This window comes from Cellulophaga sp., assembly GCF_039943695.1.
GTDB lineage: Bacteria > Bacteroidota > Bacteroidia > Flavobacteriales > Flavobacteriaceae > Cellulophaga.
In genome coordinates, this window is the sequence record NZ_JBDVAA010000014.1 from 1 (window position 1) to 57,112 (window position 57,112).

Here is a 57,112-nt window from a genome sequence, read left to right on the forward strand (position 1 = left end):
TTTTAGTATCTAAAGCAATCCCGTCAGAATTTACAGAATTTGTCCATTTTTTATCATCAAAAGTTAAAAAGCTAACTTCTGCCTCGGTAGAAGAGTGATTGTCTAAAACTCTAGTAAATTTCTCAGTATTTAAATCTAAAATTACGAGTCCAGAATTACCAGAATCTGTAAAGTAAATTTTGTTATTCTTTTTATCTAGTCGTAAATCATTAATATAAGAATTAGCGTGATAAGTGCCTTTATCCAAAATGTAAGTATGCTCTAATGTTTTGGAGTCTATATTAAATACAAAGATCCTAGGTGCATCTAGTACTTCTTGAAAAAGAGGACTTCTGGTATCTAAAACATAAATAAGATTGTCATAAACAACTACGGATTGCACACCAACAAATTTAGTAGCTTCTACTGTATCTCCAATTTCCCAAGAGTTCCACTCTTCGTTAGGAAAAGGCGAGTTAGAACCATTTGTTACTTCTACTACAGAATTATGGACTCCTTTCCTCCATCTAGGAAAATTTACAAAAACACGCCCATTGTTGCTTACAGTTACGCCAGTTACTTGCTGCCCTTTAAAAGTTGCTATTTGAGTAACTTTTGATATACTAGCCTCTGTTTTATTAACATTGGATTTTACTTTGTCTTTTGGTTTCTCTTTACACGCAATAAATAAAATACTAATTGCAATTATGTAGCTTAATTTTTTCATTGTTTAAGATTGTAATAATTCGGTTAATACTTGCTTGTACACACTTACAGGTTGTGCGCCGGTTAATGCACTTTTACGATTAAAAACAACTGTTGGTACAGAGTTTACACCTAAACTTTTCCAATAATCTTCTTCAGATCTAACTTTGGTTCTTAGTTCTTCATTATCTAATAAAGCAAAAGCTTCTGTAGTATTTAAACCAACAGTTTCAAGTTCTTTTTTTAGAATATCCCTGTTAGATACATCTTTGCGTTCACCAAAAAAAGCATTCATTAAACGCATTTTTAGCGCTGTTTGTTTGCCTTGTTTTTTAGCGTAGTCTAATAAAACGTGTGCGTCAAACGTATTTGCCATACGCATACCATTAAAATAATCAAACTTAAAATTAAGTTCAGCGCCAAAATCTGTCATACGCTCCTGTGACTCTTGTTGCTGTTCTGGAGTAGAACCATATTTTTCTGTAATATGTTCTTCTACATCCTGGCCTTCAGCAGGCATATTTGGGTTTAACTCAAACGGTTGCCATTCTAGCTCTATCTTATCTTCTATTTTAAGTTCATTTATGGCTTGTTCTAAGCGTTTGTAACCAATGGCGCACCAAGGACAAACAACATCAGAAACAACATCAATCTTTATTTTTTTATTCATAATTTAAAATGTAACTAGTTCACTAATTTGTAATTCTCCTTGTACATTGCTGTAGTTTTTTACATCTGCTGCAAAGTTTTCAGAATGCGGACCAAAAGATGCTTTAAAAGAAGCAATATCATCAAACTTTAAATGTGCAATAGCTACATAAGGAGCAGGTTCACCGGGAACTCTACTGGCTATTCCTAAGTCTAATTCTAATCCTTTTAATGCACTACCAAGAGCGTCTACTATCATTGGTAAATGTTTAGTTTTATAATACTCAGTATTAAACTTAACGTCTTTACCATTAGGGTACATTACAGATACTTTTATCATAACTTATTTGTAAAATTTTATATTATTATACACACAGAAATAGTACTCTTATAAAATTACAAATTGTAAATCTCTATACATACTTATTTGTGTTTTGTTTGAGTTAAAAAAAATAACCTTCCGCGGGGGCACGGAAGGTTAAATACCGCTATCTTCTTCATAGCAAATCTACATATTGCGGTAATTTTTTATTTTTTAGACCAAGCAAATTTTTTGAATGCATCATCTACCGGAGTATTAGCAATATGATTTGTGTAGTTACTAATTACTTTTTGAGACAGACCTAAAATAATTTCTAATACTTGTTGCTCGCCGTATCCAGCAGCATAAAAAGCTTCTAAATCTTCTTTAGAAACATTACCACGGTTACGTGTTATAGCTAAAGTCATTGTACGTAAAGCTTCTAATTTAGCATCAGCAAGAGGAGTTTCATCGCGTAGAGCATCAATAATAGCATCATCAACCTTCATCATTTTTGCTATACCTGTATGTGCAGGAACACAGTAATGACAAGCGTGTTCTACGTTAATTGTTTGCCATACAACAGTAAGTTCATCATTATTAAAAGATGTCTCTGTAAATAATTGGTGTAACTCTTGGTAGGCTTTTAGTAGGCCAGGAGCAGCTGCTAAAACACCGTGTAAACCAGGAATCATTCCGTATGCTTTGTTAGATGCCTCTAGTAATGGTTTTGCTGCTTCTGGTGCAGATTCCATATTGTGTACTTTTAAAGTTGTCATAATTGTTAAATTTTATGTTATTAATTTTTATTTTAAATTTATATCTAAGCATTCGCTTAGTTATGTGATAAAAAAAACGTTACAGGTTTGTAAATGTAACTTCTATTATATTTTCTAATTGTTTTTTTGTAAACACTTTAGATGAGATAGATAATCCTAAAAGAGTATTCATTAGATAATCTGCTTGCTCTTGTATTAAAGTATTTTTCTTTTTGTCGTCCTGTTTTAAATTACTTACAAATAAATCTCTTATTTCATTTGCAAATTTTTTGAGTTCTGTCATTACTTCAGGTTCCGCGTCTTGTTTAATCTCATTAACAGTATTAGTTACTAAGCAACCTTTGCGCAAATTACCTTCTGATGAAAACTCAATAAAATCATAAAAATATTGCTTAAGACCAATAACGCCGTTGTTAGATGTTCTTAGCTTCTCTTTAATGGTATTTATTTGAGTTTTATAATATTGTACACTTTCTAAAAACACTCCTTGTTTATTTTTAAAACTAGAGTAAATAGAGAATTGGTTAATACCCATTTCTTTTTCTAACATACGAACAGAAGTAGCCTCATAGCCATTACGCCAGAAAAGACCCATTGCTTTTTTTATTACTTCTTCTTCGTTGTATTGTTTTTTACGTGCCATTATTAAATAACTACAGCACAAAACTAAGCACTTGCTTTGTTATTAAAAAATATTTAAGATTATTTAACACAAAATCAAGATAAAGGATTGTTTAAAAGCTTTAATTATCATTGTAAACAGGTTTTATTATTGGTATTTCTTTAATAAAACAGTTTGTAGTGTCTTGCTTTTTTAAAAATAGAGGTGTAAAGTTTTTTAATTTACTTGTAAGTTGTTTTTTAGTAATTGTTGTATTGTATGAGGTAAAGTAGAATAGGTGAGTTGTATCTTTTAAATTAATTCTGGGTCCCATAATAAGTTTTAGCCCAGATTCAATTTTTTTATTTTGTAGTTCTGTTTCTGAAAAAATAATTTTTCCTGACTGTAGGCTGTCTAGCTCGCTTATTTTTTGCTCTTTAGATTTAAAAGCAGAAATATAGTTTTTTCTTGTATTTATTAAATTGGCTAATTGTTCTTTTTCTTTTTGGTTGTAATAATAGCTAGAGTAGGTGATATAACTTGTTTTTTCCTTTGTATTAACAATGTTTTTAATAAAGAAATTAGTCTTACTAGTTGTTAAAATAACTTTACAGCCCAGGGAGTCTCTATTTTCTAAAAAATTATTTAACTCATTAGTTATTTCAGTGTTTTTACTAATTACAGTCTGAAAATCATAACTATCAAAAACATCATAGTTTAAATTGGGTTTAATTATAGCTTCTACATTACTAGTATCATTGGTATAAATAAACAAACTACTATTTTTAGAGGTAACACTATCTGTATAGCGCCTAAGTGCCATAACTGCTTTGTTGTAGTTATCTATAGACTCATTTACTTCAGACTCGTCTCCTCCGTAATGAATGTTTTGAAATTCTTTATTTTGTTTGTAATTCTGAATAATTCCAGGTCCAAACCATTGGAATAAATAGAATAATATTACACCACCAATTATTGCAGTTTTTAATAAGAGGTATTTTGTATTGTCTTTATTTTGGTTTTCCTGTTGCATATTACTTTTTTAATATACCCCAAAGATAACCCGCATCTAAAGCAATAAAACCACTGATTACAGCTAAATTTAATATCCGTAAAACAGGTTAATAATATAAATGTAACGCTTTAGTTTTTTTAAAAAGTACCTACAATACCAATTTGACTACCAGAAAATTTTAAATTCCAAGTAACTAGTTTTGGTTTAATTGGGTAGTCATATAACTTTTCTTTAAACAAAAATTTATCAATACCATCTACAACAAAAATGCTAAAAGCAGCACCAAAGGCAACATCACTTAGCCAATGAGATCCATTGACCATTCTAGAAATTGCTGGCACACTACCAACAGTATAAATACCAATTTTTGCCCAAGTATTATCAAACTGTTTAGCAACAGAATGTGCTACCGTCATCCCTAAAACGGTATGTCCAGATGGAAAAGAAAAGTATTCTTCTGTACCCTCAAAAGGTTTAAAAGTATATGGGTCTTTACCAGAATATGGCCTTGCACGCCCAAAAGCAGAACGTGCCATAATTTGTAAATATCCAGCAGTAATAGAAGATGATATTATTAAAACACCTGTTTTACGTACTTGTTCGTTTTTAGTAAATAAGCCAACACCATAAACACCTGCATTTAACGCAAAATAGTATTGTGGCTTGGCAAAGTAAAAACCAAATTCTTTTACAGCGTGTGGTAAGTGTGGTTCTTGATTTATAAAAAAATCGCTTGTTTGTCTGTCGGCAGCAGAGATAATAGCAGTACCAACAAATAAACTACCAAACTTTGCAAAATCTTTACCTTTCCAATGTAACGGTCTAGTAACAGAGTGTTTTATACCTCTCCAAGATGAGTTAGCATCATACTTAAATGTTTTCCAAATAGTAGTACTATCTGTAGGTTTGTTTAGCTGTTGTGCAAAGCTATTTATAGAACAAAAAAGTAATAGTAGTATAAAACCTAATCGCATAACTTGTGGTGTGTATTAGTTAATAATACTAATTTGTACTTATTAATTTAAGACAGTAATAAGCAAGATTAGTATAGGATTTAGCTGGCGAAATTAGCACTATAAATCTACAGTAACAACGTAATTTAGCTAATTTATTATGTATTTAAAGTCTTTTATATTTTTTAAGCCTCTAATTTAAATAGTAAAAGCTCTTCAGTATCATTGGGTAGGGTTGTGGTCCCCACTAGTTTTAAATCTAATTTTAACAGCAAATTTTGAGATCCTAAATTATCTTTAGTGGTTATAGCACTAATTGTTTTAAGATTAAATATATTAAATGCTGCTTCTTTTAAATTTTTACTAGATTCATATGCATATCCTTTTTTTTCGTATTTAGGTAAAAAGGCAAAACCTATATCTATGCCATCCAAGCCGTCTCTGTTGTATAAACCACAAGAACCAATTTTAATATTATCTTCTTTTCTAATAACAGTATAGTTAGAGAACCCCAATTGGTGTAGCTGAGGTAACATTTTCTCTTTTATATACGTTTTAGCATCAGTAATATTGCTAATATTACGGTCACCAATATAGTGTAACCATTTAGGGGAATTTAAAAGTTGAAAAATAAATTCGGCATCTTCTTCTGTGGTAGGCTTAATGTATAGTCTATCTGTTTCAAATGCCTTGTAGTTTTTCATTTTTAAAACAATAAATTACAATTGATTAGTTTTCTCAAAATATTTATTCAATACAAGAAGAGATATTAGATCTTCTCTTTTTTTATTTTTAAATTTTTGCACGTAAGCATTTGCATTTTTTACAATTTCTTGTGCCTTATCTGGGTTATGTATATAAAATTGCAGTTTTTCTTCTAAATCAGAATAATCTTCTTTTATGGCAACATAATGGTAGTCTGGCACAAGCGAACCTTCCATAAACCAAGTCTCAAACTTAGCTTTAGGCATAACAGCTAAGGAACCAGATGACATAACCCATTTAAGGTTACTAGCTACATCATTGCCTTCTAAACATAATATAAACTTATAGTGTAAATGTTCTGAAATTGTTAAACGTTCCACTTTCCATTTAGGAATACATCTTCTGGTATTCACCATGCCAATATCACACATAGGGTGGTCAAAATACATTTCCAAAAACTTAAGTCTATTTGTATGCTTTTCAAATATTTGACCACGACTAACTAAAATATTTTTCTTTTTAGCAAAGGGTATGTTATCATTTTTAACAAACATAAAGTGTCTAACCTTATTCCATTTAAGTAAAATAGAATTCTGGTTATTGTCACTAACTGGTCTACTTTTAACAAAGGCAGGTTGTTTTGGTATGTGAGTTATATCTCCAAAAAGAAACTTACCTGTAAGAGTTTGCTTAAAATATCTGGTATATTCAAATGCATCAAAATAATATTCTTTATATCCTTTTTTTAATACTAATTCTGATAGTTTTTTAATGTTTAAAGGTAAATCTTTATTAGTCTCAAGCTTATTATAGTAGTTTACTCTAGCATTAATTTCTTCAATTTCATCACTACTTAAATCGTTAATACTATTTAATTTTTTTTGTAGCTTTTTTTGATAAAAACTTAAAGGCATAAGCTGTCTTAAATAGTTTTTTCCATAGTATTTTATTTTACTATTTTTATGTTTATAAGACAACCTTTTTAATTCCATTAGTTTAAATTTAGTTAAAGACAACTTAAATGTACTAGTAATAATACCAGATAATTTTACAAATATAAAAGACTAGTTTTATATAGGGTTATAAATTAATACAAACCATACATAAACTTTTATTACAGTAATTTTGATTTAATGTTTTATCGTTAAACCAGTGCTCCGTTAGCGCCAATCACTTGTCCAGATATCCATTTAGAGTCATCACTCGCTAAAAATAACACAACTCTAGCTATGTCTATGGGTTTGGCTAGTCTGTTAAAGGCATTCATACTACTTAATTTATCTATTTGTTCTTCAGATTTACCTGTTAAAAATAACTCGGTTTCTGTTGCTCCTGGGGCAATTGCATTAACAGAAATACCTCTGCCAATTTCTTTAGCAAATACTCGTGTCATTTGTTCTACAGCTGCTTTTGTAGCAGAGTAGAGTGCATAGGTAGGTAACATTAATTTAGTGGTGCTTGAAGAAAAGTTTATTATAATTCCATTATCAGAGAGTTTACTATCTGCTTGTTGTAAAGTATTAAATATGCCTTTTACATTTACATTAAATTGAGTATTGAAATCTTCTTGAGAATTATCTTTCAGTTCTTTAGAAATCATAGTACCAGCATTATTAATTAATACATCTATTTTTCCAAAGGCTTCTAAAGATTTATCAAACAACTCTGTAACTGCTTTTTTATCGCTTACATCTGCCTTAATCACAATTGCTTCCCCGCCATTATCTTTAATAGTAGTTGCTGTATTGTTAGCTTCTTTTTCACTATTAGAATGGTTTATAATTACTTTAGCTCCATTTTCTGCTAATAAAATAGCAACTTCTTTACCAATTCCTTTAGAAGATCCGGTTACAATAATTACTTTGTTATTTAGTTTTTTCATAATAATTTATTTTAAGGCTATAAGTTTATCTGCTACTAGTTTTAAATTATTCTCGTTTATTTCTGGTTTATCTGCAAGCGGATACAATTGCGCTCCAGGTCTGTTTATAAATGCGCCTCTCCAATTTGCCCATAAAGCACCAGCAATGTCCCATCCGTGTGCAGCAATTAACATACATTCTTGTGGTTTAACTTTCATTTTGCGTGCAGCCCAATCGTATGCATCTGTATGTGGTTTAAATTTTCCAATATCCTCAATACTTAATCTGTCATCAAAATACGAAGTTAAACCAGCGTTTTTAAATTGAGTTTCAACTCCTATATTTGAAGAGTTTGTAAAAGAAACTAGGGTATAACCAGCATTACGTAACCTTTCTAGCGATTCTTTTACCTCTGGATGAGCAGGTAAAGATCTAATTGGAGTTAAAATAGCCTTTTTTGCTTCATCTGATGTTAGTTTAATATTGTTATTTGCAGCTACCATTTCTAAAGCAGCTGCTCCTATAATACCAAAATCATTATATTGCCTGCCAACGGTACTAACTAATGAGTATTGTAACATTGTTGTAAACCATAGTTTAAGTAAATCCTTTTTACCTCCTAAAGCTTCACCAACACTATTTTTCATAGCGGTTAAGTCTAATAATGTTTCGTTTACATCAAAAAATAAAACTTTAGGTTTTACGTCACTATAAGTAATTATTTTATTTGCTGAAGAAGCAAAATTCAAATTAGGAATAGTTGCCGCACCTATACCAGCTGCTGTAGCTTTTTTAATAAAATTTCTTCTGTTTTTTGTCATAATTGGGGTTTTAAATAAAAACATTCTATATAGTATGTTTTTGGGTAAAAAAATTAATTTTTTATTTGGTTTAAGTACAATTTAAGGCCCTTAATATATTCGTTTAAAATAGCGTCATCATTATATAATTTTCTAATACCTCTAATACCTTCAAAAGCACTAATTAAATAAATAGCTACGGCAGTAGAGTCTATATTGGTATTTATAGATTTTTCATTTTTACCTCTTTCAATTACATTTACTAAGGCTGTTTTCCATTCTTCAATTATACTTTTTAATGCCTGTTGGTATGCAATTTCTGTGTTTCCTATTTCATTAATAAGATTGTTCATTGGGCAACCATTTTGCTTGTCAATAAAGGGAAAAGACTTTAAACGATTAATAAAAACTGTCTCTAAAATTTTAAAGGCATTACCAGAGTTTAGCAATGGAGCTATCATACCATCTACAACTCTTTTTTTTACTTTAAGGCTAATAACAGCAGTACCTAATTCTTTTTTGTTTTTATAATGATGATAAAAAGCACCTTTACTCAAGGTAGTCTCTTTCATTATTTTGTCTATACTAGTTGTTTTAAAACCATCTTTATAAAACAAATTAAAAGCCTTGTCTATTATAAGTTGTTTAGTAATTTCTGATTTTAATTCTTGTTGCATACTGCAAATGTAATAAAAAATACTAACCCGAATGTTTTTGGTTTTGTAGATAGATGAAGAAAAAAGGCTATAGTTTTAATTAGGTATACAAATCAACCTTACTAATAATAGCATTTTTTACAGTTACGCTTATTGTAGGGTAATTTACGTTATGTGTTGACTTTAAAGTTAACTCAAAATGTATAGACTCTAAAGTTAATTCAAAATCTAAGGCTTTGGCGTTATTAGCGTAAATGGCAGAGAGATAAAACTCATTTTCCCAATTTTTTAATTCTTCTTTTTTTGAAAAACCTTGAGTGTTTATTTCTTCTTCAATTTTTAAAAAGTAATCGTTTTTTCCAGTTTTGCACTAATTCAGATATAAAACTCAACTGGTTATTATATGGGCTATTGGTATTACCATTAATAAAAAGAGATGTTGCAAACTCATCTCCGTTATTATTAACTAAACAAGTGTCTCCAATCCAATAATAGGTTTTAAGAGAATTATTATTATTTATTCTTTGGCTAGTAAAATTACCTAAATAAGGGTGGTTAAAAACTTTTTTACGGCCAAAAATAAGATCAATTAATCCCATTTAATTATCAATTTTCTTTTGATTATATTTTCTTTTCCTTTTAATTAATTTGTACCTAAAATCATCGTAAAACAAACTAATTAATAAAATAGCTGAAGCAATAATAAGCGTATTTAATTTAAAATTTAATTTAGAGAAAAAGAAACCACCAATAAGTCCGCCTCCAAAAAAGAATAAAATAATATAAACTCTTAGTTTTATAGTAGATTTTAGGTTTTGCTTATGTGGTGCAGATTTTATAAAAAATAACTGAGAAATTTCTATTCCTAAGTCTGTAAAAAGACCTGTTAAATGTGTAGTTCTAACTATGGCATTAGATATTTTAGTAACATAAGAGTTTTGTAATCCCATTGCAAAAAGTAATAAGCAGGCAATAGTATTGGGGTATTTTATCTCTATAAAATTGCTAAAAAGGGCAATAGAAATTAAAATTAAAGACTCTATAACTGTAGGAATTACAAAAACATTTAGTTTTTTATTTACTCTGTATTTTTCAATAAGAAAGCTAGAGGTAAATGAGCCAAACAGAAACGAGAAAATATATAAAAAGTAAATAGTTCCTTTCCAAAAATTAAAATTAGTAAGGTCGTTTATAAATAGCGCAAAGTGCCCAGTAACATTTGTTGTTAATTGTTTAAATTGTAAAAAACCAGAAACATTTACCATACCAGCAACTAATGACAGTACTGTTGCAATTTGTAAGTTATGTTTATAGGTTCTGTTTTTGTTCTGGTGTCTAAACATTAAATTTTACTTAGTGAACTACAGTGATAAATAGTGTTATAAAACAAACTATTTTATGCCACTAATTTACTAAATACATACAGTATAATACTACTATAAACATTAAAAAGCAAAGAACCTTAATAACTAGTTTTTTGCTTTTAAAAGTACATTATATAATTTTTATTTAGCATACGCTCCAGAGGAGTAAGTTAACTCATAACTGTGAGTGTAAATTTCAAAAACAATTTCAAAGGGATAAACTGGTTTTTAGAAAAATATATCCGGTAGTACCGCCAAAGGTAGAGTACGGGTTAACAACTAGAGGAAAATCCTTAGAACAAATTTTAAGGAGTCTAGACCAATGGGGTTTAAAAGATTATACAGGGCTTAAAGGGTAGGTGTAAAATTAAATTAGTTGCGCAGCAATATGTTTTAGTAAAAATGTTTCGCGTTCTATAGACATACCTTTTTTAGTGCTAGTAGCCATTGTGTTTTCATTGTGTTTAATAGCATCAAAAATGTTAACCCATTTTGCAGACATACCGTTTGTAATCTCATAAGATTCCATTTTAGAAGCACCCAACTCTTGGTTAACAGTACAAGTGTAACAATATGATATCATGTGCTGAATATCATAATCTGGCTTGTGCCAAGGTCTGTATTCTTCATAAGCACCAAAAGGCTTAATATCTGTAATGTCTTTGGCTCCAGTTTCTTCAACAAGCTCACGAATCATACCAATTACGTGGTCTTCATCCTTATCTAAGCCACCACCAGGTAAACTATAATCTTCGTATCTTTCTGTGTATAGTAATAAAATATTAGCTCCTTTAATAGCAATACTTCTGGTAGCTAACCTAGTAAAAACAGATTTGTTATCTAGTGTTTTAATGTCTGGGTGGTAATGCGTTTTTAAAACTTGCATGCAGTAATTCTAATTTTTACAAAGGTAAGGCAACCTGCTATTTGGTCTAGGTAATTGTGCAGTAAAAACTCTTTTATTTAAATTTTTAGTAAGACTATTTACTATTATTTTTTTCAATAATTTTAATAATTCTGTTGTATGATATTTCAGATAAGTTCCAGTTGTAGCCACTAAAATCTGTTGTATTTGTAAACTGTACAACAACGGCATCTATATTTTTATGGTACTCTGCAATACTTTGGTAACCCGGTATAAGACCAGTATGGTTGTATTTGTATATTGATGCGTAAATTTCATTTTCGGTACCAGTAAATAAGCTGCCATTATTTAAAGCACGTAAAAATATACCAAGATCTTCTGCAGTAGCAATCATAGAGCCATAATTTGTAGTTTTTATATCATTATTTATGCCTACGTAATAACCACTCATTAGGTTATCTATAGGAACATCTTTTAAAGATGCATAAGTATTTTTAAGCGCTAACGGATTTAAAACAACCTCCTTTATATAGTTAAACTTACTTTTGCCCGCTGTTTTATCAATAAGCATAGAAAGTAGCAAGTAATTAGTGTTGCTATACTCATAATCTGTATTGGGTTTAAAGCTTGCAGGTAAACCTTTTACTAACTCAAGAGCTTCTTCAGCATTTTGTGTAGGGTTGTTCCAAAAGTTAGGAGTATTGGTATAATTAGGAATACCACTACGGTGTTGCACCATCATTTTTACAGTAATTTTATCTGCATATTCAATTTTACCATTAAGTTCAGGAAAATAATACGCTAAGCTTTTATTTAAGTCTAGTTTATTTTTGCCAATAAGTTTGGTAATGGCAACAGCAGTGTACAATTTGTCTATGCTAGCAATTTTAAAAAAAGCATTTGGTTTAGCAGTAATTTTTTGTTCTGTATTATGCCAGCCCTCGGCATAAAAAGCAGGTGGTTTACCAGCAACATCTACGTATAGTATAACACCATCAAAACCATAATTAATAGTTTGGTTTAATTGCTCTTGTATAGTGTTTGGTACAGGTTTAAGCCAAGCGGTTACAATGGGCCAAGGCACATAAAATAAAGATACAACTGTAGAGACAAGTAGTAGTACTCTAAAAATATTTTTTTTGCTCATTAGTTACATTTTAACTGTGCATAAACAACCAATATATAATTTTAGCAACTAGTAAGGTTAAAATTATGCCTCCAGGAGCAAAAATATAATTATACCATTTTACTTTTTCTTTAGTGTTTTTCATAATGTAGTATGCTTATTTTTAACTAAGTATGCGTTTAATAGCTAAGATAAAAAAAATACAAATTAACACCCAATAAGTACCATTTATAAAGTTATAGCATACAATTACACATATCCGTAATTCTACATTAAAAAAAAGTTTTACATTGTAAGAAAATTAAGCGCTAAAAACAGAAATGTGCGTTTATTACACCAATATGGGTGAATAAACGCAATGAATTGCGTTTATTTATAGTTGTGCATAATTTACCAAAACCCGAAAAAAATTGACATTTAAGGAAGTTTATAATCTGACAACTAAATATTATCCATCTGAAATTGATATTTCGGACGGAAAAACTGTTGTAAAAGATGGCGGAAATTTCAAAACGTTATCGGAATCGTGGGACAACGCAGAATTGAAAACGGAAAATGAATCTGAATTTATAAAACTAATGGTTTGGGGAATTTTTTGTGCATATCATAAAAAGGCGATTGAAAATTTTCTTAACGGAGAAAAGACAGTTTCTTTGACTGAATTGGATATGGAATATTTGAAATACAAGTTTGAGGAAAGCCTACTCGATACAGAATTTGAAAATTACGCTGAATTGAGAACGGAATATAAAACTGAATAAAAAACTATGCACAACACCGTATAAAAATAATTGCGGTTTAGTGCTAAAACAAAGGTAGTTGCGTATTTGCTACATCTGATTTTCCTGCGGAAAATCCTCGCACGCAAACCCGCAACTATTCTTATACATACACGTTATGCATAATGTCGAAGACCGAACCTAAATGAAAAAAGAACTAAATAACAAATACGAAATTAGGTTAGACTTTAAAAGGGAAACCGAAAACCCAAGCAGACTTTTTAGAGCTTTTGCTGAAATGATTGAAAGCGTAAATAATTTAGACTTCTTATTAGCAGAAACAGTAAATACTTCTGTAAAATCTAAAATAGTATTAGATGATATTGAAAAAGGGTCTATAATTGGTCGTTTTTGGAGTGCTTTGACAATTAATGAAGATAGTAAACTTGATAACTCACCAGACAAAAAAGAAATAGAGGAATATATTGAAGAATCAAGAGCAGAATCTTTAAAATTTATTTCAGAACAGAAATCTTCAATTGATGACCTTGATAAATTAGCTAATAATTTAAAAAAAATTGCTGAAGAAAAATCATTATCTGATTCTTTTAATTATGCTGAACCTGACATTCTAAAATTAGCAAAAACAATAAATAAAATAAATGATTCAACTCAAGAACTCAATCAAGATGAATCTTTTGAATTAAAATCTAATAACAAAACAATAAAGAACATTAAATCTGGAACTGATAAAATAGATATTGATGCTGTTGAAAATGCACTGACTGAAAACGAAATTATAAATGAAACGGAAATGATATATTTGATAAAAAAACCTGATTTTTTAGGTGATTCAGCTTGGTCATTCAAACACGGAAATAAATCTGCTTCAATCAAAATATCTCACTCTTCTTGGTTAGAAGAGTTTCACTCAGGTAAAATAGCTGTAGTCCCAGGTGATTCTTTGAAAGTATTGGTTAAACAGACTTCTAAATATAATACTAACGGTTATTTAATATCTGACAAGAAAGAAATTGTTCAAGTAATAGACGTAATACACAACAATTGATGAAAATAGACAAAACAATAAAATACATTCTAACATCAGAATTTCTATTTACTCTATTACCAATTGTAATTCTTGTAATTGTTCGTCTGTTTCAAGATGATACGAAATCAATTTTTTATAATACAGAGTGGTCTGTAATCGCCATAATATTGTTTGGTCAATCAGTTGTGAAATTCTCATCAGGAATTTCCAACACTAATGAAAATGTTAGATGGCAATTTGTAGCATTAATAATTTCATTAATAATAATTTTTGGTTTAGTTCCTTCGGTAACGATATTAATACTAAACTTGATTAATACTAATATTCATTTTGGAATGTATATTGCTCAATTTATTTTATTCTTAATAAGTTGTTTTGTCTTTTTTATAGTTGGCTCTATTGGACAAAAAATGTTAGATGAATAAAAACACTATGCACAACAAAAGCTATAATTAATACGGGCTTTGGTGTTTAATTCAGAAGAAAGTGTATTTTTACTAAGTCCGCCAAATCTTTTGATTTGGCTTTAGAACAAAAAAAGATAAAACAAAATAAAAAGTTTTGGCTAAGTGCTAAACTGAAAGTCTCTGACTTTCTATTTCCGTACTAACCATAGCTAAAACGTTAGCAACAAGTGCTCAAAAAAATGAAGAAAGTAATACAAGTTTTAATTTTTACAATTGTGCTTACTGGATTTAGCCAAACTGGGTCTGTTAGTGGGAAAGTAATTTTTAAACTTGATTCGCTTAGTGTCCCAGGAGCAACTGTAATAATAAGCGGTACTAAAATCGGTGCTGCCGCTGATATTAATGGAGCCTTTGAAATTCCGAAATTGAAAGAAGGTAATTATGATTTGGTGGTCGAAGCCATAGGTTATGGAAAAGATACTATTCAAAACGTAATCGTTAATAATAATTCGAAAACCAAAATAACACTAGGTTTACCAGCAGGAAAATGTCATGTAAAGACTAGCTCTAAAAAATGTCCAATAGATGGAAAAACTAAAAATGTTATTCCAATTCTTTATGGGTTGCCAAGAGAAAAAACAATACGGAAAATGAAAAAAGGAAAAGTCAAACTTGGCGGCTGTGAAGTTACTGGTTGTGAGCCAAATTGGTTTTGTAAAGAACATAAACAGGAATTTTGAGCAAGTTTGTACAGGTGGACTTCACTCGATCGCAATCACTGTGTTGATGGACTTTCAACTCGGACGGAAAATAATATAAAACGCAAAGTTACGTGCTTACTCGAAAGTGTCGCACCAGTTGCTAACAATGCCTATAATTAATACGGGTTTTGGTGCTTAACCCAAAGTTTAGTGCTTTTAACCAAGTCCGCCAAATCTTTTGATTTGGCTTTAAAGTAAAAAAAGATAAAACAAAATAAAAAGTTTTGGCTAAGTGCTTAATCGAGAGTTTATTACTTTTAATTCCCGTACTAATTATAACCGAGACGTTGCCAGTAATATGAAAAAACACATTCAAAAAAGAAAGGTTTTATTGAGATTTGGTTATTTAAGTTCATTTTTATTAATTACCTTTTATTCTTGTATAATGCAAAAGCCATATTCAGCTAAAATAGCAAAATTTCAACCATCTTTTTCGGGGGAGATTAAAGAAAATAATTTAAAAAGAATTGCAGATACAACAGCTATTCTTATCACCGGAAAAGTGTATGATTATGATAGGCCTGAAGGAGGTATTTCCGTGATTTTTATTAGTAAAGAAAACAAAAGAAAGTTTAAAACAGTCACTGATTCTAAGGGGCATTTTAAAATAAACATTGTTAATGGATTGTACAATATACAGCTAATACCTTATAAATATGGTAAGACTCCATCTTTAAACTTTGAAAATTTAAACTTTAAATCTGGAGAAATACGTGAATTAATAATTTATACAGAATCATCTGCTGAGACTGTATCAATGGATACCATTTTTGAAAGTAAAAGAGCTTATAATGAATATATCAAAAGGCAATAAGAAATACTACAGGCAACAATGCCTATAGCAAATAGGACATAAAGAGTTAAATTTTTAGTCTTGTAAACTTTAAGATTGCTAATGCTATTAAGCATTAGCAATCTTTTTTGTTAGAAATTATAAGTTTCTGCAGAAAAAGTTTAATGCCAAATATGAATTAAAAACTAACGAATATAGGTTGATGGTTACATTAGTCTCAAAAATGTTTAATATTTACGTTGTTAACTATACAATAAAACATTATGAAATTAAAAATAGCTTATAGCACGTTCTTTGCCACTTTGTTTTTTACAGTCACATTAAGTGCGCAATACAACCAGACTAATGGTGATGGTGCAGAAATAACTTCTTACAGACCTTTTGAAGTGGCTACTGATTATGCCAACTTTAGCAAATGTATAATGCCTAGTGCAGGAGCACAAAAAGCTTGTTTTACAGACAAATTACAAGAGCTTTTTAATGAGAATTTAAAAATGCCTAAAGATTCTATTTCTCAAAACTTTAATGGAAAAGTATATTTTAACTTTTTTACAGATGATAAAGGAGAGCTAGAGTCTACAGAGATTTTTAGTAGACCAGAAACTAAATTTATTGGAGAAAAAATAGATGTGGTTCTAAAAAAACTCCCACCCCTTAAAGTAGTTCAATTAAAAGATACGGCTGTTAGTACAGGTTATGTGTTGTATGCCAAATTTACCCCAGAAGAACCTATTCGTTTAAAGGTTGTAGATATTAAGGTAAGTAAAGAAAATTTAAAAGAAAATGAAAAAGAAGAAAATGATGTACCCTTTGTAATTGTGGATGATGTACCCGTATTTCCTGGTTGTGAAGATATGGCCATAAGTAGTAGGAGATCTTGTTTTCAAAATAAACTAGGTAAACACATTGCTAAACATTTTAGATACCCAGAAGAAGCTCAAGAATTAGGTATAGAAGGTAGAGTAAACATTATGTTTCTTATTGATAAAGATGGATTTGTAAAAAACATAAAAACCAGAGGACCGCACCCTTTATTTGAATTGGAAGGGCGAAGAATTTTTACAAAACTTCCTCGTATGACTCCGGGGAAAGTAAAAGGGAAACCTGTAAGAGTACCTTTTAGTATACCTTTGACTTTTAGACTTAACTAACTACTATTAATAAAGGCTTTTGGAGTAGAGTAATAAAAAACAAAAATGAACTACCATTATAGGCAATAGCTAAAACCTTATGAAAAATCAGTTTATATTTATAATAGCATTCTTTTTTATATTTTTTCAGATCTCTTGTTCTAAGAAAAAAGAATCTAAAATTAACTTTAAAGATTTTGAAATTAATTTATCAAAAGACGAAGAACCACCTTTAATTTTAGAGGTAAAGTCTAAAAATGATATTCAGTATTTTGTAGAGAATCAGTCAAAAAAATGGCAAGGGATAGCTAAAGATTCAGAAACAATAATTAGTGTTTACGATTGGAAATTATTTCCGCATAACAATATTGCTTTTGAATATCCAAGAACTTATAGTTTTGAAGCAGATTTGACTACAACTAGCAATATTTGGACTTTATCTGGTAATGATTTCAAGATTATGATTATAAGTCTAAAAAAATCAATATCAGTTAAGGAATATGTAGATGGAATGGTTAGCCAGTTTGGACTGTCTAACTGTTCAACAAAAAAAATAACTAAACAAATAAACTCATATGATTTAGAAGGTATGAGTTTGTTAGTTTCATTAACAGGAGTTAATTTAGAAATGGAAATTTTTGAAGTAGTTGATACTAATGGAAAAAGTAGCTTGCTTGTGTTTCAAGATTCTTTAACAGACGAAAAAGACAATAGTAAAGAGTCTAAAAAAACTATGAGAAAAATAGACCAAACTTTTAAGGTGTATTAATATGATTAGTAAAAGCTTATTTGTAGGCCTTTAAATGTTGAATATTAAGTTCTTAAATTAGTTGCATATTTTGCAAAACATACAATAATCGCCATAAAAAATGAATAAAATTATAATAGTATTGTTTCTTTTTATTTGCAATGTTACGCTTGCTCAAAGCTTAAATATTACAAGTAAACAACTAAGTGAAAAAGAAATTGATTCTGTTTTTACAACTAATGTTAAAGATAAGCTTCAAATAAATTTTTCTATTTATAGAATTTATCAATTTAATGATAAAATAGGGCCGCATTTTATTGTAATGACTGAGAATGAAACGGAATGTGAAGAGTTAGATAAATGTTTTAAGACCCTAAAAGGGTATTGTTTTTTGCTTAAGAACGATGATTTTAAGCTAAAATGGACTTTTAAAGATTACATACTACCTGATACATATGAATATACAATTTCTCATTGGACAAAGTACTTTAAAATAAATGATTATGACAAAGATGGTGTTGTAGATCCAATTGTTGTTTATGGTACCAAAGGTATGAATGATAATGATGATGGAAGAATAAAAATATTGATATACTATAAAGGTGAAAAAATAGCAATAAGACACCAAAACGGAGTACATGACAATGAAAGAAACACACAAGTAGATAAAAAGTTTTACACTTTACCATTAGAAATACAAGCCCAAGTAAAAACTATTATAGAAAATATAGAGGAAAATAATCACGGCATTTTTCCTGCTGGTTGGGAACAGGCTATGAAAAATAAGGAAACTAAGTTTGATGAAAATTGAAAAAAGGAACTTATAATGAGTTTTATATTTAGAGTTATTTATAATTAAGTTTATAGTAACAGAAAAGGCTTTATACCATTCACTAAAGCCTTTTATATTATATATAGTCTTATACTAGTTTATTTAAGTAGATCTATGCCTTTTTTATTACGCCATCAATTTATTTTTAAGCTTCACAAAATAAAACCAATACTAACCTTCAGCTTTAATTCTATAAAAATGAATTCAAAATTGTATTTTCTACTATTTCTTATGTTTACGTCTTGTATTTCAATCAAGAATAGAGAAAAATTAATGAATATAGGCAGTATTGGGTTGACTGCTAATGAATTGAAATTAAACGGATATTATTATCAAGAAAAAAGTTATGAAACCTATCCCTATTACCGAAACGAATATGGTGGTTACAGCCAAGATAAAAATAAAAAATATAATCAAATAAGAATTTTGCCTATTGTATTATACCCTGATGGAAGTGCCAATAAATTATCATCATTTTCGGGAATGCAAGATAATTCTGCTTTTAACTATGGAATTAAATGCTCTCTTGAAGATAATAATACAATTGAAAGCGCATACGAACATTTTGAATGTTATTTAAAAAATAGACCAGAAGACAATTATATTTTTATAAATAAAAAAGCTGAAATTTGGAGTCAAGGCGTTTTTAAAACAGATGAAAACAAAATTGTTCTGCAGATATTTTACAATTCAAGAGGAAATTACTATTTGTATGAAGAATCCGGAAAAATTATTAATGATACTACTTTCATCTTAAATAAAGCGAAAGACTTTGAGACAGGAAAAGAATTTGAAATTAATAAAAAATATATGTTTAAGGCAATGGGAGATATGCCAAAAATTGAAAGCTATATTTTGAAAAACAAAAATAAGTTTGATAAAAACTAATGTTAACAAACTAAAAATAAAGCCAATTGTCTACACAACCTAAACATAATACTGATTTTAGCGCAAAACAGAAAAGTTCTTATACATTTACAAAATTGTTAGATTTTAAAACCAATACTTTGGTAAGCTTTTAGAACATTAAAAGCATTGTATTTTAAATGTTAAAGTGTCAATGGTGGGTAATACAAAAACAATAAAAATGGAAAAGTATATAAAGCGACTAGAAGAGAATACAAGTGCATTACTTAAAACTGTAAAAGGGTATTCAGTTGATAAACTCACTGTAAAACAAGGCGAAGAGTGGAGCGTGTTAGAGATTTTAGAACACATTTATATAACAGACAAGGTTATTTGTGGTATTGTTCTTAAACCATCAGATAAGGAATCGATAACTAAAGAGCTATTTGGGCAAAATAAGTTAGAAAATATTTTAGTGCACCAAAGAGAAATAAAAATTAAATCGCCAAATTTACTTCAGCCTAAAGGTAATTTTAAGAACCTTTCAGAATTTAATTCAGCTTTTATCCATTTAAGAGAGTCTTTAAAGGAGGATATCAAAGCAGAGAAACTTATTGTTGATAACAGAATCCATAATCACCCTTTTCTAGGAGAAATGACAATAACAGACTGGTTAAATTTTATATTATTTCATACAGAAAGACATTTAAAGCAAATTGAAGAAAAATAAGTACTTGTCACAAAAAAATATGAAGAAAAACGGTATATTAATTTTGTTAGGAGTAATAATTATGGGTTGCTCACCAAAAATCAGGAATACTATTTCTAATTCAACATTTAAACCATTAGATTCAAAGTCAGAAATTATAGTTTTAGATAGCACAGAAAGTATATTAGGCTCAATGCTAATTGGGACTTTTAAAATTGGAGATTCTGGTTTCACATCAGATTGTGGTTATAATAAAGTTATAAATGACGCTAAAGCTCAGGCAAGAAAATTTGGAGGGAACATTATTCAAATAACAGAATTAAAGAGGCCAAAAAAATGGGGTAGTACTTGTTATCGTATAAAAGGAAATATCTTAAGAAACTTTGATGAAAAAGTTATTTCAGAACTTAAATCTATATCAAAAAAGAATAATAAATCTCGACTTCCAAAAGGTGCTGATTATGCCAAAGTGTATATTTATAGACCTAAAATGATAACACGTAGTTTTATAGGGTATAAAGTTAGAATGGACACAGATTCTATTGTTTGTAGAGCTAGAAATGGAGAAAAATGCGAATTAAAAATATATGATTTTGGAAAGCATACCTTTTGGGCTAAAACAGAATCTACGGATTCTGTTACTATTGATATAAAAAAAGGAAAAGAATATTTTATTAGATGTGCAATGAACCAAGGGTTTATTACCGCCAAACCTTATTTAAATGAAATAGAAAGTCATATTGCAATTGAGGAGTTTGAGAAAATGGATAAATAAAATTACTTAAACTTAAGTATAGGGGTAATTAAAAACGGATTTTAAATAATAGCAAACTTTATGCGGTGTACAATTGTTTTTAATTTAACTACTAATGTTAAGTATATGGACTACATTATTCATAGATATTCACTACATTTGAGATATTGATTGTATGCGAAAATCGTTATCACTTATATCAAACTAAATATACTTAGATGAATAGACAGTTGAGCAAAAGTATTTTTTTATCTTATATATTAGGAGCTCCTATTGTTTTACTTACAGTAATTACAACTATTTTAATACCTGTTATTTATGTAGGTAAAGGCTTAAGCTCAATGTCTATAGTTTTAGGTAGTGGCTTTCAAACAATTGGGTTTGTTTTGGCGTTTTTAGTAGCATTTTGGTTAGGAGGAAAACTAGCTTATACAGGTATAAAAAACAACAATCTATTAATTTCAACTTCATTTAAATACTCTGTATTAGTGAATTTAATAATTTGGATTGTTTTTTGTTTAATTGTCGGTCAGTCTACAGGTAATTCTTATTTTATATTTACACCTCCTGCAATTATAGCTGTTATTGTAAGTACAACAATTACAACATTTACAATCGGATTTCTTATTTCTTACCTAATTAAAAAAATTAACAACTTGTAATAAACACAGTGTTTTTAATTTATTAAATAATGTAATTAGTATAGCTTAAAGTCTGAAAATGTTACACATATAAAAACTTTGTAATAAGATTTTGTATTCTAGAACACATCAACCTATATAAAAACAATAGTCTTATTATTAAATACCATTGTTTTGCGTTCTATATGTAATTTTACACCTCTTGCCAATACAATTTTTTCTAAATCTCTACCTTTTGCAATTAAATCTGTAATGCTGTGTGTATGAGATACCGTGGTAACATCTTGTTCAATGATAGGTCCTTCGTCTAAATCTGCTGTTACATAGTGGCTTGTTGCACCAATAATTTTAACACCTCTTTTATAGGCTGCGTGGTACGGTTTTGCACCTGCAAATGCTGGTAAAAAAGAGTGGTGTATGTTTATTATTTTGTTAGGGTATTGGTCTATTACAGTCTGACTAACAATTTGCATATACCTAGCTAAAACAATAAAATCTACATTGTATTCTGCTAGTAGAGCCAATTGTTTTTCTTCAGCTTCTATTTTAGTTGCTTTGGTTACTGGTATATGGTAAAACGGAATATTAAATTGGTTAGCAATACTTTTTGCTTTATCGTGGTTGCTAATAATTAAAGGGATGTCTACAGCTAATTCTCCAGAGCTATGTCTACTTAATAAGTCATACAAACAATGATCATACTTGCTAACAAAAATGGCCATTTTAGGTATAGTAACCTCTTTATGTACCTCCCATTTCATTTGGTAAGTAGGTGCTAAAGCTTTAAAGCCATTATTAAAGTCTTCTAGGGTTAGCGTGTTGCCAAACTCACTTTCTAATCGCATAAAAAAAGTAGCACTTTCTTTATCTACGTATTGGTCTATGTATACAATATTTCCGCCTTTGGTATGTATAAAATTGGTTACAGTGCATATAATACCTGCTTGGTCTGGGCAGTTAATAAGTATAGTTAGCTTCATAAATAATAAAATTAAGCTAACTAATTTAGGGTATTATCAAATAAGCACCCTAGCTTTCTTATATTTTTATAATATTGAATGTTTTTAGTGTAGATTTTTGCAATTTTCGTAAATTGCAAGTCTAAAATTAGCTATTTAATACGAATGGAACAACAGAAACCGTATACCCCAAAAAATAAAATAAGAATTGTTACAGCAGCGGCTTTGTTTGATGGGCACGATGCAGCAATAAATATAATGCGTCGTATAATACAATCTACAGGTGTAGAGGTAATACACTTAGGCCATGACCGTAGTGTTGCAGAGGTAGTAGATTGTGCTATACAGGAAGATGTAAATGCAATAGCAATAACATCATACCAAGGTGGGCATAACGAGTATTTTAAATATATGTATGATTTGCTTCAGGAGCGTGGAGCAACGCACATAAAAATATTTGGCGGCGGTGGCGGCGTAATTTTACCAGAAGAAATTAAGGAATTAATGGATCATGGTATTACTAAAATTTATGCACCAGATGATGGTCGTAAATTAGGCTTACAGGGTATGATTAATGATTTGGTAGAGAAGAGTGATTTTCCTGTGCCTGCATTAAAATTACCAGAAAATACAACGGTATCTAAATCGATAAAAAATAAAGATATAAATACCATTGCGCGTTTAATTAGTCTTGCAGAAAACAGACATGAAGAGTTTGTAGAGTACTTTTCTAAAGTTGAAAAGCCGACTAAAAACGTACCTGTACTTGGTATAACTGGTACTGGTGGTGCTGGTAAATCTAGTTTGGTAGATGAGTTGGTAAGGCGTTTTTTATTAGATTTTCCTGATAAAAAAATAGGATTAGTTTCTGTAGATCCGTCTAAAAGAAAAACTGGTGGAGCACTATTAGGTGACCGTATACGTATGAATGCTATTAACGATGATCGTGTGTATATGCGTTCTTTAGCAACAAGGCAATCTAATCTTGCATTGTCTAAATATGTAGAGGAAGCAGTAGAAGTTTTAAAAGCTGCAGAATACGATTTAATTGTATTAGAAACATCTGGTATTGGTCAGTCTGATACAGAAATTATAGAACACAGTAACGTATCTCTTTATGTGATGACACCAGAATTTGGTGCCGCTACACAGTTAGAAAAGATTGATATGTTAGATTTTGCAGATTTAGTTGCTATTAATAAGTTTGATAAGCGTGGTGCTTTAGATGCAATTAGAGATGTAAAAAAACAATATATGCGTAACCATAATTTATGGGATACGCCACAAGAAGATATGCCAATTTTTGGTACAATGGCTAGCCAGTTTAACGATCCTGGGATGAACAAGTTGTACACCAGAATTATGGAAACATTGGTAGAAAAAGCTAATGCAGATTTAAAATCTACTTTTAAATTTGGAAACGAGATAGAGGAAAAGGTATTTGTTATACCACCAGCTCGTACACGTTATTTATCAGAAATTGCAGAAAATAATAGAGGTTATGATGCTACTGTAGTAACGCAAACCAAAGTTGCACAACGTTTATACGGAGTGTATCAAACTATATTATCAGTTTCTAATACAACAAAAACTGAAGCTGCTTTATTGCTTAAAAATGGTTTAGATACAGTTGCCATTTTAGAAGGTGTAAAAGAAGCAGCAGACAAAGACTTTTTAGACTTACTTTTTAAGGAGTTTGATAGGGTTAAAATGAATTTAGATCCTTACAACTGGGAAGTTATTATTACTTGGGATGCCAAAGTAAATAAATACAAGCAACCTGTTTATAGTTTTAAAGTAAGAGATAAAGAAATTAAGATAGACACGCATACAGAGTCGTTATCTCATTCACAAATACCAAAAGTTGCTTTACCTAAGTACCAAGCTTGGGGAGATATTTTAGGTTGGTGCTTGCAAGAAAATGTTCCTGGGGAATTCCCGTATGCATCAGGTTTATACCCGTTTAAAAGAACAGGTGAAGACCCAACGCGTATGTTTGCTGGTGAAGGCGGACCAGAACGTACCAACAGACGTTTTCATTACGTAAGTTTAGGTATGCCTGCAAAAAGGCTTTCCACTGCTTTTGATTCGGTTACTTTATACGGTAACGATCCAGACCATAGACCAGATATTTATGGTAAAATTGGTAACGCAGGGGTTTCTATATGTTGTTTAGACGATGCTAAAAAATTATATTCCGGGTTTGATTTAAGTCATCCTATGACATCAGTTTCTATGACTATTAATGGTCCGGCTCCTATGTTATTAGGTTTCTTTATGAACGCTGCAATAGATCAAAATTGTGAAAAGTATATCAAAGAAAATGGCTTAGAAGCACAGGTTGAAGCTAAGTTTAAAGAAGTATATGACAGTAAAGGGTTAGAGAGACCAGTTTATAACGGGGATTTACCAGAAGGTAATGACGGTTTAGGTCTTATGTTACTTGGTTTAACGGGTGATATGGTTTTACCTGCAAATGTATATGCAGAAATAAAAGCAACTACTTTAGCGCAAGTACGTGGTACGGTACAAGCTGATATTTTAAAAGAAGACCAAGCGCAAAATACGTGTATATTTTCAACAGAATTTGCGTTACGTTTAATGGGAGATGTACAGGAGTATTTTATAGAAAAGCAAGTAAGAAACTTTTATTCGGTTTCTATATCTGGTTATCATATTGCAGAGGCTGGTGCAAATCCAATAACACAATTAGCATTTACACTAGCAAATGGCTTTACGTATGTAGAGTATTACTTAAGTAGGGGTATGGATATTAACAAGTTTGGTCCAAACTTATCATTTTTCTTCTCTAACGGTATAGATCCAGAATATGCTGTAATTGGTAGAGTTGCACGTAAAATATGGGCAAAAGCACTAAAATTAAAGTATGGTGCAGACCCAAGAGCGCAAATGCTTAAATATCATATACAAACATCTGGTCGTAGTTTACACGCACAGGAGATAGATTTTAATGATATTAGAACAACATTACAGGCATTGTACGCTATAAATGATAACTGTAACTCATTACACACAAATGCTTATGATGAGGCTATTACTACACCTACTGAAGAATCTGTTAGGCGTGCAATGGCAATACAATTAATTATTAATAAGGAATTAGGTTTAGCTAAAAACGAAAACCCAATTCAAGGTGCATTTATAATTGAAGAGTTAACAGAACTTGTAGAAGAAGCTGTTTTATTAGAGTTTGATAGAATTACAGAACGTGGTGGTGTTTTAGGTGCAATGGAAACAATGTACCAAAGATCTAAAATACAAGAAGAGAGTTTGTATTATGAAACATTAAAACACACAGGAGAGTTTCCTATAATTGGTGTAAATACATTTTTAAGTTCTAAAGGATCGCCAACAGTATTACCAGCAGAGGTTATACGTGCTACAGAAGAAGAGAAACTAGCACAGATTGATACTCTAAAAAGTGTACAAGGTAGAGCTGCTAATGCAGAGGAATTATTAGAAGACTTGCAACAAGCCGCTGTTAAAAATGAAAACATTTTTGAAAAGCTAATGGAGGTATCTAAAGTATGTACATTAGGGCAAATAACAAGTTCGCTTTTCCAGGTAGGAGGGCAGTACCGTAGAAATATGTAAACGCAAGTAGGACAAATTTTTATAGAGTATTATAAAGTGAAAAATCACCTAATGTAATGTTAGGTGATTTTTTTATTCTGTAACTATGTGTATTAGCGTAAAGACCTACGCCAGTTTTTGTATGATTTTCTAAAGCTTCTAATCTCGGTACGTAAAAGGTTTAGGTATTCTTGTTCTTTTACACCGTGGTGTTCTAAACCATTACAATAGCTTAAGATGTTTCTGGTAATAGTATTAATAAATTTAATGCTGTGTAGTTTTGTGTGCTTACAATCGCTACGTTCTGCTTGCTCTATTTGTATAGGCAACAAAATGGCATCTGTAAGTATAGAGTTGGCCATTATATCTCTTAGGCTACTAGACTTATATAGCTGCAATAAATCTTTATTGTAGCTAAAATAAGAAGCTAGTTCTCTACTAGTGTGGCAAAGCGATAATGCTTTTTTATAAACCGGTACTGTACTAAGATTTCTATATGGCATTGTACTTACTATTATATCATAAAATTACATTCTTATTCTTATTGTTTTAATTATGAATATAAAGTGATTTTTTATATTTACTTTTGATTCTAAATATTTTAAACAATAAAGGCTTTGAATAATAAGATTGATACAATTAGCTGGAAAATTCTTAGTTACCTGCAAAAAAATGCAAGAGAATCTTTTGCAAATATTGGTAGGCAAGTAGGCTTATCTGCACCGGCAGTTGCAGAGCGAGTAAAAAAAATGGAAGACCTTGGTATTATTACAGATTACAAGGCAATGGTGTCCCATACAGAAACCGGTTACCAGTTAAAAGCAATTATTACTTTACGTGCTTTTATGGGTAAACTAAAGCCTTTTTTAGAACTGGTTGGTACTTTTGATGAGGTTATAAACTGCTACCGTATAACTGGGAACGAAAATATTATTATGGAAGTTGTACTCAGAAATCAATTTCATTTAGAGCAATTTATAGATAGATTAATACAATATGGAGAAGCACGTACACATATTATTTTGTCTGATGTAGTTTCTAATGCTCCCATTAAAAAAATTGAGGGCTAGAACACAGGTTTACTAGTAAATTTGTAATTTGCGCCTTTAAATAAAAACATCATTTTTTAGTATAGTTAAAATGCAAGCAGAAGATTTAGACGTTATTGGAAAATACTTACAGATAGCAACAGATAAAGCGGTGTTTTTTTTGCCACGTATTATTGGTGCAGGTTTAGTTATTTGGATAGGCTTTAAACTGGTTAAAAAAGTATTAAAAATGGTTGGTGTTGCCTTAGAAAAAACAGGCATTTCTAAAACACTACGCCCATTTGTATCTTCTTTAGTTGGAGTGCTACTAAAGGGTACAGCTTTATTTATAGCGGCCTCAATTGTTGGTGCAGATTTAACAGGATTAATGGCAATTTTAGCAGCTGTTGGTTTTGCTGTAGGTATGGCTTTACAAGGTAGTTTAGGAAATTTTGCCTCTGGTATTTTAATACTTACGTTAAAACCATATAAAATTGATGACTGGATTCAGCTTGAAGATAAATTTGGTAGAGTTTCTGAAATAGGAATTTTTAGTACTGATATTATTACTCCAGGAAATAAGGTATTAATTATACCTAACTCTAAAATCACAGATTCTGTTGTTACTAACTTTTCAGAAAAAGGAATGATTAGGTTAGAGCTTTTGGTAACAATGCCATACTCAGAAAGTTTTCCTAAAGTAGAAAAAATTATTATTGACGCGTTGTTAGAGCTTCCTAGCGTGTTAAAAGATCCAATTCCGGATATAGGTATACAAACTTTTGATACCCATAGCATACAGTTATTGGTTAGGCCTTTTGTGAATCCAGATGATTACTGGCCAGTTACTTTTGAGGCTAATAAGGCTATAAAAAACGCTTTTAGTAAGCACGGTATACAAGTAGCTTACTCAGAAGGTGTAGAAATGGGAGCTATAGGAGATTAATTTTTTTTTAATAAAGTATTTTCTTTTGGCTAGGTTTTTGATGCTTTATATAGAGTTAAAAACAAATATTAATAGTAATTTAGTTTTTAACATCAACTAACTAAAAACCAAAAGACTTTAGCTTGTGAAAAAATTAGTATTTCTACTGTTGGTATCTCTAAGTTTGCAGATTTCTGCTCAAGAATTAACATTAAAAAAAGGAGCTGTTGTAGACAACATAAAGGTAGGAGATTCTTTGCCGTATAGTTTTTCTCTTTTACTTCCATCAAACTTTACAGTTAATAAAAAATGGCCAGTTGTATTTATTGTAGATTATAACAATAAGGAAAAACAAGTAATACGCTTAATGGCTAATATTGCAGAGGAAAAAGGCTATGTTTTGGCTGCATCAAACAATTTAAACGATACTATTTCAATCTCTAAAAATATTTTAGCATTTTCAAAAACTTTTAATGCTGTGGTAGGAATGTTGCCTATTGATGAAAATCAAATTTATACGTCTGGTTTTAATAGAGCTGGTAGGTTGGCATCTACAATTCCTGCATTTATTTCTAATATAGATGGTGTACTGTCTTACAACTCTCCTGTTGGTAATATTGAAATTATTAACGTTAAAAAGCCTTATCAGTATATTGGTATAGTTAGTGACTATAATTTTAATTATACAGAAATGATAGCTAATAAAGAGTTGCTTAATAAGTTAAAAATTCCAAATCAGTTATTAATAGAAGAGTCTACAAATAATTGGCCTTCTACAAATAATTTGTCTAAAGCACTAGATTTATTTAAAATGTCTGCTATGGCTAAAGGTAATGTGGCTGTAGACAGTTTATTTATAAATAATAATTACAATGCTACGCTTACTACCGTTAATAAATTAGTTGCTTCTAATAAGCTTAAAAAAGCTAAAAACTTGGTAGATAGATCTATAATGGTATATAAGCCTTTTAAAAAAATAGATTCTTTAAAGGATAAAAGTAATGAATTACGTAAAAATAAAATTTTTAAGTCATTAAAGCGTGCAGAAAATAATGTGTGGTTTAAAGAACAGAATTTAAAAAATGATTATGCATATTATATAGAAGAAGATGCGTACACTTATAATTTTAATAACCTTGGTTGGTGGGCACATCAGGTAGAAGAGATTCAGAAATTTAAAAGCGGCACAAACCAGGAGCAGCAAAAAATGGGACACAGGTTGCAGGGGTATTTAAATGCATTAACAGATGACTATATAGACAATGCTTTAGCTGTAGAAAATATAGATTTTGATTCGTTAAGTTTCTTGTATATGTTAAAAACCATAGTAGCACCTAAAAATTATGAATCTTACCTAAAAATAATATCTTTAAGTGCTAGGAATGATGATTTTGGGACATCGTTATTTTACTTGGAAGAATTACTTAAAAATGGGTATACTGATGCAGATAAACTTTATAATTTAGAGTCTACCACATTGTTAAAACTTACACCAGAGTACAACCAGCTAATTGAAAAGTACCTTAAAAAAGGACGATTTATTCTTGAGGAAGAATAAGGTGCGGTACTTTGTTTACTTCCCAGTCAATAACCAAGCCACCAGCTAATGACTGTGCTACCTTTTTACCGTATAGATATTCACATAGGTAAAGAGCGGCTTCAAAACTTTTGGCTCCACCAGCCGAGGTAATATATTTTTTATCGTGTACAAATAATACATTGTCTGCAACTTTTAAATTAGGAAACGTTTTTTTGTATAGCGCAATATCACTAGGAAAGGTGGTTGAGGTTACATTATCTAAAACACCAGCTTTTGCAAGTACAAAAGCACCATCGCAATGCGATGTTATAAATAGAGCTTCCTTATTCACTTTTTTTACAAAATTAAGCATCTGGGTGTCTTTTAAATCAGAATCTAAATGATGCTCTGCGCTTGGTACAACCAATATATCTATTTTAGGTAGTTTATCTTCAATATAATTGTAGTCTGGTAAAATACGTACACCTTCAAACGTAGTTATTGGCTCTAAGGTGTTAGCAACTGTAAAAACATTCATCGCTTTAATATTTTCTCTAAACTTAGTATGCTGAAAAATATCAAAAGGAGCTGTAAACTCAGTATTAAAAGTGCCATCCATAATTAAAAAAGCAACGTTGTAACGTGTAGAATCTAGCTCAGGATAAAATCGTTCTTCAGTAATATTTTCAATAATTACTTCTGTTTCTGTAGTTTCTTTTTTCTTATCTGTACAGGCAAAAGCAAGACTAACTAGTGTTGCTAATATTATATAATTTAGTTTTTTCATTTGTTTGTAATTGTTATTTGTTTTAAAATTAAAAGCAACACCACGCCAAGTACAGCTATTCCTGTAATAGTATTCCAGGTAAATATATAACCATTATTTGCAATAGAGTGCATACCAAAGTTATGAGCAAAAATATGCGAAATAGAAAAAGCAATACTGTACAAAGCCATATATTCTCCTTGTTTACCACGTTTAGAGCGCTCCATAGCAATAGCATTAGAAAACGGAAAAGCTATCATTTCTCCTAAGGTCATTAGCAACATTCCAATAACTAAAATTCCTACCCAAGAGAAAATATTAAGTAGTATAAAGCTTAGTCCAACTAATATTAAACCAAAAATAACATAACTAGCCTTAGAGTATTTAAGTTTTTCTAGATATTTAATAAGTGGCATTTCAAAAGCAAATATTAAAAAGCCATTCATTGCTAGTAGTAGTCCAATTTTAAACTCACTAAGTTTATATACATCACTATAATATACAGGTACGGTAGAAAAATATTGTACAAAGCAAAAGCCAAATAATACCATAGAAGCAATAAATACCCAGTAATAACCGTCTAAATAGGCAGATTTTGGACTTTCGTTTTTAGTGCTATCCATAACCCGTGCTTTTTTAGGATTTAAAACAACAAGTAATAAAATACTAGCCAGTACGCACGTTAAACCATCTACCCAAAAAAGACCAATGTAGCCTAAAGATGTAATTATAATACCACCTAAAGCAGGCCCAGCAGAAAAACCAAGGTTAATAGCAAGTCTAATAAGCGTAACAGATCTTGTTTTGTTTTCTGGTTTACTGTAGGCAATTAAAGCAACAAAAGCTGCAGGTCTAAAACAATCTGCAACAATCATAAGCACAAAAATACCAGCACAAATACTGTAGTAATCGTGTAAAAATTGTAGTCCAATAAATAAAATACCACTGGTAAATAAGCTAAAAAGCATTACTTTATAATACCCAAATTTATCTGTAAGTGTGCCGCCAAGCCAAGACCCAATTAATGATCCTGCGCCAAAGCAAGACATAACCACGCCAACATTTTCTAAGGTTAAACCAACATCATTTTTTAAATAAAGTGATAAAAACGGAATAACCATTGTTCCGGCTCTGTTTATAAGCGTGATAAGTGCTAGCCACCATACTTCTGTAGATAAACCCTTAAAAGAGTCTATGTAGTTTGCGTAAAGTTTTTTCATTTTGGTTGGAATAAAAAAAGCCTGGCGAAAATTTATCGCCAGGCTTGTTAGTAATATAATATGTTTATTTCAATATTAAATACAGCAGCGCTGGCACCTTTGTAAGGTACAGATAGCAACAGATTTATATATTGAAAGTATTTGCATTTTCTTTTATTGAAAAACAAAGCTAAGTAAAAAAGTAATAAGTTGTACTTTTGTTATATTAATTTAATGTGATCTAATGAGGTATTCTATATTTTTATTTTTAATGGTGTTATTAAGTTGCAATGGGCAAAAAAAATACCACACTAATGAGGTTGAAGAAAAAATAGCGGCAGCAAAATCTGATAAGCTAAAAAGTATTTTAGAGTATCATAAGGAGTTAAATGATGAGTATAAAGATGCTAAAACATCACCATTACCTAACAAATACAGAAAAAATTTTGAAGGGTTAGAGTTTTTTGAGCCAGATACAAATTATATTGTAAAAGCAAGATTAGAATTAGTTTTAGGAGCACAATCTTTTTTAATGCCAACTACAACAAATCAAAATCAAGAGTATAAATTGTACGGTAGATTATTTTTTACTTTAAACGGTAAAGATTTGCAATTAGAGGTGTATCAAAATCAACAATTAATAAAGCAAAAAAAGTACAAAGATCATTTGTTTTTGCCTTTTTTAGATAATACAAACGGTAAAGAAACGTATGGAGGAGGTAGGTATATAGAGTTATCTGAGCCAGATGAAGATTTTATTATGATAGATTTTAATAGAGCCTACAACCCATATTGTGCTTATAGCAAAAAGTATTCTTGTCCTGTTGTACCTATGGTTAACACTTTAGATACAGAAGTTAGAGCAGGTGTAAAAGCATTTAAAAAAGAGGAATAAAAAAGAAGAAAAAAAAAGAAGAAAGCCCAGCGCACATACTGGACTTTCTTCAACAACCAAACTATAAACTAAACTTAATTTTTTTAAAAAGAATAAATTGCAGCAATTAAAAAGGTAGATAAGCTTTTTGATGGATCTCCGTCGTTATCTAAAAACGGCTCGTCGTTACTCCAAGCATCTAACCTAACTTCTGGCTTAATTGTTAAATCTTCAACAGTAAAGCTGCCAGTTAAAGTAGTTGCAAAAACACTAGCTTCATCGTCTAAACCATCAACTAACTCAGTAAAATACTCACCTCTTAATCCAAAAGTTGCAGTCTCAGAAGCTTTAATCTGTGGGTATAAGGCAACACCAGCAAAACCATTACCATCATTGTCTGCATACGCACCGTTAATACCTAAGTAAAAACTATCAGATAAATCAAATCCACCAGTATAGTCAATTTCAAAACCTAGGTTAGCTTTATCATCATAATATAAATTTAAGTACTGGCCAGCATACCCTAATTGCGCACCTAATGCGTACTTACTAGTTAAATTATTATCTACATCTGTTACGTTCATTACAGCAAGCATAAGACTAAAGTCATCAGACAATGTAAAATCTGCTTTTAAACCAGTATGAGAAAAAGGTCCACTTGAAAATAGGTGAGATGTACTGTAGTTAAAGTTACCTACAGGAGAAATAACCTCGTAACCTAAATACGTATTAAAACGACCCATTGTTAACTTTGTTCCTTCGCTTACATTCCAATATGCGTACAATTGGTTAACATTTAAACCTGTAATAGCTTGCTCACCTCTTGGGCCAAATACAAGGTCTGCTACAGCTCCTGTTTTTTCACCCTCATAACTAGCAATAATATTAGCCATACCTAGTGCAAAACCAGTTTCATTAGCAAAGGAGGTTAAAGGAGCTATTGGTTCACCTTCAGATGCTTTATCATCTGCAGTTAAATTTGTTCTAAAATACGCATCTACAGATCCGCTAATTTCTAATTTTTTATCTTCTTCTTCCTGAGCAAAAATTAATGCAGAGGATAACATAACTATTGAAAATGATATTTTTTTTAAGTAATTTGTTGTCGTATTCAATTTCATATTAAATAAATTATAAACCCTTTAATATTAGGGGTTTGTTAGTGATTTTGTTTTGTGTTATTGAAACATTTTATGACGGAGCGTTCTGCCAAACGCTCCGTTTTTGTTTCTGTTGATTATTTTTCAGTTGTTGTAAACTCAGGATATACTTCAATATCGTGTTCATGAACATCTAAACCTTCTAATTCTTCTTGTTTAGAAACTCTTAAACCAATAGTTTTCTTTAGTATAAAAAGTATAACAAATGTTGTTCCTGCAGCCCATAAAATGTAAGCTAAAGAACCATATGTTTGCACTAGTAGTAAGCTAGCTCCACCACCGTTTAATAGTCCGCCATCTAGGGCAAAAACACCTACTAAAACGGTACCTATAAAGCCACATACACCGTGTACAGATATTGCACCTACTGGATCATCAATTTTTAATTTTCTATCTATAAATTCAATAGAAAGTACAACTGCTATACCACAGATAAGACCTATAGCTAATGCTCCCCATGCGTTTACGGCACCACAACCAGCAGTAATACCTACTAAACCAGCTAAAGCACCGTTTAATGTCATAGATATGTCTGGTTTTCCGTACTTAATCCAAGTAAAGAAAAGAGCTGCAACTGCGCCAATAGCAGCGGCTAGGTTTGTATTTATAATAACACTTCCTGCAGCAATAGTGTTGTCTCCACCCCAAGCTAATTGAGATCCGCCATTAAAGCCAAACCATCCTAACCATAAGATAAATACACCTAAAGCACCAAGAATCATATTGTGTCCTGGTATAACATTTACTTTTCCGTTTTCATATTTTCCTATACGTGGGCCAACTAATATAGCTGCAACTAAAGCAGCGCCACCACCAACGGCGTGTACTACAGAAGAACCAGCAAAATCTACAAAGCCAGCTACATTTAACCAAGCATTATCGTCAAAAGGCCAGTACCAGCTACCAGAAATAGGATATATAATAGTTGTTAATATTGCAGAGAATATTAAGTATGTAGAAAATTTAGTACGTCCAGCTATAGCTCCAGATACAATTGTGGCAGCTGTTGCGCAGAAAACTGTCTGAAAAAATAGATTGTACCAATCTGTTGCAGAAAAGAAAAAGTATCCTTGTTCTGTTGGACTTGTTCTAAAGAATCCGCCTAAAACAGTATCACTACCGTACATAATACCGTAACCAACTGCCCAAAACATAATAGATCCTACGCAAAGGTCCATAATGTTTTTCATTATAATGTTACCAGAGTTTTTACTACGCGTAAAACCAACCTCTACTAATGTAAAGCCAGCCTGCATAAAAAATACTAGTATTGCTGCGATTATTATCCATAATGCACCCATATCACTATTGATGCTCTCAACAGCTTTAGTTAGTGCTTCTTGTTGTTCGTTAATCATAATCTTAAATTTTAATAGTGTCTTTGGTTTGGTTAGTTTATTCCTGCGTGCCCGTTTTCTTTAGTTCTTATACGGTATGCATCAATAATTTCAGATACAAATATTTTGCCGTCACCTACATTGCCTGTGTAAGCAGCATCTAAAATTGTGTTTACAGTTTTTTCTAAAAATTCGTCTGAAACTATAATAGATAAGTATCTTCTTTGGATATCAGTTGTGCTGTAAGATATACCTCTGTAGACGTGTCCCTGCTTTTCATTTCCAACTCCTGTAACATCCCAGTAGCTAAAAAAGTTTACTTCAATTTGGTGTAACGCTTTTTTTACATCATCAAATTGAGATTTTCTAATAATTGCTTCAATTTTTTTCATATCGTTTAGTTAATTACAGGGTAAATGTATTTAATTATGTATTACCCCTATTAAATTAATAGGGTTGAAATTAAATTTTTATGATATAAATAAAATAACCCCCACTTTAAATGGGGGTAATGTAATTATTATTTAATTTTTTGTTAAAATGATATTTAGATAATGAATAATTTGAGCACAAAGGGGTGTTTAATAGCAAAAATGCTACTATTGGGTGTTAATAATAGAAATAATATTATTTTTTTAAGAAGTATTATAAGGATTTAGAAATCCAGAAGCCCGCTATTACGGCAAATATGCCAATAGTAATACTTAATAAGGTGTATAGTGCAAAATGTAAAAAGTCACCACTCTTTAATAAAGTTTGATTTTCAAATGCAAATGTAGAAAATGTAGTGAAGCCTCCGCAAAAACCTGTAGCTAAAAGTAACGCTTGGTTTTCTGTAAGGTAATTGCCTTTTAGAGTTAAGCCTATAATAAGACCAATAAGTAAGCTACCAATTATATTAACTAAAAAAGTTCCTAAGAAATAGGGTTGAAATGAATTATTTAGTGTTTTGCTTATAAGAAAACGCAAAACACTTCCTGCTCCTCCGCCCAAAAAAACAAGTAATAACTGTTTCATACCTTACAAAGGTAAAAAACTATATTGCTTTTTTGTATTTTGTAGAGATTATATTAAGTGGGTATACTTTAGCAGTGTTTTCTGCTGTAGTTTTACTAATAGATTTTTTTGTTTTAGAGCTATTACGATTAACGCTAAACACTAGAAGTAAGGCATTTATAGCCACTAGGATAAATAAGATGTTAAGGAAAATAGTCATTAGGCAGGTTTTTTTATCAGTACAACGCAAAAATACGTGTTTTCTTACACTATAACGAAGAAAGTCTATTTTTTGTTGTGTGTTGCTTGATTTTTGTTATGAATGGTAAAAAAACGTTAATTTTTTAGAAATTGCTTAATAATAAACAAGGAGATTATGAAGATAATAAATGTAATTGCTACCCATTTTACACCAGAATAATTTTTTAAATGCAATTTTTTGTCCTTTTTATATGTAATTACAATAATAACAGTAAAAACAATTACAAAAAGAGCAGCAAATATATATTGTCCGGTGGTAAACATATTTCTATTTTTGTGCAAAACTAACGTAAAATAATACAAATGAAAAATAAACTTAAAGCAGTAGAGTTATTTCATAAATCTTTTGGAGCAGGAGTTTCTGAAGAATTAAAATCAGATCTAGGAGAGCAAAAGAACTTATTGCGTTTTAACCTTATGGATGAGGAAAATAAGGAGTATTTAGAAGCTGCCAATAATAAAGATATGGTAGAGGTTGCTGATGCTTTAGGTGATATGTTATATATTTTATGTGGTACAATATTGGAGCACGGTATGCAGTATAAAATTGAAGAGGTCTTTGATGAGATACAACGTAGCAATATGAGTAAGCTTGGTGCAGATGGTAAACCAGTGTATAGAGAAGATGGTAAAATATTAAAGGGGCCAAACTATTTTAAACCAAGTATAGAAGCTATTCTTAAAAAATAAAAAAAGTGCCTAATTAGGCACTTTTTTATATTATATAGGTTGGTAATAAGATTATTCAACCTTAAAACGCCATCCAAATTTATCTTCAGCTTTATTGTATTGTATGCTAGTGATACTATCTTTTAATAAAGTAGCATAACTATCGTCAACAGTAGGTAGCATATAATCTGTATCTCTAAAGCCAAAACCAGCAATAGGAGAAATAACAGCTGCAGTACCTGCACCAAACATTTCTTTTAAGCTACCATCTTTTGCGGCATCTACTAATTCTTGTACTTTAATTTTACGAACCTCAGTTTTTATACCTTGGTCTTCAGCTATTTTTAAAATACTTTTACGGGTAATACCATCTAAAATACGGTCACTAGTTGGGCACGTTAATAAAGTATCATTAATACGTACAAAAACGTTCATTGCACCTGCCTCTTCAATATACTCGTGTGTATTATCATCTGTCCAAATAACTTGTTGGTATCCTTTGTCTTGTGCTAATTTAGTTGGGTAGAACTGGCCAGCATAGTTACCACCAGCTTTTGCAAAACCAACACCACCGTTTGCAGATCTAGAATATTTTTCTTCTATAAGTACTTTTACTTCTCCAGAAAAATAAGAACCAGAAGGTGCACCACAGATTATAAATTTATATTCATCTGCAGGAGATGCATGAAAACCATTACCAGTTGCAAACATAAAAGGTCTAATGTATAAAGAACTTCCAGCAGATTGCGGAATCCAATCACTATCAGTCTTTAATAGTGCTTTTAACCCTTCCATAAAGTAATTTTCTGGAATTTCAGGAATAGCTAATCTTTTTGCAGATAAGTTTAAACGTTTATGATTATCTAAAGGACGAAACATCCAAATAGCATCTTGCTCATCTTTATATGCTTTCATTCCTTCAAAAATAGATTGTCCGTAATGGAAAATCTTAGAAGATGGATCTAAAGATATTGGCTGGTAAGGAACAACCTTTGGAGCTTCCCAAGCACCATTTTTATAATCGCAGACCAACATATGATCCATATAAATACTTCCAAACGAAAGATTATCAAAATCAACATCGTTTATTTTACTGTTTTTAGTCTTTTCTACACTAATTTGATTTGTAGTAACATCCATAGTATTCATAATTTAAGATCATAAAATTAATCAATTATCAGTACTAGTGCTTCTTTTTTAGATTAAAATTGTTCAAATTTGCATTCTATCACTAAATTTTATCAGATATGAAAAGTTTTAACATTTTGCTTGTAGTAATTTTATTGTTTATGTCTTGCAAGGAGGCAAAAAAAGAAACAGTAGTTCAGGAACCTGAGCAAAAAATAGAAGAATTAGCATCTTTTGGAGAAAAAATAACAGTAGATAACGCTAAGGTAACCAAAGAAATGGCAGTTGTTTATCATAATTTAGCAGTTGCAGACACGGTAACAACTAAGTTTAAGGGTAAGGTATTAGATGTTTGTCAGTCTAAAGGGTGTTGGATGAAATTAGATTTAGGAGATGGTGAACAAGCAATGGTAAAATTTAAAGACTATGGTTTTTTTATGCCTAAAGATATTACAGGTAAAGAAGTTGTAATAAACGGAAAAGCTTTTATAGAGCAAATGTCTGTAGACGAACAGCAGCATTATGCAGAAGATGGTGGTGCAACTAAAGAAGAAATAGCGCAAATTACTGAGCCTAAAAAAACCTACAGGTTTGAGGCAGATGGTGTGCTTTTAAAAGAATAAATATTTGAAACGTAAAATAATAACAACAGGTGATGGTTCTAAAACCATACAAATAGAGGATTGGAACGAGCAGTACCACTCTATACACGGAGCGGTGCAAGAAGCTTATCACGTATTTATAAAACACGGCTTATCTTTATTTAAAGATGAGCCTGTTTCTATTTTAGAAATTGGTTTTGGTACAGGATTAAATGCTATAATTACAGCGTTAGAGGCTTTTAAAAGTAATTTAACTATTAATTACACTGGTGTAGAGGCTTATCCTGTTTCGTTAGAAGAAGTATCGCAATTAAATTATATAGAGCAGTTAAATGCTAAAGAATCTGCAGATGTATTTGCTAAAATGCATAAAGTAGAATGGGAGGTAAGTAATACTATTTTGCCAAATTTTCAGCTTTTAAAGAGAAAACAAGATTTTTTAGAGATTACAGATAAAGCTACTTATAATCTTATTTATTTTGATGCTTTTGGCGCTAGGGTTCAGCCAGAACTTTGGACAGAGACTGTTTTTAAAATAATGTACAATGCGTTAAAAACTAACGGAGTGTTGGTAACATACGCAGCAAAAGGTAGTGTTAGGCGCGCTATGTTGGCAGTTGGTTTTAAGGTAGAACGCTTGCCAGGACCTCCAGGAAAAAGAGAAATGTTAAGAGCAACTAAGTCATAAGTAGTTTTTTACAATAAACTTTAGTGACATTTTGACATTTTTAAAGAAATGGCAGTACTTTTGCCATCTTAAAATCCAAGACATTAAACGTTAGCATATAATGAGTAAAAAAGATAAAGCTGAAGAAGTAGCACAAGAAGAAAAAATAAACAAAGCTGCTGAAGAAGTTAAGGAAAATGCAGAAGCTCCTGTTGAAGAAACAGTAGAGTTGTCTGTAGAAGAACAATTGCAACAAGACTTAGCAAAAGAAAAAGATAAGTTTTTACGTTTGTTTGCTGAGTTTGAAAACTATAAAAAGAGAACGTCTAAAGAGCGTATGGACTTGTTTAAAACAGCAGGTCAAGAAGTTATAGTATCAATGCTTCCAGTTATGGATGATTTTGACAGAGCAATGAAAGAAATTTCTAAGTCTGAAGATAAAGAGCTAGTTACTGGTGTAGAGCTAATACAAAATAAATTTACAGAAACTTTAAAGGGTAAAGGTTTATTGGAGATAGAAGTTGCGCAAGGTGATGCATTTAATGCAGATGTGCACGAGGCTATTACTCAAATTCCTGCTCCGGATGAAAAGTTAAAAGGTAAAATTATAGACGTAATAGAGAAAGGATTTACGTTAGGAGATAAAATTATTCGTCACCCAAAAGTAGTTGTTGGGAACTAAAAATAAGAAATGAAAGAAGATTTTTACAGCATATTAGGCATCACTAAAAATGCAACTGCAGCAGAAATAAAAAAGGCATACCGTAAAAAAGCAATAGAATTTCACCCAGATAAAAATCCTGGTGATGCTAAGGCAGAGGAGATGTTTAAAACAGCAGCAGAAGCATATGAAATTTTAAGTGACCCTGATAAAAAAGCAAGATATGATCAATACGGTCACGCTGCCTTTGAAGGTGGTGCTGGCGGTGGCGGTGGCGGCTTTGGCGGCATGAATATGGATGATATCTTTAGTCAGTTTGGAGATATCTTTGGCGGTGGCGGCTTTGGTGGTGGCTTCGGCGGCGGTTTTGGCGGTGGCCAACGTAGAGTAAAAGGTTCTAATCTTAGAATTAGAGTTAAGCTTACTTTAGAGGAGATTGCTAATGGCGTAGAAAAAAAGGTCAAAGTTAAACGCAAAGTGCAAGCAGACGGTGTTACTTATAATACTTGTACTACTTGTAATGGCTCTGGGCAGGTTACTAAAATTGCAAATACAATTTTAGGAAGAATGCAAACTTCTGCTACTTGTAGCACTTGTGGTGGTAGTGGTCAAATTATAGATAAAAAACCAGCAGGTGCAGATGCACAAGGTTTAATAGCTAAAGAAGAAACTGTATCTATTAAAATACCAGGTGGTGTAGAAGATGGTATGCAGTTAAAGGTGCCAGGAAAAGGAAACAGTGCACCAGGTAATGGTGTTAACGGTGATCTAATAGTACTTATAGAGACAGAGGAGCACAATACTTTAAAAAGAGAAGGTGATAACTTGCATTATGATTTATATATAAGTATTTCTGAAGCAGTTTTAGGTACTTCTAAAGAAATTGATGCTGTTGGCGGAAAAGTACGTATTAAGCTAGAAGAAGGTATACAGTCTGGCAAAATATTACGTTTAAGAGGTAAGGGTATTACAAGCTTAAATGGTTATGGTAGCGGAGATCTTTTAGTGCACGTAAATGTGTGGACACCAAAAGAACTTAACAAAGAACAAAGAGAGTTTTTTGAGCGTATGGCTGGCAATGAGAATTTTGCTCCACACCCAGAAAAATCTGATAAATCTTTCTTTGAGAAAGTTAAAGATATGTTCTCTTAAAGAGCAAAGAGTATTGAGCAGTGCTTGTCACTGCTCATTTTTTTTCCCATCCTTATGTAAATAAGGGTGGGTTTTATTTTTATATGCTACCATTTATCTATCTTTGGAAAAATTGTGAAAATGAGTACTATTTTGGCGGCAAAAGGTGTTTCTAAAAAATTTGGAGACCATACAGCCCTAAACAATGTTTCCTTAGAAATTCCTAAGAATTGTATATATGGTCTACTTGGACCTAATGGCGCAGGAAAAACTACGCTAATACGTATTATAAATCAAATTACTTTTCCAGATACTGGTGCTGTTTTTTTTGATGGCGAACCCTTAAAACCAGAGCATATAGCAACTATTGGCTATTTGCCAGAGGAAAGAGGTTTGTATAAAAGTATGAAGGTTGGTGAACAGGCTTTGTATTTGGCACAGTTAAAAGGCTTATCTAAGGCAGAAGCTACAAAACGACTTAAATATTGGTTTGATAGGTTAGATATAGGAGATTGGTGGAATAAGAAAGTGCAGGAGTTATCTAAAGGTATGGCACAAAAAATACAGTTTGTTGTAACTGTACTTCATCAACCTAAATTATTAATTTTTGATGAGCCTTTTAGTGGTTTTGATCCTATAAATGCTAATATAATAAAGGATGAAATTCTTCACTTAAAAGAAGAAGGTGCTTCAATAATATTTTCTACTCACCGTATGGAATCTGTAGAAGAATTGTGCGAGTACATAGCACTTATTCATCAATCAGAAAAAATACTAGACGGAAAATTATCAGACATTAAAAAAGAGTATAAAAACAATATTTTTAATGTAGGGTTGCAAGTATCTGAGCAGAATGATGTTTTAAAGAAGTTGGAAGAAAAACATAAAATATGGACACCATCTTATAATGAGCAAGATGAGCAGTTAGATTTTAAAATACAATTGCCTTCTAATGATACAGGTGCATTGTTAGGGTATTTATCAGAAAAAGGAAAAGTAAACCACTTTGTAGAAACAATACCGTCTGCAAACGATATTTTTATACAAACCGTAAAAAGCAAAACAAAGTAGTGGGTAAATTAAGCTTAATTATAAAAAGAGAGTATTTAGCTAAAGTAAAAAATAAGTCGTTTATAATAATGACTTTTTTAAGTCCTATTTTAATGGTAGGTATGGTTGCTTTGGTCTTGTATTTAGCAATGCTAAATGATAGTGATAAAAGAGTTATTACTGTATTAAATGAGAGTAGTTTTTATGCAGATGATTTCATAAATACAGAAAGCACATCTGTAGTGCGTTTTAAAAATATAAGTTTAGAGCAGGCTAAAGATTCTACAGAGCAACTTGGTTACTATGGTTTGGTTTTTATACCAAATGGTAAAACTTTAGAAGATGTGGCAAAATCTTCATATTTTTTCTCTAAAGAATCTCCTACAGATGGTTTTTTAGAGGATTTAGAAGATATTTTTCAATATAGATTAAAGCAAAAAAGATTAGAGAGTTTAGGGGTTTCAGAACAACAGTATAGTTCTATTAGCAAAAACTTTTCTATACATACGGCTACATTTCAAGGAAAAGAAAATTTAAAAGGATTAAACGAGCTTAACGCTATAATTGGTGGTGGTTTTGGCTATTTAATAATGATGTTTATTATAATCTACGGTAGTTTTGTAATGCGTAGTGTAATAGAAGAAAAAACAAGTAGGGTAATAGAAGTTATTATTTCATCGGTTAAGCCTTTTCAGTTAATGATGGGTAAAATAATAGGAACATCTTTGGCGGGGGTAACTCAGTTTGTGATATGGGTAGTATCTGGTTCTATTTTATTTTTAATTGTATTTTTAATTTTTGATTTAGATATGACTGCCTTGCAAAATGGTAGTTCTAGTTTACCGCAAGCACAAGCTATGAAAATGGCAAGTGGAGGTATGGAGGATAACATACAACAATATGCCGAAATGTTTTTGCAAATACCTTGGGTATCTTTGTTTAGCTTTTTCTTGGTATATTTTGTTTTAGGGTATTTAATTTATAGTTCTATATATGCGGCAATAGGTGCTGCTGTAGATAATGAAACGGATACGCAACAGTTTATGTTACCTGTAATATCACCACTAATGTTAGCTATTTATGTTGGTTTTATTTCGGTTTTTAGTAACCCTCATGGGCCAGTGGCAGTTGGGTTTTCTTTATTTCCGTTAACGTCTCCAATAGTAATGTTAATGCGTTTATCTTCTGGTATAGGAGAAGGTGGTGTGCCAGTTTGGCAATTGGTAGTTTCTGTTTTGTTATTAATAATTACCTTTTTATCTATTGTGTGGTTGGCAGCAAAAATATATAGAATAGGTATTTTAATGTATGGTAAAAAGCCAAGTTATAAAGATTTATATAAGTGGTTAAAATATTAATATGGAAGAGTTAAAAAATATTCTTAAATACTTAAAAGACTTAATGTCTTACAAGTTGGTAGATGGTGATAAAGTAGTTATTACGGTAAGTACTTTGGTTACTATTGTGGTGGCTATTTTGGCTGTTACCTATATTTTAAAACTCATACATAGAATAGTTGTTGCTAAATTACCGCAAGACGATAAAAATAAGTTTTTAAGTATATTTAATTTTTTAAAGTACTTTTTGTACATCCTAGCAGTAATAACTGTTTTGCACTCTTCTGGTGTAGATTTAACTGTTTTGCTTACTGCATCTGCCGCTTTATTTGTTGGTTTAGGTTTTGCACTGCAATACCTTTTTCAGGATATAATTTCTGGAATTTTAATTATTTTAGATCAATCTTTACATATAGGAGATATTATAGAGGTAGAGGGTAAAGTTGGTAGAGTTTTTGAAACTAGATTAAGAACAACAAGGGCTTTAACCAGGGATGACAAGGTAATTGTTATACCTAACCATAAATTTTTAACAGATAGTATTTACAACTATACTCAAAACCATAAAACTACAAGAGAAAATGTAAAAATAGGTGTTGCGTATGGTAGTGATGTAGAATTGGTGTCTAAGTTGTTATTAGAGATTATAGATGGTAAAAAAGGAATTCTAAAAAATCCTGCACCTTTTGTACTATTTGAAGATTTTGGAGATTCTGCACTTATGTTTTCTGTGAATTATTATACTAATGATAGTTACGGCGACCCTAGAATTAAAAGTGATTTACGTTTTTTAATAGACGCGGCTTTTAGAAAAAATAATATTTCAATCCCTTTTCCACAAAGAGATATACATATTATTAATAAATAATTTAGTTGATATTTACGTATACATTAGTGTCTTATATGAAGAAGCTTTTATGGGTTTGTATATTTCTAATAGTACAATGTGCTTTATCACAAAGCTCAGATATTGTAAGGTTAGAGTATACTACTTTGCCAAAAAAAGAGTCCTCTAGAAGTATTTCTAGATTTAGATTCTTAGCAAATTTACCTATTAAATTAAATGATGAAAATTACATAATTACTGGAGCAGAATATGGTATCATAGACTTTGCAAACGATAGTATTTATGAGTTTGATGATAAGGAGTTAGAGAAATTAAGAATTGTAGATCTTAATTTGGGTTATGCACATATTTTAAATGAAAAATGGACTCTTATTGGTTTGCTAACACCAAGGTTGGCTTCTAATTTTATTAACGGAGTGCAGAAGGAAGATTTTAATTTAAATTATTCTGTGCTTGCTATAAAGGCAGATATGAAAAAGGAAAAACCTACTCGTTTAATACTGGGCTTGTCTTATAATAATGCAACAGGTTTTGATGTTCCTTTACCAATAATAAGTTACTATAAAAAATTTCATCCTAATTGGTCTTATATGGTTGGTGTTCCTAGAATGGAGTTTAAATATCATTTAAAACAGCACCACACATTTAAAGCGGCATTATTATTGGATGGTTATTTTGTAAATGTGCAAAATGATATTGCTTTGCCAGATAATGATTTAGGCTCTGGTTTGTCTTTATCTGTTGTGGTAGGTGCTTTTGGTTACCAATATAATATTAATAAAAACATTTCTTTTTATTGTTTAGCAGGTCACACTTTGTCTCAAAGGGGTTTGTTAAGAGATGAAGAAAGAAAAAGTGTATATTCGTTATATGACGATGGTAATGTATATTTTAAAACAGGATTTAAAATAGGAATTTTTTAAAACACGTATATGTCAAAAATACTAGTAATAGAAGACGAAGCTGCAATACGCAGAGTTTTGGTAAAAATTTTATCGGAGGAGAGTGATACCTATAATGTTGAAGAGGCAGAAGACGGTTTAAAAGGTATAGATGCTATTAAAAAAAACGATTATGATTTAGTTTTGTGTGATATTAAAATGCCTAAAATGGATGGCGTAGAGGTATTAGAGGCTGCACGTAAATTAAAGCCAGAATTAGCTTTTATTATGATATCTGGTCACGGAGATTTAGATACAGCTGTAAATACAATGCGTTTAGGTGCTTTTGATTATATATCTAAACCGCCAGATTTAAATAGGTTGTTAACTACGGTACGTAATGCATTAGATCGTAAAGATTTAGTGGTAGAAAATACCAAGTTAAAAAAGAAAGTAAGTAAAAACTACCAAATGGTAGGGGAGAGTGATGGCATAGCTTTAATTAAAGATATGATAGAGAAAGTAGCCCCTACAGATGCGCGTGTTTTAATTACAGGGTCTAACGGTACAGGTAAAGAATTGGTTGCGCATTGGTTGCACGAAAAAAGTCCACGTAGCAAAGCGCCATTTATAGAAGTAAATTGTGCTGCAATACCATCAGAATTAATAGAGAGTGAACTTTTTGGTCACGTAAAAGGAGCGTTTACATCTGCTGTAAAAGATAGGGCAGGTAAGTTTGAAGCAGCAAATAAGGGAACTATTTTTTTAGATGAAATAGGAGATATGAGTTTGTCTGCGCAAGCTAAAGTATTGCGTGCCTTGCAAGAAAGTAAAATATCTAGAGTAGGTACAGATAAAGATATAAAGGTTGATGTTAGAGTAGTAGCAGCTACAAACAAAGATTTAAAAAAGGAAATAGCAGATGGTAACTTTAGAGAAGATTTATACCATAGACTGGCGGTAATACTTATTAAAGTACCTGCTTTAAATGATAGGAGAGATGATATTCCTTTATTAATAGCCTACTTTGCAGATAAGATTAGCAAAGAGCAAGGAACTACTAAAAAAGTGTTTTCAGACAAAGCAATTTCATTATTGAAGAGTTATGACTGGACAGGTAATATTAGAGAGTTGCGTAATGTGGTAGAACGTTTAATTATTTTAGGCGGAAAAGAGGTAACAGAGGAAGATGTAAAATTATTTGCTAGTAAGTAATAATAGTTTTAATAAATACAAAAAAGCCTAGATTTTAAATCTAGGCTTTTTTGTATTTATAGGTTTATGAGTATTACATCACTTTGCTTCCTAGGTATTTTTGTACTTCGTAAACATCTATGCTTTTATTAAATTTTTTACTTACAGATGGGAGGTTTTCACTAGAAATCCAAATTTTTAATTCGGCATCTAAATCAAAAGTGCCAGCTGTTTCTAAAGAAAATCTAGAAATGCTTTTGTATGGCATAGATTTATATTCTGCTTTGCTGCCAGTAAGTCCTTGTACGTCTATTAATATTAAGCGTTTGTTGGTAAACATAAAAGTGTCTCTTACTAATTTAAAGCCTAATTCTACTTGTTCACCGTCTATTAGAAGTCTTCCGTATTTTTCATTAAGTTTATCTACAGATACCTCACTAGCGTTACCAAGTATTTTATTAAATAATCCCATTGTTTGCTTAAGGTTTAGTTTGCTTCTTCAGTTTTGTTCTCGTCTTTGTTAAGCAACTTTGCAGATACTTTGTAATCTGCAGTATATATCATTTTTGGTGTTGCCTTTTTTAAATCAAAATAAGCTCTTTTGTACCATTTGGCATCGGTAGCTTTTTTTCTGTAATCTTCATTGGTTTTAGTTGTGCCAAATTCTTCATTTATATATGGTTTAATAGCGTGTATTCCAATACCAAAGTATTCTATACGCTCTAAAACCATTGCAAAATCTAACTCAGAGAAATAAAAGTTTTCTTCAGAGTCAAACCCAGTATTTAAATTTTTAAGATCTGTAAAAACGTTCTTCTGTAAAAATTCTAATTTAGTCATAGTTAATCTAAGGTGTATGTATTTTTTAAACAGTAATTTTTATACTGTTATTTTTTTCTGTTTAGTACTTTATATTCTTCGTAGCAACCGCTAATAGCGTCTAAAATTTGTAGGTCGTTGGCAGTTTGTATAAAAGATTTAGAGTAGTTACAGTTGTTTAAAATGTCTTCAATATCTACTTTTTCTAATTGAAGTAATTCTGTTAGTGTTTCTCTATCAAACTTTGCTGCTAGCAAATCTCTAATACGGTCATCTTCTTTAATTTGACGAAGTTTACGCATTTGTGCAGGTTTTTTTCCAAATAAATTACGGAGTAAATCTGCTGGGTTTAATATTGCGCCAAGTACTTTTGTAACTGCACTTGGGTTTTTATTACCAGCTTCATAACCTGTGTTTAGTCCAGATATTGCGTATTGGTAAGAGTCATTTAAACTCACGTTTTTGGCATCTATCTCTAAAAAACCTGTTAGTTGGTATGGTTTAACAACAACTTCTTCTAAAGCAAATGCTAGTTCTGTTAAGGTAATTTCTGTATCCTTAAATTTAAGCATATCGTTAGTTACTTTAATTTTTTGAGATTTAAAACCAAGATACGTTAAGTAAAGTGTGTCGTTAGCAACTGCGGGTATTGTAAACTTACCATCTTGATCTGTAATAGTACCTTTTACTTGGTTTAGGTTTACAATGTGCACGCTAGGCATAGGTTCGTCTGTCTGCGAATTTATAATTGTTGCAGAAAACTCATTTTTGTTTTCTTTAGCTTTTTTGTCTTGAGAAAATCCAATAAATGTAACTAAGCTAAAAATAAGTAGGATGTATTTGTTCATAAAAAGGTGGTGTCATTTATCTTCTACTAAAAAGTCTAAGATATTAAAGTTTATCTCTTTAGCTGTGGTGTAAGGGTTAAATTTTTGATTTAAGTTGGTAAATAAACAAAAAAAATACGCCGAAGCGTATTTTTTAGTATTCTATTAACTTAAAAAGACTAGTATCTTCTTTTGCTTTTTTTGTTTCCGTATCCTCCACCGCTATCGCGACTTCCTCTACTGTCTTTGCTACGAGAACGACCTCTGTCTCCACCGCCGCTTCTATTATCTCTTCCTCCACGAGAAGAAGAACGACCTCTGTCGCCACCGCGTCCACCACGATCTCTTCCTCCTCTGCGGCCTCCGCCACCACCAGGGTTGTTAGATATTTCTACGTTAACAAATCTTCCGTCAACTTTAAATTCAGTAAACGTTGCTAATACTTTTTCAGAGTGTTCTGCATCTGTATTAAAGAAAGAGAAACTTTCTTTAACATCTACTTTAAACACATCTTCTTTACCAAGACCAACAGTTTCTTTTAAGAAATCTTTTAATGTCATCCAATCGTAATCATCACGCTCACCAACATTAATAAAGTAACGTACAGAACCACTTGTAGGTATTTCTGCTTTATTTCTTCCGCGTTCATCACGATCTCCTCTTTCTCCACGGTCAGAGCCATTTAAGTCTCTAGTTTTATTGTAGTAGTCAAAGAAACGAGTAAACTCTACAGAAACAATCTTCTTAATAAGATCCTCTTTATCTAAACCTTCTAATATTTCATTAATGGCAGGTAAGTAACTTTCTACTTCCTCATTAATCTTAGTATCTTTAATTTTATTGGCTAAATGGTGCAATTGAATTTCACAAATCTCCATTCCTGTTGGAATCTTTTTTGATAAAAATTCAGTTTGTAGCTTTCTTTCTAAGGCTTTTATTTTACGTAACTCACTACGAGTTACAATAACCATAGATACACCAGATTTACCAGCTCTACCAGTACGCCCACTACGGTGAGTGTATGTTTCTATTTCATCTGGTAATTGATAGTTTATTACGTGTGTAATATCATCTACATCTATACCACGTGCAGCAACATCTGTTGCAACAAGCATTTGTATTTGTTTTTTACGGAAAGCGTTCATTACCAAATCTCTTTGGTTTTGACTTAAATCTCCGTGTAAAGCACCAGCATTGTAACCGTCTTCAATTAATTTTTCGGCAACCCTTTGTGTATCTCTCTTAGTTCTACAAAAAACAACAGAGAAAATATCAGGATTGGTATCTGCTAATCTTTTTAACGCAGGGTATCTATCTCTACCGCCAACAACATAATACTCATGTTGTACTGTAGTTGCACCTGCATTTTTAGATCCCACTGTAATTTCTTGTGGGTTGTGCATAAATTTTTTAGCAATGGTAGAAACTTCTCTTGGCATAGTTGCAGAGAATAACCACGTAAATTTTTCATCTGGAGTGTTAGATAAAATGTCTTTAATGTCTTCATAGAAGCCCATGTTTAACATCTCATCCGCTTCATCTAATACACAGTAATCTAATTTAGAAATGTTAACCATACCACGGCTAATCATATCTTTTATTCTACCAGGAGTAGCAACAACAATTTGTGCTCCTCTTCTAATTTGGTTTGCTTGGTCTGTAATACTAGCACCACCGTAAATTGCAACTACATTAAGTCCTTTTTCGTATTTAGAATACGCTTTAAGCTCATTTGTAATTTGTAAACAAAGTTCACGTGTTGGTGAAAGTATTAATCCTTGAGTAGTTCTGCTACTAGAATCAATTTTCTGAATTAACGGAAAACCAAAAGCTGCAGTTTTACCAGTACCTGTTTGTGCTAATGCTACAAGGTCTGTGTCTTCATTTAAAAGGATTGGAATTGCTTTTTCTTGTACTTCTGAAGGTGATTCAAACCCAAGATCTACAATAGCATCAAGTAGGGACTTGTCTAGCCCTAATGCTTCAAATTTTGTCATAATATGTTATTCTTAATCGCAAATATGTATGTTACATAGAGCGTTTATCATATTATAACTCAGAGTAACACATGCTATACCAGCGGCGTTTTTAATAAAGTGCAAAAGTACTCTAAATATTTTGAATAACCATACAACATAGATAATACTTGTTTTTATGGTGCAAGACTATAACCATATACAGACATAACAACACCAATAACACCAAAAATTATCATTAAAACTACTAATGATTTTTGCAACTTAGGATTGTCATAAATTATGATGCAGACGGCACCTAAAACAATACTTATTTGAAAAAAAAGAACACCAAAATCAAACTTACGAGTGGCAATATCATATTTATTAGCAAGTACTTTCCACTCGTTAATACCAGTTATTACGCCCATTTTGCCATCTAAGTCTTGTGTCCACTCTTTTTTTTCTATATTTTTTGATCCAATTAAAATCTCGTGTTTCTCTGCTTTGTATTTTTCAATTTTAGCTTTCGTTTTTTCAATTTTATTGTAAACAAAATCTCTTTTTTCTTCTGCTATTGCATTTGTATAAAGCAGTGCTTCAAGATTGTCTAATTCACTTTCTTTTAAACTCTCTTTTATGCTTTTAGACTGATACCAGCTAGAATAATTGACCAATTTATTGTGAGCAATCATCATTTCTTCCTCTAATTCGCCGTTTACTAATTGAGAAATAGCCATAAGTGCAGCAAAAAATGCAATAAGTACACCGCCATATGCTTCGGCACGTTCAGATGCTACTGAAACTTCTACGGTTTGCTTAGGCATTTTTGTATCCTTTTAAAAAAGTAATTAATTGTTGTGTTGCTTTAGCTCTATGGCTTATTTGGTTTTTTGTACTAAGTGGTAGCTCTGCAAAAGTAAGGTTGTAGTTCTCTGGGGTAAAAATAGGATCGTATCCAAAACCATCTTTACCTTGTTTGCTTTTAGTTATTTTACCGTTTACAACGCCTGTAAATATATGCTGTTCCCCGTTTAAATTTAATGCAATAGCAGTTTTAAAATGTGCAGTTCTATTGTTACTATCACCTAAATTGTATAGTAATTTGTTCATATTATCTTCTGCACTTTTTTGTTCACCAGCGTAACGAGCAGTGTAAATACCAGGTTCGCCGTTTAAAGCATCTACTAGTAAGCCAGTATCATCAGAAAAACAAGGTAAGTTATATTTTTCTGTAACATAATTTGCTTTTTGTTTGGCATTACCTTCTATGGTATCTGCGGTTTCAGGAATATCATCAAAACAACCAATATCTGTTAAAGAAACCAGTGTAATGTTTTTAGGAACAAGAGCCTCTACCTCTTTAAACTTGTTAGTGTTATGCGTTGCAAATACTATTTTCATTGGTGATGCTTATTTGTTTTTTGTAATTCTTTAGGTGAAAACCTAAAAAAACAAGCGCAAAAGTAGTAATTTTATTTTCTTAAAAATAGTAATGTATGTCTTTAAAGCTTCCGCCAGTAGTAGTGGTTTTTGTGTTTGGATTGGTAATGTATGTTTTAGCTAGGTTTTTACCTTTTGGAATTTTTGATTTTTTTGGAAGAACAATGCTTTTAAAAGGTTTGTTAGTGGTTATGCTTTTGGTTTTAGCAGCATCAACCTATAAATTTTTAAAAGCCAAAACAACAGTAGATCCTAAAAACCTTAGCAAAACTAGTGCATTGGTAACTACAGGTATTTATAAGTTTACAAGAAACCCAATGTATTTAGCAATGTTGTTATTACTTATTGGTTGGGGTTTATTTTTAAGCAATGCTTTTAATATGTTAATAGCAGCTGGTTTTGTGTCTTATATGAATGCTTACCAAATAAAACCAGAAGAAGAAATGTTAACCCAAAAGTTTGGTAAAGAATATACGAGTTACACTAAAAAAGTGCGTCGTTGGTTTTAATTTTATTATCATATTCTTAATTTAAGGGTGCTTAAAAAACAATTTTTATAGCATATGTGATGATACGCCTTTTTTGCTTTAATTTTATTTTGATTTAACTGCTTAAACACTAATATTTTTTACTTTTACTACTTAAATTTTTTTAAAATGGTAGACCAAGGGAGAAAATATGTTTTTGATTTTGATAGCACTCTAACCAGAGTTGAAGCTTTAGATGTTTTAGCTGAAATTACATTACAAGGTAATGCTAACAAAGATGAAATTATTAAAGAAATACAAGAAATTACCAATCTAGGAATAGATGGCGATATCTCCTTTACAGAATCCTTGGAGAAGCGTATAAAACTTTTAAACGCTCATAAAAGTCATTTAACACAATTGGTAGAAGAGCTTAGAGATAAAATTTCTAAGTCTATAGAAACTAATAAAGAATTTTTTCATAATTATTCTGATGATATTTATGTTATTTCTTGTGGTTTTAAAGAGTTTATAGATCCCATTGTAGAGGAGTACAACATACCAGCAGAAAAAGTGTATGCTAATACTTTTAAGTTTGATGAGGATGGTAATATTGTTGGTTTTGATGAAGCTAATGTATTGGCGTCTCACAACGGAAAAATTGAATGCCTTAAAAATCTACATTTAGAAGGAGAAGTACAAGTAATAGGAGATGGGTATAGTGATTATGTAATGCGTGAAGCTGGTATTGCAGATAAGTTTTTTGCATACACAGAAAATGTGAGCAGAGACAAAGCTACAGATAATGCAGACCACGTTACACCTAATATGGATGAGTTTTTGTTTGTAAACGATTTACCAAGGAAAATATCATACCCGAAAAATAGAATTAAAATATTGTTGTTAGAAAATGTGCATCCGGCAGCATTTCATAATTTATCTGAAGATGGTTTTTCTGTGGAGTTAGTAAAGCACAGTCTACCAGAAGAGGAATTAATAGAAAAATTAAAAGGAGTACACGTTTTAGGTATTCGTTCTAAAACACAAGTAACCAAAAAGGTATTAGAAGCTGCAGATAAGTTATTGGTAGTAGGTGCATTTTGTATAGGTACTACGCAAATAGATTTAGAAAGTGCTAAAAAAAGAGGAGTTGTTGTTTTTAATGCTCCGTATAGTAATACACGTTCTGTTGTAGAGTTGGCTATTGGAGAAATAATTACGTTAATGCGTAATGTATTTCCTAGAAGTCAGGAAATTCACAATGGACAATGGAATAAAACTGCTATAAACTCTAGAGAAGTACGTGGTAAAAAATTAGGAATTGTAGGGTATGGTAATATTGGTAAGCAATTATCTGTTTTAGCAGAAGCTATTGGTATGCGAGTGTATTATTATGATGTTAACGACCAGTTAGCACTTGGTAATGCAATTAAATGTAATACACTAGAAGACTTGTTAAATGTGTCTGATGTTGTTACGTTGCATATAGATGATAACCAAGCTAACAAGAACTTTATTGGTGAACGAGAAATTAAGCAGATGAAGAACGGAGCTATGCTTATAAACTTATCTCGTGGTTTTGTAGTAGATATACAAGCTTTAGTAGCAGCACTAAAAAGCGGAAAAATTGGCGGAGCAGCAGTAGATGTTTATCCAGAAGAGCCACGTAGTAATGGTGAGTTTTTTACAGAGCTGCAAGGGTTAGAAAACGTAATATTAACACCGCACGTTGGTGGTAGTACAGAAGAAGCGCAAAGAGATATTGCAGATTTTGTACCTAATAAAATTATGGAGTATATTAACTCTGGTAATACCGTAGATGCTGTAAATTTCCCTAGTATACGTTTGCCAAGGCAAACAAATGCGCACCGTTTTTTACATATACATAAAAACGTACCAGGTATAATGGCTAAAATAAATAAGGTTTTAGCAGAATACGAAATGAATATAACAGGACAGTATTTATCTACAGACAATGAGGTTGGGTATGTAATTACAGACTTAGATAAAAAGTACAATAAAGAAGTTATTAAAGCTCTAAAAAAGGTAGAAAACACTATTAAATTTAGAGTGCTTTATTAGTATTGTATGTGTTACAAGTAAATAAAAGGACTGTACTTAAAAGTGCAGTCTTTTTTTATTACATCTTATTCTAGAAAATTTTTAACTACAGTTTTTATAAAAAATATGTTCTTTTTTCTTTTTAATTTATAACTAATAATATTTCCTAGTTTTGTTTTTAGTTGCTCTATTTCTTTGTTGCTTAAATCTTTAACAGGAGTGTTATTAATTTCTAATATTTGATCATTTAAAGAGACTTTTGCGGTATTATTTTTATTGTTAAAAGTGGTGCTCACAAATGCCTTTTTACCTCTTTTTATAATTTTAAAGCCATCAGTAATTAATTCAGACGCTACCTTTACTTTATCTCTAGATTGTTCTAGTATTAGCTTGTTCTGGTTACTGTAAATGGTAAAGTGCTTTAGCATTCCGCCTCCTATAAAACCAATAAACTTATTGTTGGGAAAATTGTTTAGTGTTGTATTTGCAATATCTACTAGCACACCATTGTATGTTTTACTCCCAACAAGTACTTTAGTTTTATTAGTTATAAGTGTATTGTTTAAGCCAGAAGAGTGTGCTGTTGGCATAGTTACGTCAACATAACTAAAATTGTCTCTAATACTTTTTTTTAATTCGAGTAAATTATTGTTGGGGTAGTTTAACAGCGTTACATATCTGCCATTTCCTGTATCTACCATAAAGTGGCCAGAAATAACTGTGTCACCAATTGTAACTGTACTGTAAATTTCATAAAAACCGTAAAGGTATAAATTGTCTTTGTTTTTTGATAATGGGATACTATTACTTTGTTCTAAATTCTGCTCTTCATTATTGCTTAATGTTATTCGTTTTTTATGGTAATCAACTTTTACATTAAATTGTCTAAAAAAGTCTAGGTTAATGGTTGCTTTATGAAAAGCATTAAAATCGTACTCGTTAACTAATACACTTCTTATGTTATCTTCTTTTTTTAAATAGCGATTAAATGTATCTCCTAGAGAGACTGATACATCTTTTTTAATTAAATCTATGTTGTTTTTTATGACAAATTGATGATCAATATTAAAACCACTAGAACCTGTGTCGTACATAAAATAACAAGGGTTGTTATTTATTTTACCTTTTATAAATATTCTGTTTTTAGCTAATTTAAAAGGAAGTGTATGTACTATATTTTGAGAAAATAAAGAGGTAGAAAAACTAAATAATAGTATGTAAAGAAGTTTTGTTTTCAATTATTAATACTATTTAGTAGATGCTATTTTATTTATAATTCGGTTAAAATTTATACTGTCTGATGGTCTTGGAGCGTTTTCTAAAATAATTTCATTGTTTTTGTTTAAAATAGAATATCTAGGAATTGTTTCTACTCTTAAATACTTTAGAAGTTTAGGGTATTTATTGTTTAATAATAAATACTGTTCTTTGCCCTCTAGTTTAGACTCTAATGTTTTGGATTTTTGTAACCACTGTTTCTGGTTTTCATCAATAGAAATGTAAATCCAGTTAATAGGTTGTTTTTTAGATAAATTGTTTTTAAAGTTAGAGCTTTTTTTAATTTCAGTAATACAGGGACCGCACCAACTAGCCCAAAAAGCTATAACTTTTATTTTATCTTCACTTTGTTTTAAAATATCTTTTAACTGTATGGTGTCACCTTTAATGGTTAACAATTTTTCGTCTAAAACAATATTAGGAAGTTCTAGATTTAAAAGCTTCATTTTTTCTTGAATAATAGTTAATTCATTTACGTAAGATGTATTTTTTAGTAAAGGCTTATACTCGTTAATAACCTTATTAAGTATATCTACATTAGTTTTGCTGTTTCCAAATCCTTTTTCATAATAATCATAAATAAGTCTGCTTATGGCAAAATGCTTTAATTCTCCGTCTAGGTTTTTTTCTATAAAATCTTTTTCTTTTGCAAAGGTTTTTTCTGAATAATCTAGATAATCATAAGTAACAAAATAGTGCCTAATAAAATCTGTAAGGCTTCTTTTAAAATAATCATTATTGATTAATTCTGGTTTTTTAAAGTCAGTTATGGTAACATTGTTAAAGTATTCTTTTGGATTAAAAATTTCTTCAGATTTTAATTTTTCAGTTTTATTTACTGTAGAAAAAACACTTTCTGTATTGTTAAAATAACTTGCAGAGCACTCCGACTTTATATTTCTAGGAGCCATTAAGTTGTATAAATATTCATATTCTATTTCTTGGCCAACAAGACTTTTAAAGTCGTTAGAAACTACATTGTTTTTTATATAAGATTCATAGAATAGTTTTTTTGCGTTATATACATAAGAGCAACTGTCTTTGTATTGCTTAATGTTATTTTTAAACGTAGGCCACTTTAACTGTAAAGAATCTAAAGAAGTGTAGAAATTATAATGAGAAGCATTTTTACCTGAAAATTGTAACAGCCCTTTTTCAGTAGAAAACTTTATACTATCACCTGGGGAAACTAAAACACGAGTGTTGTAAAAATCATCTCCAAAACTCATTAATTCAATAATTTGTGGTTTATCTATACTATCTAGTTTGTTACTGTAAACAATGTCAGATACCTTTTTGCTTTGGCCTTTATGGTTTGTTCCGTATAGGTAAGAGTAATTTAGTATGTTAAAATACTCTAGAGCTTTTTTATCCTTAGATGTTCCGCTAATAACAATAGGCTTATAAGTTTTGGTAGTACTTGTCTGTTTAGTGTTAACGGAGGTGGTTATTTTGTTTTTTTTGCAGGCAAACAATAAACTAAATAGTAGAAACAGTGTTGTGATGTATAATAGTTTATTTTGCTTCATATAAAAAAACTAATTTCTTAGTTCTAAAGTATAACTTAATATCACTTAAATAAGAATAATACTGTTAAAAATTAGTTAAAGCTATTTTTTACCTATGATGATAAGGCTCATTTTTTAAAATAGTAAACCCTCTGTAAATTTGTTCAACCACAAACAAGCGTACCATTTGGTGAGAAAATGTCATTTTAGAAAGACTAA

At 30.9% G+C, this 57,112-nt stretch carries 63 protein-coding genes and 2 pseudogenes (1 of these 65 cut by a window edge); 30 read left to right on the plus strand and 35 right to left on the minus strand.

Features of this window, described 5'->3' with window-relative positions; all coding sequences use genetic code 11:
• The 15 genes and pseudogenes from ABJD66_RS01125 to ABJD66_RS01195 all read right to left on the minus strand — a co-directional run.
• The coding region (locus ABJD66_RS01125; protein WP_348127270.1) for an L-dopachrome tautomerase-related protein at positions 1–706 on the minus strand (706 nt) is incomplete at its 3' end.
• Between the two features lie 3 nt (positions 707–709).
• Positions 710–1,354, minus strand: a complete 645-nt coding sequence (locus ABJD66_RS01130; protein WP_348127273.1) for a DsbA family oxidoreductase — start codon at positions 1,352–1,354, stop codon at positions 710–712.
• A gap of 3 nt (positions 1,355–1,357) precedes the next feature.
• Entirely contained in the window at positions 1,358–1,672 is a 315-nt protein-coding gene (locus ABJD66_RS01135) for an EthD family reductase (RefSeq protein ID WP_348127276.1), read from the minus strand.
• 188 nt (positions 1,673–1,860) lie between these two features.
• Positions 1,861–2,412, minus strand: coding sequence for a carboxymuconolactone decarboxylase family protein (locus ABJD66_RS01140; protein ID WP_100895277.1), 552 nt, complete (start codon positions 2,410–2,412; stop codon positions 1,861–1,863).
• 79 nt (positions 2,413–2,491) lie between these two features.
• Positions 2,492–3,055 (minus strand): TetR/AcrR family transcriptional regulator, encoded by a 564-nt coding sequence (locus ABJD66_RS01145; protein ID WP_348127280.1) that lies wholly within the window; start codon positions 3,053–3,055, stop codon positions 2,492–2,494.
• 100 nt (positions 3,056–3,155) lie between these two features.
• Positions 3,156–4,046: a hypothetical protein gene (locus ABJD66_RS01150; RefSeq protein ID WP_348127282.1), complete on the minus strand. Its 891-nt coding sequence runs from the start codon at positions 4,044–4,046 to the stop codon at positions 3,156–3,158.
• A gap of 119 nt (positions 4,047–4,165) precedes the next feature.
• The gene (locus tag ABJD66_RS01155) at positions 4,166–5,002 is read right to left on the minus strand and encodes a phosphatase PAP2 family protein (protein ID WP_100895280.1); all 837 of its coding nucleotides are present in this window, start codon (positions 5,000–5,002) and stop codon (positions 4,166–4,168) included.
• Positions 5,003–5,166: 164 nt separating this feature from the next.
• Positions 5,167–5,685, minus strand: a complete 519-nt coding sequence (locus ABJD66_RS01160) for a GNAT family N-acetyltransferase (protein ID WP_348127286.1) — start codon at positions 5,683–5,685, stop codon at positions 5,167–5,169.
• Between the two features lie 15 nt (positions 5,686–5,700).
• Positions 5,701–6,678 carry a glycosyl transferase family 90 gene (locus ABJD66_RS01165; protein WP_348127289.1) on the minus strand — a complete coding sequence of 326 codons (978 nt, stop codon included), beginning with the start codon at positions 6,676–6,678 and terminating at the stop codon, positions 5,701–5,703.
• A 152-nt stretch (positions 6,679–6,830) separates the two neighbouring features.
• Positions 6,831–7,568, minus strand: a complete 738-nt coding sequence (locus ABJD66_RS01170) for an SDR family oxidoreductase (protein ID WP_348127293.1) — start codon at positions 7,566–7,568, stop codon at positions 6,831–6,833.
• 6 nt (positions 7,569–7,574) lie between these two features.
• Complete coding sequence (locus ABJD66_RS01175; protein WP_348127296.1) at positions 7,575–8,369, minus strand: haloacid dehalogenase type II; 795 nt, start codon at positions 8,367–8,369, stop codon at positions 7,575–7,577.
• A 53-nt stretch (positions 8,370–8,422) separates the two neighbouring features.
• Positions 8,423–9,025 (minus strand): TetR/AcrR family transcriptional regulator, encoded by a 603-nt coding sequence (locus ABJD66_RS01180; RefSeq protein ID WP_348127299.1) that lies wholly within the window; start codon positions 9,023–9,025, stop codon positions 8,423–8,425.
• A gap of 311 nt (positions 9,026–9,336) precedes the next feature.
• The gene (locus ABJD66_RS01185) at positions 9,337–9,603 is read right to left on the minus strand and encodes a hypothetical protein (RefSeq protein WP_348127302.1); all 267 of its coding nucleotides are present in this window, start codon (positions 9,601–9,603) and stop codon (positions 9,337–9,339) included.
• Entirely contained in the window at positions 9,604–10,347 is a 744-nt protein-coding gene (locus ABJD66_RS01190) for a YoaK family protein (RefSeq protein ID WP_348127305.1), read from the minus strand.
• 162 nt (positions 10,348–10,509) lie between these two features.
• A pseudogene (locus tag ABJD66_RS01195) lies at positions 10,510–10,584 on the minus strand (glyoxalase); the annotation flags it as partial.
• Between ABJD66_RS01195 and ABJD66_RS01200 the strand changes: the two are divergent.
• A pseudogene (locus tag ABJD66_RS01200) lies at positions 10,569–10,727 on the plus strand (winged helix-turn-helix transcriptional regulator); the annotation flags it as partial. The pseudogenes ABJD66_RS01195 and ABJD66_RS01200 overlap by 16 nt on opposite strands.
• 8 nt (positions 10,728–10,735) lie before the next feature.
• Here the strand turns inward: ABJD66_RS01200 and ABJD66_RS01205 are convergent.
• Both ABJD66_RS01205 and ABJD66_RS01210 read right to left on the minus strand, forming a co-directional pair.
• Complete coding sequence (locus ABJD66_RS01205; RefSeq protein WP_348127308.1) at positions 10,736–11,254, minus strand: NUDIX hydrolase; 519 nt, start codon at positions 11,252–11,254, stop codon at positions 10,736–10,738.
• 94 nt (positions 11,255–11,348) lie between these two features.
• Positions 11,349–12,380 carry a serine hydrolase domain-containing protein gene (locus tag ABJD66_RS01210; protein ID WP_348127311.1) on the minus strand — a complete coding sequence of 344 codons (1,032 nt, stop codon included), beginning with the start codon at positions 12,378–12,380 and terminating at the stop codon, positions 11,349–11,351.
• Positions 12,381–12,769: 389 nt separating this feature from the next.
• Between ABJD66_RS01210 and ABJD66_RS01215 the strand changes: the two genes are divergently transcribed.
• From ABJD66_RS01215 to ABJD66_RS01270, 12 genes are all read left to right on the plus strand, one after another.
• Complete coding sequence (locus tag ABJD66_RS01215; RefSeq protein ID WP_348127314.1) at positions 12,770–13,120, plus strand: hypothetical protein; 351 nt, start codon at positions 12,770–12,772, stop codon at positions 13,118–13,120.
• A gap of 163 nt (positions 13,121–13,283) precedes the next feature.
• Positions 13,284–14,147, plus strand: coding sequence for a hypothetical protein (locus ABJD66_RS01220; protein WP_348127317.1), 864 nt, complete (start codon positions 13,284–13,286; stop codon positions 14,145–14,147).
• On the plus strand, positions 14,147–14,554 hold the full coding sequence (locus tag ABJD66_RS01225; RefSeq protein ID WP_348127320.1) for a hypothetical protein: 408 nt from the start codon (positions 14,147–14,149) through the stop codon (positions 14,552–14,554). Before ABJD66_RS01220 ends, ABJD66_RS01225 begins: the two co-directional genes overlap by 1 nt.
• A gap of 221 nt (positions 14,555–14,775) precedes the next feature.
• Complete coding sequence (locus ABJD66_RS01230; RefSeq protein WP_100895289.1) at positions 14,776–15,276, plus strand: carboxypeptidase-like regulatory domain-containing protein; 501 nt, start codon at positions 14,776–14,778, stop codon at positions 15,274–15,276.
• Between the two features lie 319 nt (positions 15,277–15,595).
• Positions 15,596–16,111, plus strand: coding sequence for a carboxypeptidase regulatory-like domain-containing protein (locus tag ABJD66_RS01235; RefSeq protein WP_348127324.1), 516 nt, complete (start codon positions 15,596–15,598; stop codon positions 16,109–16,111).
• Positions 16,112–16,353: 242 nt separating this feature from the next.
• On the plus strand, positions 16,354–17,241 hold the full coding sequence (locus ABJD66_RS01240; protein WP_348127327.1) for an energy transducer TonB: 888 nt from the start codon (positions 16,354–16,356) through the stop codon (positions 17,239–17,241).
• Between the two features lie 79 nt (positions 17,242–17,320).
• Positions 17,321–17,989, plus strand: coding sequence for a hypothetical protein (locus ABJD66_RS01245; protein WP_303545367.1), 669 nt, complete (start codon positions 17,321–17,323; stop codon positions 17,987–17,989).
• A gap of 100 nt (positions 17,990–18,089) precedes the next feature.
• Entirely contained in the window at positions 18,090–18,779 is a 690-nt protein-coding gene (locus ABJD66_RS01250; RefSeq protein ID WP_348127331.1) for a hypothetical protein, read from the plus strand.
• Positions 18,780–19,073: 294 nt separating this feature from the next.
• Entirely contained in the window at positions 19,074–19,688 is a 615-nt protein-coding gene (locus tag ABJD66_RS01255) for a hypothetical protein (protein WP_348127334.1), read from the plus strand.
• Between the two features lie 199 nt (positions 19,689–19,887).
• Positions 19,888–20,376, plus strand: a complete 489-nt coding sequence (locus ABJD66_RS01260) for a DinB family protein (RefSeq protein WP_348127337.1) — start codon at positions 19,888–19,890, stop codon at positions 20,374–20,376.
• Positions 20,377–20,395: 19 nt separating this feature from the next.
• A complete protein-coding gene (locus ABJD66_RS01265; protein WP_348127340.1) occupies positions 20,396–21,130 on the plus strand; it encodes a hypothetical protein in 735 nt (244 codons plus the stop codon).
• Between the two features lie 197 nt (positions 21,131–21,327).
• Positions 21,328–21,771: a hypothetical protein gene (locus ABJD66_RS01270; RefSeq protein WP_348127343.1), complete on the plus strand. Its 444-nt coding sequence runs from the start codon at positions 21,328–21,330 to the stop codon at positions 21,769–21,771.
• Positions 21,772–21,884: 113 nt separating this feature from the next.
• Here ABJD66_RS01270 and purU read toward each other — a convergent pair whose 3' ends face one another.
• The gene (purU, locus tag ABJD66_RS01275; protein WP_303545380.1) at positions 21,885–22,730 is read right to left on the minus strand and encodes a formyltetrahydrofolate deformylase; all 846 of its coding nucleotides are present in this window, start codon (positions 22,728–22,730) and stop codon (positions 21,885–21,887) included.
• A gap of 144 nt (positions 22,731–22,874) precedes the next feature.
• Here purU and ABJD66_RS01280 point away from each other — a divergent pair, with 144 nt between their 5' ends.
• Positions 22,875–26,324, plus strand: coding sequence for a methylmalonyl-CoA mutase family protein (locus ABJD66_RS01280; RefSeq protein WP_303545383.1), 3,450 nt, complete (start codon positions 22,875–22,877; stop codon positions 26,322–26,324).
• A 92-nt stretch (positions 26,325–26,416) separates the two neighbouring features.
• Here ABJD66_RS01280 and ABJD66_RS01285 read toward each other — a convergent pair whose 3' ends face one another.
• Positions 26,417–26,806, minus strand: a complete 390-nt coding sequence (locus tag ABJD66_RS01285; protein WP_100895299.1) for a hypothetical protein — start codon at positions 26,804–26,806, stop codon at positions 26,417–26,419.
• A 114-nt stretch (positions 26,807–26,920) separates the two neighbouring features.
• Here ABJD66_RS01285 and ABJD66_RS01290 point away from each other — a divergent pair, with 114 nt between their 5' ends.
• The 3 genes from ABJD66_RS01290 (at position 26,921) to ABJD66_RS01300 (ending at position 29,814) form a co-directional block, all read left to right on the plus strand.
• On the plus strand, positions 26,921–27,373 hold the full coding sequence (locus ABJD66_RS01290) for an Lrp/AsnC family transcriptional regulator (RefSeq protein WP_303545388.1): 453 nt from the start codon (positions 26,921–26,923) through the stop codon (positions 27,371–27,373).
• Between the two features lie 70 nt (positions 27,374–27,443).
• Positions 27,444–28,277 (plus strand): mechanosensitive ion channel family protein, encoded by an 834-nt coding sequence (locus tag ABJD66_RS01295; RefSeq protein ID WP_100895301.1) that lies wholly within the window; start codon positions 27,444–27,446, stop codon positions 28,275–28,277.
• A 124-nt stretch (positions 28,278–28,401) separates the two neighbouring features.
• A complete protein-coding gene (locus tag ABJD66_RS01300) occupies positions 28,402–29,814 on the plus strand; it encodes an alpha/beta hydrolase (protein ID WP_348127351.1) in 1,413 nt (470 codons plus the stop codon).
• Here the strand turns inward: ABJD66_RS01300 and ABJD66_RS01305 are convergent.
• Entirely contained in the window at positions 29,795–30,562 is a 768-nt protein-coding gene (locus ABJD66_RS01305; protein WP_348127354.1) for a DJ-1/PfpI family protein, read from the minus strand. The two genes, ABJD66_RS01300 and ABJD66_RS01305, sit on opposite strands and share 20 nt — an antisense overlap.
• Entirely contained in the window at positions 30,559–31,761 is a 1,203-nt protein-coding gene (locus ABJD66_RS01310; RefSeq protein WP_348127357.1) for an MFS transporter, read from the minus strand. The genes ABJD66_RS01305 and ABJD66_RS01310 overlap by 4 nt, the downstream gene beginning before the upstream one ends.
• 223 nt (positions 31,762–31,984) lie before the next feature.
• Between ABJD66_RS01310 and ABJD66_RS01315 the strand changes: the two genes are divergently transcribed.
• A complete protein-coding gene (locus tag ABJD66_RS01315) occupies positions 31,985–32,635 on the plus strand; it encodes a DUF1684 domain-containing protein (RefSeq protein WP_348127359.1) in 651 nt (216 codons plus the stop codon).
• An 83-nt stretch (positions 32,636–32,718) separates the two neighbouring features.
• Here the strand turns inward: ABJD66_RS01315 and ABJD66_RS01320 are convergent, their stop codons facing one another.
• From ABJD66_RS01320 to crcB, 4 genes are all read right to left on the minus strand, one after another.
• Positions 32,719–33,735 (minus strand): outer membrane beta-barrel protein, encoded by a 1,017-nt coding sequence (locus tag ABJD66_RS01320; RefSeq protein WP_348127362.1) that lies wholly within the window; start codon positions 33,733–33,735, stop codon positions 32,719–32,721.
• A 116-nt stretch (positions 33,736–33,851) separates the two neighbouring features.
• Positions 33,852–35,132: an ammonium transporter gene (locus tag ABJD66_RS01325; RefSeq protein WP_198519421.1), complete on the minus strand. Its 1,281-nt coding sequence runs from the start codon at positions 35,130–35,132 to the stop codon at positions 33,852–33,854.
• Between the two features lie 32 nt (positions 35,133–35,164).
• Positions 35,165–35,503 carry a P-II family nitrogen regulator gene (locus tag ABJD66_RS01330; RefSeq protein ID WP_100895307.1) on the minus strand — a complete coding sequence of 113 codons (339 nt, stop codon included), beginning with the start codon at positions 35,501–35,503 and terminating at the stop codon, positions 35,165–35,167.
• A gap of 253 nt (positions 35,504–35,756) precedes the next feature.
• Positions 35,757–36,128, minus strand: a complete 372-nt coding sequence (gene crcB, locus ABJD66_RS01335) for a fluoride efflux transporter CrcB (RefSeq protein ID WP_100895308.1) — start codon at positions 36,126–36,128, stop codon at positions 35,757–35,759.
• 543 nt (positions 36,129–36,671) lie between these two features.
• On the opposite strand from crcB, the gene ABJD66_RS01340 reads away from it, so the two are divergent.
• The gene (locus ABJD66_RS01340) at positions 36,672–37,058 is read left to right on the plus strand and encodes a nucleoside triphosphate pyrophosphohydrolase family protein (protein ID WP_100895311.1); all 387 of its coding nucleotides are present in this window, start codon (positions 36,672–36,674) and stop codon (positions 37,056–37,058) included.
• A 51-nt stretch (positions 37,059–37,109) separates the two neighbouring features.
• Here the strand turns inward: ABJD66_RS01340 and ABJD66_RS01345 are convergent, their stop codons facing one another.
• Complete coding sequence (locus ABJD66_RS01345) at positions 37,110–38,177, minus strand: branched-chain amino acid aminotransferase (RefSeq protein ID WP_303545478.1); 1,068 nt, start codon at positions 38,175–38,177, stop codon at positions 37,110–37,112.
• A gap of 107 nt (positions 38,178–38,284) precedes the next feature.
• On the opposite strand from ABJD66_RS01345, the gene ABJD66_RS01350 reads away from it, so the two are divergent.
• The 9 genes from ABJD66_RS01350 to ABJD66_RS01390 all read left to right on the plus strand — a co-directional run bounded on the left by ABJD66_RS01350 (position 38,285) and on the right by ABJD66_RS01390 (position 46,556).
• A complete protein-coding gene (locus ABJD66_RS01350) occupies positions 38,285–38,788 on the plus strand; it encodes a DUF4920 domain-containing protein (RefSeq protein ID WP_348127368.1) in 504 nt (167 codons plus the stop codon).
• Between the two features lie 4 nt (positions 38,789–38,792).
• Positions 38,793–39,455 (plus strand): tRNA (5-methylaminomethyl-2-thiouridine)(34)-methyltransferase MnmD, encoded by a 663-nt coding sequence (gene mnmD / locus ABJD66_RS01355; protein WP_348127371.1) that lies wholly within the window; start codon positions 38,793–38,795, stop codon positions 39,453–39,455.
• A 100-nt stretch (positions 39,456–39,555) separates the two neighbouring features.
• The gene (locus ABJD66_RS01360; RefSeq protein WP_100895315.1) at positions 39,556–40,116 is read left to right on the plus strand and encodes a nucleotide exchange factor GrpE; all 561 of its coding nucleotides are present in this window, start codon (positions 39,556–39,558) and stop codon (positions 40,114–40,116) included.
• A gap of 9 nt (positions 40,117–40,125) precedes the next feature.
• The gene (gene dnaJ, locus ABJD66_RS01365) at positions 40,126–41,247 is read left to right on the plus strand and encodes a molecular chaperone DnaJ (RefSeq protein ID WP_348127374.1); all 1,122 of its coding nucleotides are present in this window, start codon (positions 40,126–40,128) and stop codon (positions 41,245–41,247) included.
• 120 nt (positions 41,248–41,367) lie between these two features.
• On the plus strand, positions 41,368–42,297 hold the full coding sequence (locus ABJD66_RS01370; protein WP_303545423.1) for an ATP-binding cassette domain-containing protein: 930 nt from the start codon (positions 41,368–41,370) through the stop codon (positions 42,295–42,297).
• The gene (locus tag ABJD66_RS01375; protein ID WP_348127379.1) at positions 42,297–43,634 is read left to right on the plus strand and encodes an ABC transporter permease; all 1,338 of its coding nucleotides are present in this window, start codon (positions 42,297–42,299) and stop codon (positions 43,632–43,634) included. The genes ABJD66_RS01370 and ABJD66_RS01375 overlap by 1 nt, the downstream gene beginning before the upstream one ends.
• A 1-nt stretch (position 43,635) precedes the next feature.
• The gene (locus ABJD66_RS01380) at positions 43,636–44,481 is read left to right on the plus strand and encodes a mechanosensitive ion channel domain-containing protein (RefSeq protein ID WP_100895319.1); all 846 of its coding nucleotides are present in this window, start codon (positions 43,636–43,638) and stop codon (positions 44,479–44,481) included.
• A 35-nt stretch (positions 44,482–44,516) separates the two neighbouring features.
• Entirely contained in the window at positions 44,517–45,383 is an 867-nt protein-coding gene (locus ABJD66_RS01385; RefSeq protein WP_348127383.1) for a DUF6268 family outer membrane beta-barrel protein, read from the plus strand.
• Between the two features lie 9 nt (positions 45,384–45,392).
• Positions 45,393–46,556 carry a sigma-54 dependent transcriptional regulator gene (locus ABJD66_RS01390; RefSeq protein WP_100895321.1) on the plus strand — a complete coding sequence of 388 codons (1,164 nt, stop codon included), beginning with the start codon at positions 45,393–45,395 and terminating at the stop codon, positions 46,554–46,556.
• 73 nt (positions 46,557–46,629) lie between these two features.
• On the opposite strand, the gene ABJD66_RS01395 is transcribed toward ABJD66_RS01390, so the two are convergent.
• The 6 genes from ABJD66_RS01395 to ABJD66_RS01420 form a co-directional block, all read right to left on the minus strand.
• Positions 46,630–47,007: a PH domain-containing protein gene (locus ABJD66_RS01395; RefSeq protein WP_100895322.1), complete on the minus strand. Its 378-nt coding sequence runs from the start codon at positions 47,005–47,007 to the stop codon at positions 46,630–46,632.
• Positions 47,008–47,021: 14 nt separating this feature from the next.
• On the minus strand, positions 47,022–47,375 hold the full coding sequence (locus tag ABJD66_RS01400; protein WP_100895323.1) for a hypothetical protein: 354 nt from the start codon (positions 47,373–47,375) through the stop codon (positions 47,022–47,024).
• Between the two features lie 47 nt (positions 47,376–47,422).
• Positions 47,423–48,202, minus strand: coding sequence for a carboxypeptidase-like regulatory domain-containing protein (locus ABJD66_RS01405; protein WP_348127388.1), 780 nt, complete (start codon positions 48,200–48,202; stop codon positions 47,423–47,425).
• 158 nt (positions 48,203–48,360) lie between these two features.
• Positions 48,361–50,178, minus strand: a complete 1,818-nt coding sequence (locus ABJD66_RS01410) for a DEAD/DEAH box helicase (RefSeq protein WP_100895325.1) — start codon at positions 50,176–50,178, stop codon at positions 48,361–48,363.
• 155 nt (positions 50,179–50,333) lie between these two features.
• Entirely contained in the window at positions 50,334–50,963 is a 630-nt protein-coding gene (locus ABJD66_RS01415) for a DUF4337 domain-containing protein (RefSeq protein WP_303545437.1), read from the minus strand.
• Entirely contained in the window at positions 50,956–51,540 is a 585-nt protein-coding gene (locus ABJD66_RS01420) for a non-canonical purine NTP diphosphatase (RefSeq protein WP_348127392.1), read from the minus strand. Before ABJD66_RS01420 ends, ABJD66_RS01415 begins: the two co-directional genes overlap by 8 nt.
• Positions 51,541–51,635: 95 nt before the next feature.
• Between ABJD66_RS01420 and ABJD66_RS01425 the strand changes: the two genes are divergently transcribed.
• Both ABJD66_RS01425 and serA read left to right on the plus strand, forming a co-directional pair.
• A complete protein-coding gene (locus tag ABJD66_RS01425) occupies positions 51,636–52,088 on the plus strand; it encodes an isoprenylcysteine carboxylmethyltransferase family protein (RefSeq protein WP_348127395.1) in 453 nt (150 codons plus the stop codon).
• A 147-nt stretch (positions 52,089–52,235) separates the two neighbouring features.
• Positions 52,236–54,128 carry a phosphoglycerate dehydrogenase gene (gene serA, locus ABJD66_RS01430; protein ID WP_100895329.1) on the plus strand — a complete coding sequence of 631 codons (1,893 nt, stop codon included), beginning with the start codon at positions 52,236–52,238 and terminating at the stop codon, positions 54,126–54,128.
• A 65-nt stretch (positions 54,129–54,193) separates the two neighbouring features.
• Here serA and ABJD66_RS01435 read toward each other — a convergent pair whose 3' ends face one another.
• The 3 genes from ABJD66_RS01435 to rlmH all read right to left on the minus strand — a co-directional run.
• Entirely contained in the window at positions 54,194–55,345 is a 1,152-nt protein-coding gene (locus ABJD66_RS01435; RefSeq protein ID WP_348127399.1) for a hypothetical protein, read from the minus strand.
• 9 nt (positions 55,346–55,354) lie between these two features.
• Positions 55,355–56,914, minus strand: a complete 1,560-nt coding sequence (locus ABJD66_RS01440; protein WP_348127401.1) for a thioredoxin-like domain-containing protein — start codon at positions 56,912–56,914, stop codon at positions 55,355–55,357.
• An 88-nt stretch (positions 56,915–57,002) separates the two neighbouring features.
• Positions 57,003–57,112, minus strand: partial view of a 23S rRNA (pseudouridine(1915)-N(3))-methyltransferase RlmH gene (gene rlmH / locus ABJD66_RS01445; protein WP_303545452.1) — the 3' portion only. Its footprint extends 364 nt past the window's final position; the window shows 110 of its 474 coding nt (coding positions 365–474); the start codon falls outside the window, past its right edge; its stop codon occupies positions 57,003–57,005.

What these genes read in the sequence shown, in the direction of transcription:
- ABJD66_RS01130 (WP_348127273.1), bottom strand. Translation starts at nt 1,354, where the DNA reads ATGAATAAAAAAATAAAGATTGATGTTGTTTCTGATGTTGTTTGTCCT.
- ABJD66_RS01135 (WP_348127276.1), bottom strand. Translation starts at nt 1,672, where the DNA reads ATGATAAAAGTATCTGTAATGTACCCTAATGGTAAAGACGTTAAGTTT.
- ABJD66_RS01140 (WP_100895277.1), bottom strand. Translation starts at nt 2,412, where the DNA reads ATGACAACTTTAAAAGTACACAATATGGAATCTGCACCAGAAGCAGCA.
- ABJD66_RS01145 (WP_348127280.1), bottom strand. Translation starts at nt 3,055, where the DNA reads ATGGCACGTAAAAAACAATACAACGAAGAAGAAGTAATAAAAAAAGCA.
- ABJD66_RS01150 (WP_348127282.1), bottom strand. Translation starts at nt 4,046, where the DNA reads ATGCAACAGGAAAACCAAAATAAAGACAATACAAAATACCTCTTATTA.
- ABJD66_RS01155 (WP_100895280.1), bottom strand. Translation starts at nt 5,002, where the DNA reads ATGCGATTAGGTTTTATACTACTATTACTTTTTTGTTCTATAAATAGC.
- ABJD66_RS01160 (WP_348127286.1), bottom strand. Translation starts at nt 5,685, where the DNA reads ATGAAAAACTACAAGGCATTTGAAACAGATAGACTATACATTAAGCCT.
- ABJD66_RS01165 (WP_348127289.1), bottom strand. Translation starts at nt 6,678, where the DNA reads ATGGAATTAAAAAGGTTGTCTTATAAACATAAAAATAGTAAAATAAAA.
- ABJD66_RS01170 (WP_348127293.1), bottom strand. Translation starts at nt 7,568, where the DNA reads ATGAAAAAACTAAATAACAAAGTAATTATTGTAACCGGATCTTCTAAA.
- ABJD66_RS01175 (WP_348127296.1), bottom strand. Translation starts at nt 8,369, where the DNA reads ATGACAAAAAACAGAAGAAATTTTATTAAAAAAGCTACAGCAGCTGGT.
- ABJD66_RS01180 (WP_348127299.1), bottom strand. Translation starts at nt 9,025, where the DNA reads ATGCAACAAGAATTAAAATCAGAAATTACTAAACAACTTATAATAGAC.
- ABJD66_RS01185 (WP_348127302.1), bottom strand. Translation starts at nt 9,603, where the DNA reads ATGGGATTAATTGATCTTATTTTTGGCCGTAAAAAAGTTTTTAACCAC.
- ABJD66_RS01190 (WP_348127305.1), bottom strand. Translation starts at nt 10,347, where the DNA reads ATGTTTAGACACCAGAACAAAAACAGAACCTATAAACATAACTTACAA.
- ABJD66_RS01205 (WP_348127308.1), bottom strand. Translation starts at nt 11,254, where the DNA reads ATGCAAGTTTTAAAAACGCATTACCACCCAGACATTAAAACACTAGAT.
- ABJD66_RS01210 (WP_348127311.1), bottom strand. Translation starts at nt 12,380, where the DNA reads ATGAGCAAAAAAAATATTTTTAGAGTACTACTACTTGTCTCTACAGTT.
- ABJD66_RS01220 (WP_348127317.1), top strand. Translation starts at nt 13,284, where the DNA reads ATGAAAAAAGAACTAAATAACAAATACGAAATTAGGTTAGACTTTAAA.
- ABJD66_RS01225 (WP_348127320.1), top strand. Translation starts at nt 14,147, where the DNA reads ATGAAAATAGACAAAACAATAAAATACATTCTAACATCAGAATTTCTA.
- ABJD66_RS01230 (WP_100895289.1), top strand. Translation starts at nt 14,776, where the DNA reads ATGAAGAAAGTAATACAAGTTTTAATTTTTACAATTGTGCTTACTGGA.
- ABJD66_RS01235 (WP_348127324.1), top strand. Translation starts at nt 15,596, where the DNA reads ATGAAAAAACACATTCAAAAAAGAAAGGTTTTATTGAGATTTGGTTAT.
- ABJD66_RS01240 (WP_348127327.1), top strand. Translation starts at nt 16,354, where the DNA reads ATGAAATTAAAAATAGCTTATAGCACGTTCTTTGCCACTTTGTTTTTT.
- ABJD66_RS01245 (WP_303545367.1), top strand. Translation starts at nt 17,321, where the DNA reads ATGAAAAATCAGTTTATATTTATAATAGCATTCTTTTTTATATTTTTT.
- ABJD66_RS01250 (WP_348127331.1), top strand. Translation starts at nt 18,090, where the DNA reads ATGAATAAAATTATAATAGTATTGTTTCTTTTTATTTGCAATGTTACG.
- ABJD66_RS01255 (WP_348127334.1), top strand. Translation starts at nt 19,074, where the DNA reads ATGAATATAGGCAGTATTGGGTTGACTGCTAATGAATTGAAATTAAAC.
- ABJD66_RS01260 (WP_348127337.1), top strand. Translation starts at nt 19,888, where the DNA reads ATGGAAAAGTATATAAAGCGACTAGAAGAGAATACAAGTGCATTACTT.
- ABJD66_RS01265 (WP_348127340.1), top strand. Translation starts at nt 20,396, where the DNA reads ATGAAGAAAAACGGTATATTAATTTTGTTAGGAGTAATAATTATGGGT.
- ABJD66_RS01270 (WP_348127343.1), top strand. Translation starts at nt 21,328, where the DNA reads ATGAATAGACAGTTGAGCAAAAGTATTTTTTTATCTTATATATTAGGA.
- purU (WP_303545380.1), bottom strand. Translation starts at nt 22,730, where the DNA reads ATGAAGCTAACTATACTTATTAACTGCCCAGACCAAGCAGGTATTATA.
- ABJD66_RS01280 (WP_303545383.1), top strand. Translation starts at nt 22,875, where the DNA reads ATGGAACAACAGAAACCGTATACCCCAAAAAATAAAATAAGAATTGTT.
- ABJD66_RS01285 (WP_100895299.1), bottom strand. Translation starts at nt 26,806, where the DNA reads ATGCCATATAGAAATCTTAGTACAGTACCGGTTTATAAAAAAGCATTA.
- ABJD66_RS01295 (WP_100895301.1), top strand. Translation starts at nt 27,444, where the DNA reads ATGCAAGCAGAAGATTTAGACGTTATTGGAAAATACTTACAGATAGCA.
- ABJD66_RS01305 (WP_348127354.1), bottom strand. Translation starts at nt 30,562, where the DNA reads ATGAAAAAACTAAATTATATAATATTAGCAACACTAGTTAGTCTTGCT.
- ABJD66_RS01310 (WP_348127357.1), bottom strand. Translation starts at nt 31,761, where the DNA reads ATGAAAAAACTTTACGCAAACTACATAGACTCTTTTAAGGGTTTATCT.
- ABJD66_RS01315 (WP_348127359.1), top strand. Translation starts at nt 31,985, where the DNA reads ATGAGGTATTCTATATTTTTATTTTTAATGGTGTTATTAAGTTGCAAT.
- ABJD66_RS01320 (WP_348127362.1), bottom strand. Translation starts at nt 33,735, where the DNA reads ATGAAATTGAATACGACAACAAATTACTTAAAAAAAATATCATTTTCA.
- ABJD66_RS01325 (WP_198519421.1), bottom strand. Translation starts at nt 35,132, where the DNA reads ATGATTAACGAACAACAAGAAGCACTAACTAAAGCTGTTGAGAGCATC.
- ABJD66_RS01330 (WP_100895307.1), bottom strand. Translation starts at nt 35,503, where the DNA reads ATGAAAAAAATTGAAGCAATTATTAGAAAATCTCAATTTGATGATGTA.
- crcB (WP_100895308.1), bottom strand. Translation starts at nt 36,128, where the DNA reads ATGAAACAGTTATTACTTGTTTTTTTGGGCGGAGGAGCAGGAAGTGTT.
- ABJD66_RS01340 (WP_100895311.1), top strand. Translation starts at nt 36,672, where the DNA reads ATGAAAAATAAACTTAAAGCAGTAGAGTTATTTCATAAATCTTTTGGA.
- ABJD66_RS01345 (WP_303545478.1), bottom strand. Translation starts at nt 38,177, where the DNA reads ATGGATGTTACTACAAATCAAATTAGTGTAGAAAAGACTAAAAACAGT.
- ABJD66_RS01350 (WP_348127368.1), top strand. Translation starts at nt 38,285, where the DNA reads ATGAAAAGTTTTAACATTTTGCTTGTAGTAATTTTATTGTTTATGTCT.
- ABJD66_RS01360 (WP_100895315.1), top strand. Translation starts at nt 39,556, where the DNA reads ATGAGTAAAAAAGATAAAGCTGAAGAAGTAGCACAAGAAGAAAAAATA.
- dnaJ (WP_348127374.1), top strand. Translation starts at nt 40,126, where the DNA reads ATGAAAGAAGATTTTTACAGCATATTAGGCATCACTAAAAATGCAACT.
- ABJD66_RS01370 (WP_303545423.1), top strand. Translation starts at nt 41,368, where the DNA reads ATGAGTACTATTTTGGCGGCAAAAGGTGTTTCTAAAAAATTTGGAGAC.
- ABJD66_RS01380 (WP_100895319.1), top strand. Translation starts at nt 43,636, where the DNA reads ATGGAAGAGTTAAAAAATATTCTTAAATACTTAAAAGACTTAATGTCT.
- ABJD66_RS01385 (WP_348127383.1), top strand. Translation starts at nt 44,517, where the DNA reads ATGAAGAAGCTTTTATGGGTTTGTATATTTCTAATAGTACAATGTGCT.
- ABJD66_RS01390 (WP_100895321.1), top strand. Translation starts at nt 45,393, where the DNA reads ATGTCAAAAATACTAGTAATAGAAGACGAAGCTGCAATACGCAGAGTT.
- ABJD66_RS01395 (WP_100895322.1), bottom strand. Translation starts at nt 47,007, where the DNA reads ATGGGATTATTTAATAAAATACTTGGTAACGCTAGTGAGGTATCTGTA.
- ABJD66_RS01400 (WP_100895323.1), bottom strand. Translation starts at nt 47,375, where the DNA reads ATGACTAAATTAGAATTTTTACAGAAGAACGTTTTTACAGATCTTAAA.
- ABJD66_RS01405 (WP_348127388.1), bottom strand. Translation starts at nt 48,202, where the DNA reads ATGAACAAATACATCCTACTTATTTTTAGCTTAGTTACATTTATTGGA.
- ABJD66_RS01410 (WP_100895325.1), bottom strand. Translation starts at nt 50,178, where the DNA reads ATGACAAAATTTGAAGCATTAGGGCTAGACAAGTCCCTACTTGATGCT.
- ABJD66_RS01415 (WP_303545437.1), bottom strand. Translation starts at nt 50,963, where the DNA reads ATGCCTAAGCAAACCGTAGAAGTTTCAGTAGCATCTGAACGTGCCGAA.
- ABJD66_RS01420 (WP_348127392.1), bottom strand. Translation starts at nt 51,540, where the DNA reads ATGAAAATAGTATTTGCAACGCATAACACTAACAAGTTTAAAGAGGTA.
- ABJD66_RS01425 (WP_348127395.1), top strand. Translation starts at nt 51,636, where the DNA reads ATGTCTTTAAAGCTTCCGCCAGTAGTAGTGGTTTTTGTGTTTGGATTG.
- serA (WP_100895329.1), top strand. Translation starts at nt 52,236, where the DNA reads ATGGTAGACCAAGGGAGAAAATATGTTTTTGATTTTGATAGCACTCTA.
- ABJD66_RS01440 (WP_348127401.1), bottom strand. Translation starts at nt 56,914, where the DNA reads ATGAAGCAAAATAAACTATTATACATCACAACACTGTTTCTACTATTT.